This window comes from Rhodococcus sp. JVH1 (assembly GCF_000280725.2).
In the GTDB taxonomy this organism is placed as follows: domain Bacteria; phylum Actinomycetota; class Actinomycetes; order Mycobacteriales; family Mycobacteriaceae; genus Rhodococcus_F; species Rhodococcus_F jostii_A.
In genome coordinates this window covers 1,316,692-1,374,362 of record NZ_CP166289.1, presented here as the reverse complement: position 1 = coordinate 1,374,362, position 57,671 = coordinate 1,316,692, and the positions used below count along the sequence as shown (strand labels likewise).

The following is a 57,671-nucleotide window of genomic DNA, read 5'->3' as shown; positions in this document are numbered from 1 at the left end:
TACCGGCCGCAGATCGACGCAGCGTCCAGCCGCGCTTTCGGCCGGCCCGGTGGCGTCACCGGTTCCTTCGCCCCGTCGGACGCCCGGAGTGAGAGCGAACCCTCGGTGAAGGTCGGTGCCCCCGACCCCGTACTGGCGGAGGCGTTCGGCCGGCCGGACGGCGAGGTCGACACCATTCAGCGTGATCCCAACGAGAAGCCCGCGACCCCGGCAGTCGAGGCACCGCCCGCCGACCCCTGGCGTGATCCCGACGCGGGCGTCGAACTCGGCTCGCCGGCGTTGCACGCCGAAGAACGTTCCCGACCGCCCGCCCCCGCGCTCAGCGCCCGCGAAGTTCTGTTCGGCGGCAAGGTGGCGCCGAAGGCGCTCGTCGCGCTCGGCGGAATCGCACTCGCGATCGGTCTGGTCGGCGGCCTCCTCGCCGCCGTGATCACCGCCGATCGCAGCTCGCTCACCAGCCAGAGCGTCACCCTCGTCCAGGGCGGCGGCGAGGACGACCTCGGCCAGTCGCCCGTCGCGCAGGTCGCGGACGCCGTGCTGCCCGCCGTCGTGTCCATCCAGGTGGCGGTCGGCGACCAGGGCAGTACCGGTTCGGGTGTCGTCATCGACGGCGACGGCTACATCGTCACCAACAATCACGTCATCTCCGCCGCGGCCACCGCCCCCGACGGCGGCAAGATCCAGGTGATCTTCTCGGACGGAACCAAGGCCGAGGCGCAGATCGTCGGTCGCGACATCAAGACCGACCTGGCCGTGCTCAAGGTGTCCGCCGACAACCTGACGGTCGCGGAACTCGGCAAGTCCGGCGACGTGCAGGTCGGTGAGGACGTCGTCGCCGTCGGATCGCCCCTCGGCCTCAGCAAGACCGTCACCCGCGGAATCGTCAGCGCCCTGCACCGTCCGATGCGACTGTCCGGCGAGGGCTCCGACACGAACGCCGTCATCGACGCCGTCCAGACCGACGCCGCCATCAACCACGGCAACTCGGGCGGCGCGCTCGTCGACGACACCGGCCGGGTCATCGGCATCAACACCGCCATGCTCAGCGAGTCCGGCGGTTCGGTGGGTCTCGGCTTCGCGATTCCCATCGACGACGTCACGACGGTCGCTCAGACCCTCATCCGGGACGGCAGAATGCACCACCCGGACATCGGTGTCAACGCCCGCACCGTCGTCAACGACAACACCAGCGGCGCCCAGGTGGCCAATGTCCGCTCGGACAGCCCGGCCGCGCGGGCCGGGATCGTCGAGAACGATGTGATCGTCAAGGTCGGCGACCGCACGGTCACCAGCGCCGACGAACTGGTCGTTGCCGTCAACCTGCAGAAGATCGGCGAGCCCGTCCGGGTTCAGCTGATCCGCGAGGGCCGGCTCGTCGATGTCGACGTGACCCCGGCCTCCGACTGACTCGAGAGGTTGCTGTGAGATCGCTCCGTCACCTGGGCAACACCCTCACCGCACAGTAGGCTGACCACGTGTTCGGCAACATTGGTTGGGGCGAGTTCATGGTCCTCCTCGTCGCGGCTCTGGTCATCTTGGGACCTGAGCGGCTTCCGGGTGCGGTCAGCTGGGTAACGAAATCACTGAGGCAGGTCCGTGAGTATGCGAGCGGCGCCAGCCAGCAGCTCAAGGACGAGCTCGGTCCTGAGTTCGAGGATCTGCGTAAGCCGCTGTCGGACCTCAATCAGCTGCGCGGCATGACACCGCGCGCGGTCATCACCAAGCATCTGCTCGACGGTGACGATTCGATTCTCACCGGCAACTTTGACAAGCCGAGTTCGGTGTCGTTCGACAAGTCGGGGACGAAGGCCGTGAGCGCCGATCCGTCGACGCCCACTCCGCCGCAGAACAAACCGCTCGCGGCGGGCGAGCGCCCCCCGATCGACCTCGACGCAACATAGGCCCTCCGGCTGGTGTGCCTTTCCGGTTGCTCCGGCAACCAGAAAGGCGCACGAGCGCGTAGTGCCTAGAGGTGGCGGGTGGTGTCGATCCCCAGCGACATTCCGGCGAGTCCCCGCTTGCGGACGGCCAGCTTGTCCGCGATGTCGCGGAGTGCCGTCGCCGCCGGCGAATCCGGGTGGCCGAGGACGATGGGAACGCCGCCGTCGCCGCCTTCACGGACCGCCTGCTCGAGCGGGATCTGTCCCAGCAGCGGTACCTTCGCGCCCACAGCCTTCGTGAGACGGTCGGCGACGGCCTGTCCGCCGCCGGACCCGAAGATGTCCATCCGGCTGCCGTCGGGCATGTCCATCCAGGACATGTTCTCGACGACTCCGACGATGCGCTGACGGGTCTGCAGTGCGATGGCGCCCGCGCGCTCGGCCACCTCGGCTGCCGCCTGCTGCGGGGTGGTGACGACGAGGATCTCAGCACCGGGGATCAGCTGCGCGACGGAGATGGCGACGTCGCCGGTGCCGGGCGGCAGATCGAGCAGCAGTACGTCGAGGTCGCCCCAGAAGACGTCGGCGAGGAACTGCTGCAGCGCGCGGTGCAGCATCGGTCCACGCCACACGACCGGGGTGTTGCCCTGGGTGAACTGGGCGATGGAGATCATCTTCACGTCGTGCGCGACGGGCGGCATGATCATGCGTTCCACCTGCGTGGGCTTGGCGTCGGTGCCGAGCATGCGGGGAACGGAGTGTCCGTAGATGTCGGCGTCGAGAACTCCCACCGACAGTCCGCGGGCGGCGAGTGCGGCGGCCAGGTTGACGGTGACACTGGACTTGCCGACGCCGCCCTTACCGGACGCGACCGCGTAGACGCGGGTCAGGGAACCCGGCTGGGCGAACGGGATGACGGGCTCGGCCGAGTCTCCGCGCAGTGACTTGCGGAGTTCGGTGCGCTGCTCGTCGCTCATCACGTCGAGTTCGACGCGGATCGCACCGACACCGGGGACGTCCGCCACGGCCTTCGTGACACGGTCGCTGATCTCGGTCCGCATCGGGCAGCCTGCGGTGGTCAGGTAGATCGCGATGTCGACGCTGTCGTCGGACGCGATGTCGACGCTCTTGACCATCCCGAGTTCGGTGATCGGTTTCCGGATCTCGGGATCCTGGACGCGCGCCAGGGCGCTACGTACAGCGGACTCGCTCAGGACTGGCATGACTCAATGGTAAGGATATGCGCTCAGTGGATGCGCGGCAGGTCCGCGGCCGCCGGGATGATTCCGCTGGAGTAGCCGGCGGACCAGGCGAGCACGTTGGCCACGTAGGCGGCGGAGTTGTTGTAGCGGTGCACGGCCTTGGCGGCCTGAATCGGATCCTTGACGTTCAATCCGCCGTCGCACAGGTACTTTCCGGTGGTCAGCGCGGAGTCGAAGAGGTTCTGCGGATCGGCGACGCCGTCGCCGTTGCCGTCGCCCGCGTAGCGATTCCACGTCTCGGGGAGGAACTGGGTCGGCCCGACTGCGCGGTCGTAGTTCGCGTCGCCGTCCAGCTTGCCGCCGTCGGTGTCGCGGATCACGGCGTTGCCGCCGAGGGTGCCGTCGAGGACGGGGCCGAGGACGGGCTTGAGCATGTTGCCCTTGTCGTCCGCCTTGCCGTCGTAGGCGTGGGTGGACTCGACGCGGCCGATTCCGGCGATGAGCGTCCAGTACATGCCGCACCCCGGCTGTTCGACGGCGAGCATGCGCTCGGCGTTCTGGTACGCCGCGACGCTGATGGCCGGGATGCCGAGCGCGCCCTGGGCGATGCTCGCCGGGAGGGGCGGGGTGGCCTGGACGGGTGCGAGCGCCGGAGCAGCGGGCGCCGCTTCGGCGGCCGGTACGGCCTCGGCGGCCGTCTCGGCCACGGGGGTGACGGCTTCCGCGGCCTCCGGTGCGGTGTCGGTCGCCTCCTGGGCGACGTCGGCGACCTCCGACGAGGAGCTCGTGGAAAGGAAAGGAACCTTGGGTGCGGCGCCGGCCGTGTTGGCTGCGGTGATCAGTCCGATGGGGACGAGTCCGGTAAGCGCGATGACCGAATTGCGGCGGATATGGGAGTCCGTCTTCTTGTTGTGCCGACCCACTCGATTGCCTCCTGCGACCCCCGTCTCGGGGTGTTCCGTTCAATTGACCGGATCGAGGCTACCTGATTCGATACGTTTCCGTTATCCAACCGTGATCAAACGGTCTTGTATCGCACGGCTCCGTTACTCCCAAGGCGCGTGAGCGAGGGTAACCAACACGGCAAGGTCACGCCAGGACGCGGAGGTGCCGGGGGTGTCGGACGGATCGGGCCGGTCGCAGCGTCAGGACCCGGACACCGGAACGCCTCCGCCGCGCGCCCTGCAAGCAGAGCGCGCGGCGGAGGCGGGGGTGACTACCGGGGAACGGCGTCGGCCGGAGGGGCGCCCGGGGCGGGCTCGACCGGGCCGGGCGTGACGGATGCCGGGACGCCGGGGTCGGCGGGTGGGCAGAAGATCAGACAGGGCAGTTGCGGCAGCGGCGGGAGTCCGGGAATCGGCGGGGCCGGAGCGGGCGTCGCGGGAGTGGCCGCGCCGTCGGTGGACGGCTGCGGGGTGGTCGCGAGATCGCGTGGAAGGTCCGATTCGGCCGCGGCGGCGTCGGCGAGACGTCCGGGCGACGGCGACGCCGATTCCGACAGCTGGCTCGGCGTCGGAGTTCCCCCGTTCCTGTAGGCGTTCGACCAGGTGATGACGTTGGCGGCGTACGCGGCAGAGTTGTTGTACCGCAGGACCGCGCGGGTTTCCTGGAGCGGATCGCGGAGGTCGAGACCGCCCGAGCAGAGGTACCGGGCGGCCGCCAGCGTCGCGTCGAACACGTTGTTGGGATCGGCCACACCGTCCGCGTTGCCGTCGGACGCGTACTTGGCCCACGTGGACGGAATGAACTGCATCGGTCCGACGGCACGATCGTGCCCGGGGTCGCCGTCCGTGGCGCCGCGGTCGGTGTCCCGGATGACCTCGTTGCCGGCCAGCCTGCCGTCGAGAACGGGACCCAGGATCGGGGTGATCGTGGTGCCGACCGAGTCGGTCCGGCCGCCGCCGGCGTGACCCGATTCGATGCGGCCGATACCGGCCAGCAGATGCCACGGCAGACCGCACTTCGGGGACTCCGCCATCATCTCGAGTTCCGCGGATCGGTACGCGTTGAGCACGATCTCCGGGATGCCCAGAGCGCTCAGGATCACCGGCGCGGCGATGATCCCGGTGCCGGACGGCGACGCCGGGGATGTGGGATTTGTCACCGCGGGCAGCGGGGCGGGCGGCGGGGGAGCGGCCCTCTGCGACCGCGCGACCCGCGGTGTGGGTGCCAGGATTCCCGACGGCGGGAAGTACGCGGCCTGAGGGGTGGTTCCCGGCGTGATCGACGCTGCCGTGAGTGTCGTCGCTCCCGTCGTGGAACCGAAGGCCGAAGTGCCCACGGACGCGCCACTCACAGCAGAACCGCCGGTCGAGGACCCGAGGGTGGCAACTGCGCCCACTGTCAGGGCAGCGACCGTCAACAGTCCACGTATCCGCACTCGATCACCCCCTGCGGTGCTCTTCGCTCTCGCACACCGCATACATCCGAGAAGATGTGACTGACGTTACATATACGTGATCGAGCCTGCCGGAGTTTGCGGGGATTCGCCGACCCTCATTTGCGCCGGGTTCGGGTGTCTTCCTCGTCGCCCAGCAGCGACTTGATCTCGTCGAGCTCGCGCCGCAGGTAGTCGCGGGTGGCGACCTCGCCGATCGCGATGCGCAGCGCGGCCAGTTCCCGGGCGAGGAACTCGGTGTCCGCCTTCGTCTGCTCGGCGCGCGAGCGGTCCTCCTCGAGGGAGACGCGGTCGCGGTTCTCCTGGCGGTTCTGCGCCAGCAGGATCAGCGGCGCCGCGTACGCGGCCTGGGTGGAGAACGCCAGGTTGAGCAGGATGAACGGGTACGGGTCCCACTGCAATCGGACGGCGAAGACGTTGATGATGATCCAGACGATCACCACCACCGTCTGGATCATCAGGTATCGGCCCGTGCCGAGGAACCGGGCAAAGTTCTCGCTGGCCCGCCCGACGGCCTCCACGTCGTACGTGACCCGGAAGCGGCGGGTACCCCGCGGGGTGTCGAGGCGCTGCCGGTCGGACAGGCTCCGGGCGGCCGCGCTGGCTGACTTCTCGCTCATCCGTCGATCTCCTCTTCACGCCAGTCCTCGGGGAGGAGGTGGTCCAGGACATCGTCGACGGTGACCGCTCCGATCAGGTGGTCCTCGGCGTCGACCACCGGCCCGCACACCAGGTTGTAGGTTGCGAAGTAGCGGGTCACCGACGTCAGGGAATCCTCGGGTGCCAGCCGCGGCATGTCGGTGTCGAGCAGTCCACCGACCAGGCTCGCGGGGGGTTCCCGCAGTAACTTCTGCAGGTGCACGCAGCCGAGGTAGCGGCCTGTCGGCGTCGCGGTCGGCGGGCGGACGACGAACACCATGCTCGAGAGAGCGGGGGTGACATCCGAGATCCGGGCACGGGCCAGCGCCTCGGCGACCGTCGTCGACGCGGTGAGGACCACCGGCTCCGGAGTCATCAGACCACCCGCGGTGTCGGGGGAATGCTCGAGCAGCCGTCGGACCGGCTCGGAGTCCTGCGGGTCCATCAGCTGCAGCAGCGATTCGGCCTCGGTCTCGGGAAGTTCACCGAGGAGGTCGGCGGCGTCGTCGGGGTCCATGGCCTCGAGGACGTCCGCGGCGCGCTCGACCTCCAGATGCATGAGCAGGTCCGTCTGGTCGTCGGAGGGCAGTTCCTGGACGACGTCGGCGAGGCGTTCGTCGTCGAGTGCGAGGGCGAGTTCGTGGCGGCGTTTCTCCGGCAGGAGCCGCATCGCGTTCGCGACGTCGGCCGCGCGCATGCCCTCGAACTGCGTGAGCAGCGCCGAGACACCCTGGCCGGGCATCGCCAGGTCGGTCTGTGTGAGGCCCTGGACGTGCTGCCACTCGACGACGTGCATGGCGGCGCGGCGACCGAGTCGGCCGCGGTGCCCGCGCACCGCGACCTTCGACACCACCCAGTCCCGGGTGCGGGTCTGCTCGATGCCCAGATCGACGACGATGATGTCGGCGTCCCGCAGCTCCTCGAGTTCCGGGTCGTCCACGCGCACGTGGGAATCCGCCACCTGGGCGAGGGCGAGCACCTCGCCGGGCCGCTGCTGGAATCGGCGCAGACTGACGTTGCCGGTGGTGAGTGTCACCGAGCTCGGTTCGATGGCGGTGACCCGGAGCATCGGGACGAAGATGCGTTTGCGCGTGAACAATTCGATGACCAGTCCGAGGACGCGCGGCTGCTGCCGGCCGACGCGCGCGGTGATCACCACGTCCCGGACGCGGCCGATCGACTCCCCATCGGGGCCGAGCACCACCAGGCCGGCCAGCCTGGCTGCAAAAACCTTGTTCGCAGCTGCCATGATTGCCAGGCTAGATCCTTGTACAGAAATACAGGGAATCGCACACCTGCGAAAGTGGAGGATCGTCCGTCATGAGTTCCGTCTACAGGCCACGGCGGTCGGTGCTCGCCGTTCCGGGCAGCAGCCGCAAGATGATCGACAAGGCGAAGGGGCTGCCCGCGGACGAGATCTTCCTCGACCTCGAGGACGCGGTGGCACCGCTCGCCAAGCAGGAAGCGCGCGGCACCATCGCCGAGGCGCTCGCCGAGGACGGGTGGGGCGACCAGATCAAGGTGGTGCGGGTCAACGACTGGACCACCGAGTGGACGTACGCCGACGTCGTCGAGGTCGTGGGACGCGCGGGCGCCCACCTCGACGCGATCCTGCTGCCGAAAGTGCCGGACGCCAGTCATGTTCAGGCCCTCGACCTGCTGCTGACCCAGATAGAGAAGGCCAATGGGCTCGAGGTGGGCCGGATCGGTATCGAGCCGCAGATCGAGAATGCGATCGGGCTCACCAACATCGACGCCATCGCAACGGCCAGTCCCCGCGTGCAGACCCTGGTGTTCGGTCCCGCCGACTTCATGGCGAGCATCAACATGCGCACGCTGGTCGTCGGGGAGCAACCGGACGGCTACGACCGTGGCGACGCCTACCACCACATCCTGATGACCATCCTGATGGCCGCCCGCGCGCACGGGGTGCAGGCCATCGACGGTCCCTATCTCCAGATCCGCGACGTGGAGGCGTTCCGCCGGTCGGCGCAGCGCACGGCCGCGCTCGGCTTCGACGGCAAGTGGGTGCTGCATCCCACCCAGATCGAGGCGGCGAACGATGTGTTCAGCCCCCGTCAGGACGATTACGACCGGGCCGAACTGATCCTGGACGCCTACGAGTTCCACACCTCCTCGGCCGGCGGCGGTCGCGGTGCCGTCATGCTCGGCGACGAGATGATCGACGAGGCGAGTCGCAAGATGGCGCTGGTGATCTCCGCCAAGGGCCGCGCCGCGGGTATGAAACGGACCACCGAGTTCGTGCGACCTGACGGGAAATAGCCTCAGCAGGCAGAATGGTTCTCACAGGACCGATCCTGAGAGAACCACACGAGGAGACCAGCTGACGATGACGAATCCACTCGGACAGTCCAATGGGGCGCGGCGTGGGGCTCTGCCGGAACCCCCCACGGGCTGGCCCATCGGTTCGTATCCCACCTACGCGGAGGCACAGCGCGCCGTCGACTACCTCTCCGATCAGGAATTCTCGGTGGAGGACGTCACCATCGTGGGGGTCAACCTCATGCAGGTCGAGCGGGTGCTGGGCCGTCTCACCTGGGCGAAAGTAATTGGCGGGGGCATTGTTTCGGGGGCCTGGCTCGGCGTGTTCTTCGGGTTGCTGCTGGGCATCGTCACGGGCGGTTTCCTGGCGCCGCTCGTCGTCGGCATCGTCGGCGGCATCATCTTCGGGCTGATCTCCACGACGATCCCGTACGCGGCGACGCGGGGGACCCGGGACTTCGCGTCGACCATGCAGCTCGTCGCCGGGCGGTACGACGTGCTGTGCGAGCCGAAGTCGGCGGAGAAGGCCCGGGACATGCTGGCCAAACTGGCGCTCTGATCGGCGCTCCCACCTCGACCTGCGGGTTGCGGTCGGGTCACGGATTGCGTCCCATTCGCGACGTTCGCGGCGATTTCACCCAGTTCGCCGACGATGTCGGATAGGTTTACGGCGCAATGCGTGGGCTCCGGCCCACGCCGAAACCGTGACCTGTCGGTGGAGTGCACGTTCCGGCAGGAACAAATGTGCGGGCCCGCGTGCCCAGCCGTACCGCGACTGGATCCGTGAGGGGCCGCTCGAGGAGGCGGCTGTGCTGCATCGCACCAAGCCCGGACGCTCGCTGAAGTGGGGACTGATCGGTGCCGCCACCGTCCTCACCGTTCCCCTGCTGGCTGCGTGCGGGTCGTCCGAAGAGGGCATCGTCCTCAGCTTCTACACGGCTGCCGACGGCGCCGAACAATATGCGGAGGCCGCGGCCAACTGCACGGCCGCGGCCGGCGGCCGGTACACCGTGGAGCAGCGCACGCTGCCGAAGGGCGCGGACGATCAGCGGCTCCAGCTGGCCCGCCGGCTCACCGGAAACGACACGTCACTCGACATCATGACGCTCGACGTGGTGTGGACCGCCGAGTTCGCCGAGGCCGGCTGGGCGGTGCCGCTCCCGCCCGCCATCGCGGCGGAGGTCAGCGAGGGCACGCTCGAAGGCCCCCTCGAATCCGCGAAGTGGCAGGACCAGCTGTATGCCGCGCCGCTGAACACCAACACCCAGTTGCTCTGGTACCGCAAGGACCTCATGCCGGACGGACAACCCCCGCAGACGTGGGACCAGATGATCGACATCGCGGAGGGCCTCGCCGCGGAGGGCAGGCCCAGTTGGATCGGGGTGCAGGGCAAGCAGTACGAGGGCCTGATGGTGTGGTTCAACACCCTGCTCGCGAGCGCGGGCGGGTCCGTCGTCGCCCAGGACGGGACCACCGTGACGGTCGCGGACGGCGACGCCGCGCTGAAGGCGCTCGAGGTCATGAAGCGGGTGGCCACCGCAGAGGGTGCCGACCCGTCGGTTTCCCAGGGCGACGAGGCGTCGTCCCGCCTGGGGATGGAGAGCGGAAAGGCTGCGTTCGAGGTCAATTGGCCGTTCGTGCTGCCGGGCATGATCGAGAACGCAGAGAAGGGGGACCTGCCGTTCATCGACGAGAAGGGCAACCCGACGTCCGTGGACACGGGCAACACGGTGCTCACCGTCGACGGTCAGCAGAACTTCCTCCCGGCGCCGTACCCGTCGGTGATCCCCGGGCGACCGGCCGAGGTGACGATCGGCGGATTCAACATCGCGGTCGCGAAGACCAGCCAGCACCCGGACCTGGCGTTCGAGGCGGTGTCGTGCCTGCGGAACGAGGAGAACCAGCGCAACAACGCCGTCAACGGTGGTGTGCCGCCGACGTTGGCGAGCCTGTACGACGACCCGGCGTTCCAGGAGGCGTACCCGGCGTGGCGTGAGGTGCGGGAGAGCCTGGAGACGGCATCCGTCCGCCCGGTGTCACCGGCATACCAGAGCATTTCGACCCTGATCACCGACACGCTGAATCCGGTCGGTGACATCGACCCGCCGCGCACCGTCGACGAACTCGCCGAACAGGTACGCAAGGCGGTCAACTCGGAAGGGCTGATCCCGTGACGACCGAAACCGTGCAGGCGGACCGGGCCGAAGAGCCGAAAGTCGCGTCGAAAAAGCAGATCTCGGAGGGGAAGAAGGCCGAACGCCGACTGGGACTGTGGTTGGTGGCTCCCGCCGCGATCCTCATGGTCGCGGTGACGGCCTACCCCGTCGTCTACGCGGTGTGGCTGAGCCTGCAGCGCTACGACCTCCGCTTCCCCGACGACCGCAAATTCGTGGGCCTCGCGAACTACGTGTCGGTGCTGTCGGACGCGTACTGGTGGCAGGCCTTCGCGGTGACGGTGGGCATCACGGTCGTATCGGTGGTGATCGAGTTCGTCCTGGGCCTGATCCTGGCGCTCGTGATGCACCGGACGCTGGTCGGGAAGGGCATCGTGCGGACGGTGGTGCTGATCCCGTACGGCATCGTCACCGTGGCCGCCGCGTACAGCTGGTACTACGCGTGGACGCCGGGGACCGGGTATCTCGCCAACCTGCTGCCCGACGGCAGCGCCCCGCTGACGCAGCAGATTCCGTCGCTGGCGATCATCGTGCTCGCCGAGGTGTGGAAGACGACGCCGTTCATGGCGCTGCTGCTGCTCGCCGGACTGGCCCTCGTCCCCGACGACCTTCTCAAGGCCGCTCAGGTCGACGGCGCCGGGGCGTGGACGCGGCTGGTGCGGATCATCCTGCCGCTGATGAAACCGGCAATTCTGGTGGCGCTGCTGTTCCGCACGCTCGACGCGTTCCGGATCTTCGACAACATCTACGTCCTCACCAAGGGCGCCAACGACACCGGATCACTGTCGATCCTCGGCTACGACAACCTGTTCAAGGCATTCAACCTCGGAATCGGCTCCGCGATCAGCGTCCTCATCTTCCTCTGCGTCGCACTGCTCGCGTTCGTGTTCATCAAGCTGTTCGGCGCCTCGGCTCCCGGGTCCGACACGGAAGGAAACCGATAGCCATGGCCGTCGTCGACACACCTCGCCGCAAGATCAGCTGGTCCGTGGTCAACCTGCTCGTCCTGCTCTACGCACTGGTCCCGGTGCTGTGGATCGCCAGCCTGTCGTTCAAGCCCGCGGGAACGATCAAGGACGGCAAGTTCATTCCGCAGAAGTGGACACTCGACAACTACCGCGGGATCTTTCAGACCAACGCGTTCACCAGCGCGCTGATCAACTCCATCGGCATCGGGCTCATCTCCACGGTAATCGCCGTCGTCATCGGCACCATGGCCGCCTACGCCATTGCCCGGCTGGACTTCCCGGGCAAGAAGCTGCTGGTCGGCGTGGCCCTGCTGATCGCGATGTTCCCGCAGATCTCCCTCGTGAGCCCGCTGTTCGACATCGAGCGCAGGCTCGGGCTGTTCGACACCTGGGCGGGTCTGATCCTCCCGTACATCACGTTCGCGCTGCCACTGGCCATCTACACGTTGTCCGCCTTCTTCAAGGAGATCCCCTGGGAGCTCGAGAAGGCGGCCAAGATGGACGGCGCCACACCGGCTCAGGCGTTCCGGAAGGTCGTGGCTCCGTTGGCGGCGCCGGGCATCGTCACCGCCGCGATCCTGGTCTTCATCTTCTGCTGGAACGACCTGCTGTTCGCGATCTCGCTGACCTCGACGGAACGGTCCATCACCGCACCGGCCGCGATCGCGAACTTCACCGGCGCCTCCCAGTTCGAGGAGCCGACGGGCTCGATCGCCGCAGCCGCGATGGTGATCACGATCCCGATCATCATCTTCGTGCTGTTCTTCCAACGACGCATCGTGGCCGGTCTGACCTCCGGCGCAGTGAAGGGCTGAGACCTGCTTGCAGGGTCGAAACTATGAAGGAGTTTCTGTGGCCGAAATCGTGCTCGACAAGGTGACGAAGCTGTACCCGGACGGCGCCAAGGCGGTGAGCGACGTCGACATCACAATCGCCGACGGCGAATTCATCATTCTGGTCGGACCGTCCGGGTGCGGAAAGTCGACCACTCTCAACATGATCGCCGGCCTGGAGGACATCTCGTCCGGTGAACTGCGCATCGCGGGGGAGCGGGTCAACGAGAAGGCGCCGAAGGACCGCGACATCGCGATGGTGTTCCAGTCGTACGCGCTGTACCCGCACATGACGGTGCGGCAGAACATCGCGTTCCCGCTCACGCTGGCGAAGATGTCGAAGTCGGACATCGCGGCGAAGGTGGACGACGCCGCCAAGGTCCTCGACCTCACCCAGCACCTCGATCGCAAACCGGCCAATCTGTCGGGCGGACAGCGGCAGCGGGTCGCGATGGGACGGGCGATCGTCCGCAACCCGAAGGCGTTCCTGATGGACGAGCCGCTGTCGAACCTCGACGCCAAGCTCCGCGTCCAGATGCGCACCGAGATCGCCCGGCTGCAACAGCGACTCGGCACCACCACGGTGTACGTCACGCACGATCAGACCGAGGCGATGACCCTCGGCGATCGGGTGGTGGTGTTGCGGGGCGGTGTGGTTCAGCAGATCGGGGCGCCGCAGGATCTGTACGACCATGCGAACAACCTGTTCGTCGCGGGTTTCATCGGCTCGCCGTCGATGAACTTCTTCCCGGGGCAGCTCACCGCCGACGGGGTGTCGACGCCGCTCGGCGAATTCACGCTGCCCGCGGAGACGCGCGACAAGATCGGGTCGTCGAACACGGCGAAGGACGTCGTGGTCGGGATCCGGCCCGAGCACTTCGAGGACGTGGCGCTCGTCGACGAGGGGCAGAGGGCGGCGGGTGCCACGTTCACGGCCAACGTCGAGGTGCTCGAGTCGATGGGTTCGGACAAGTACGCCTATTTCACTGCGGAGGGGCCGCAGGTGACCTCCCGGGAACTCGAGGAACTCGCTGCCGACTCGGGTACCGCGGTCGCGGGTGGTGGGCAGCTGGTCGCCCGGTTGTCGACCGAATCGTCCGCGGCGCACGGCAGGCCGGTGGAACTGTGGTTCGACCGGTCGAAGATCGCCCTGTTCGATCAGGATTCGGGAGCGAACCTCACCCGCTGAGCGGGGCGCTCACCCGAACCGCGGGTGTTCGCTCCGCCGAGGCCGCCGACAGTGCCCCACTCCGCCGCGAGGGCGGTCGCGTGGACCTCGTCCTCCTCCTCGTCGGACGGGGTGCGGGTGGTGCGCGTGATGCCGAAGAACGGCAGCAGCCCGGCGAGGGCGGCCGCGGTCGCGCCGACGACGAACGCGATCACGTACGCCGATTCGGTCGGGACGTCCGTTCCGTCGATGGTGATGCCGGCGAGCAGGGTCGCGAGCAGCGCACTGGCGACGGAACTGCCCACGGACCGGGCGATGGAGTTGATGCTGTTCGCGACGCCGGTCTCGTCCTGCCGGACCTCGGCCACGAGCAGCGACGGCAGCGACGCGTACGCGAGGCTGATGTACGTGTTGACCAGCAGGATGGCCGCGATGACCTCCCACGTGCGGTCGTGGGCGAAGACGAACACGACGAACCCGCTGACGCCGACGACGCTCGCAGCGATGAGGACGGCCCGGGAACCGAAGCGGTGGATCAGTTTTCCGCTCAGGATCGAGGCGAGGACGCCGCTGATCGCGCCCGGCAGCAGGTATACGGTGCTGGCCTCGAGGACGGTGGCCCCGAAGCCGTATCCGGCCACCGCGCGCGGGGTCTGGACGAAGTACGAGCTGCCCAGGAACATCACGAACATCGACATGCCGACCACAAGCGCGGACAGGTGGGTGACGAGGACGGGCGGGTTGGTCAGCAGCCGGGGCGCGACGAGTGGGTCGGTGATCCTGCGTTCGTAGAGGAACCAGCCGATCAGGACCAGGATTCCGGCGATTCCGCTGACGAGGGTGACGGGTGACGTCCAGCCCCAGGTGCCGCCCTCGGCGAGCGGCAGCAGGACGAGGACGAGGCCGGCGGCGAGACCGGCCGCGCCGATCCAGTCGATGGAACCCGTTCCGGTGCGCGGGCGGCGGGGGATGGCGATCCACGCGAGGACGAGTCCGGCGGTGGTGATGGCCGAGGACAGCCAGAAGATGCGGTGGAAGTCGGCGCCGTCGGAGACCAGCACACCGGTGAGGACGATGCCGAAACATCCGCCGAATCCGAGGGTGCCGGAGAAGATCCCCATCGCCCCGGTCAGCTTCTCGGCGGGAAGTTCGTCGCGCAGGACCGCGATGCCGATGGGGAACAGCGCGAACGACACGCCCTGGAGCACGCGGGCGAAGATCAGCACTCCCACCGACGTCGACAACGCACCGATCAGGGAGCCGAGCAGCACGACCACGAGCACCCCGAGCAGGACGGGCCGTTTGCCGCGGAGGTCGGCCAGGCGGCCGAGGACGGGTGTCGCGGTGGCGGCTGCGAGGAGGTTCGCGGTGAGGAGCCAGCCGACGGCGGTGGGGCCGACGTCGAGTTGCGCGCCGATGGTCCCGACGATCGGCACCACCAACGTCTGCAGAACGGCGACAATCATCACGACGAAGCACATGACGGGCAGGAGAGCCCTGGCTGCGGTTGTCGATCCGGCGGCCATGGGGTCCTCCTATAGGGGTCGGTGAACGGGCGTAATCAAATACGGTACTGGGGCTAACTAACGAAGGGTTTCACGGTGGGGTCTGAACGCATGTCGAATCGAGCGCTGGGCCGGGCGACACTGGCCCGGCAATCGCTGCTGAGCCGCTCGGACACGTCCGCTCTCGACATGATCGAGCACCTCTGCGGGCTGCAGGCCCAGGCTCCGGCCCCGCCGTACTTCGCGTTGTGGGCGCGGCTAAGCCGATTCCGTGCCGAGTCGTTGTCGGACCTCATCGAGAACCACGCGGTGGTGCGGATCGTCGCGATGCGCGGCACGGTCTTCGCCCTGTCGGCCTCGGACGCGCTCTCGTTCCGTCCGCTCACGCAACCGCTGCTCGACCGCGACCTGCACACCAACACGCAGCACCGGTCCGGTCTCGACGGGATCGACCTCGGCGCCCTCGCCGCCGCGGGACGCGAACTGGTGCGCGACGAACCCCGCACGCAATCCCAGATGCGGCCCCTGCTCGAGGAGCGATTCCCCGGCCGTAACGGGGCCGCGCTCGCCCACGGGGTACGGGGACTGGTCCCGATGGTCCAGGTTCCACCGCGGGGGCTCTGGGGCAGGTCCGGGCAACCGGCGCTGTCGACGCTGGAGTCTTGGGTGGGTCGTCCACTGTCCGCCGCGCCGTCCATCGACACGATGCTGTTGCGCTACCTCGCCGCGTTCGGCCCGGCGAGCGCGCGGGACGCCCAGGCCTGGTCGGGACTGACCCGGCTCGGGGAGGTATTCGACCGGCTGCGGCCGGAACTCCGGGTGTTCCAGGGCGAAGCGGGACCGGAACTCTTCGACCTTCCCGACGCACCCCGGCCGGACCCGGGCACCCCCGCCCCCGTCCGCATCCTCGCGCCGTTCGACAACGTGCTGCTCTCGCACGCGGACCGCGGACGCCTCCTCGACGACGACGTGCGGAAGAAGGTCTTCACCCAGAACGGCATTATCAAACCTGCCGTCCTGGTGAACGGCAGGGTCGCGGCGTTCACCGCGACGGTGGTCGAGAAAGGCCGTGCGGTACTCGACGTGGAGCCGTTGGCGGCCATCGCGAAAACGCACCGCACCGCGATCGAGGCGGAGGGCAGGCGTCTGCTGAAGTTCGCGCACCCCGAGGCGCCCGAGCGCGTCGTGCGGTTCACGGGCTAGCCGGTTTGTGCCTGCGCGGTGCGAGGTGGCTGAGCTCGGCGATGATCTCGTCGTTCCAGACATGCTGGCGCACAAGGCGGTACCGCTCGCGCGCCACCCACAGGTAGGCCTCGGCGTCGGTGTGGTCGGGAAGCATCTCCGCGGCCCGCAGCATCCGGACCACCGGCAGGAACTCCTCACCGAACCAGCGCCGGGCCACGGTCTCACGGCTGAGGAATTCGCCCACCTCCTGCATGAGCCGGAAACCCCAGGCCTCGACGCTCTGGCTGATCTCGGCGTACTCCCAGGGATCGGTGACGGCCACCGCCGCCCGCTGGGGCCCGCTCAACGGAACCCGGGTGAGGAACAGGCGGCGGTGGTCCTTGATGACCAGGTCTCCGCGCTGCGCGATCCCGTCGGGGGAGATCTTGGTCTGGATTTCGGTGACGTAGGCGTCGATCGTGCTCCAGTGCATCGCGTACGCGATGGAGACGCGGTGGTGACCGTCGCTGACGAAGTGCATGGACCCGATCCGATACACCTGGATCGGCGGCACCGACTCGCCCCGGCGCTGCGCGGCCGCCAGTCTTTGCCAGCGCTCGCGCACCCGGGTGGACGTGGGCCGGAAGAACCGGTCGAAGTCGCGGGTCCGGTCGACGCTCCCGACGATGGAGTTGACCGGGATCACCTGCAGTCCGAGCGACCGTTCCCCGACCCGGCCGACGGCCGCGACCACCTCGTCGAACGGCAGGATCTCGTTGACGTCGTCCGGTTCGCGGCGCAGCCAGCTGACCAGCCGCGACAACTCGGCGCGACGACGCTGGCGGGTGAAATCGTTCTCCGCATCGGCGGCGGGGAATCCGGTGTCACGTGCCATGCCGGCGCCTGACGATGGTGGGGTCGGCGCCCGGGGCCAGCTCCATCAGGGTGAATCCCACGGTGTTGATCACCGTCGTCGGGCCGAGTGTGTGGTCCTCGGCCGCCCGGCCGTACGGGTGGACGTGCCCGTGGATCATGACGCGGGCCTGCAACCTGCCCGCCAGGGTCTCGAAGCATTCGAAACCCCGGTGCGGTGGATCCTCCTGGTCGCCCACTCCGCGCGGCGGGCTGTGCGTGAGCAGCACGTCGACCCCGGACACACCCGAGCGGCGCGCATGCCACGCACTCGTCAGCGCCAGGTTGCGCGCCCGCCGCCGCTGCTGCCGCTCGGTCCACTGATTAGGGCCGTCGTTGTAGCGGATCGATCCACCCAGGCCGGCGATGCGCAGGCCCGCGATGCGCACGATCCGGCCGTCCGCGTTGACCGCGCCGCAGGGTCCCGGCCACGCCGAGGGCAGACCCGCCCGCATCCACCCGACACGTCCCGCGGAGTAGCCGGACAGGTCGGCGTCGTGGTTGCCCGGCACGAAGACGCACGGCGCGTCGAGCGCGTCGATCAGATATTCCAGGTAGTCGAACGGGAGATCGCCCGCACCGAGGATCAGGTCGACATCCATGGCACGCACCTGCGAACTCCACAGCGACTCGATCGTCTCGTCGGACACTGCGAGTACCGAGACCATGCTCCGACGCTACCGGCTCGCGAGGCCGGAGGACGGGTGAGCGGCTTCGGTGGTTTGATTGCGGGGTGACTGACAGCGTTGTGGCCTCCGTTCGCGCGCACCTGCTGGGGCAGATCGGGGGCCCGGAGCCGACTGCGGCATCGGTGACGTTCCTGGGCGTCGAGCCGCTGGACGTGCTGCGGTTCGCGCCCGACGACGCGGGACTGGTGCGCTACGTGACCCTGGGGTGCTCCCGGCACCCGATGGGCGACCCCGGCGAACTGGTGGCCGACCCGCTCCGTGGCCCCCGCGCCGAACTGATCCTCACCCTGCGCGGCGGGGCCGGGGTGGCATCGGGAGTGGCGCGGACCCTCGCGGTCCTGGCGGCGGCGCCGTCGGTGGAAGGGGTAGTTCTCGTCGAGGACGCGCTGCTCGACCTGGGTGAGCCGCTGTGGAAGGACGCACCGTTCACCGCCGTGCTACTCGGTGAATCGACCGTCCCGGACCTCCCGCTGCCCGAGCCCGCGGAGGCCGTCCGGTTCCTCGCTGTCGTGCCGCTCACCGGCACCGAAGCGGCGTGGGTCCGGCTGCGCGGCGCCGGCGCACTGCGCGACGCCTGGACGGAGGCGGGCATCGACGTCCGCGATCCGAACCGCGGTGCCGCGTCCCTCTAGAGCCAGTGGTTCCGGCGGAACGTGACGAACAGGGCCACCGTCACCGACGCGATCACGAACACCACGCCGTGATAGCCGTACTGCCAATGCAATTCGGGCATGTTGTCGAAGTTCATGCCGTAGATGCCCGCGATCATCGTCGGCACGGCCGCGATGGCCACCCACGCCGAGATCTTGCGCATGTCGGTGTTCTGCTGCACGGCGATCTTGGCGAGGGCGGCGTCGACGAGTGAGCTGAGGACCTCGTCGTATTCGGCGATCCGCTCGGCGACGGTGGTGTGGTGGTCGAGGACGTCGCGGAAGTAGCGGCGGATCTCCTTCGGCACCGGATTGCCCGGTGCCCGCGTCAGCCGCAGCAGCGGATTGGACAGCGGGTTCACCGATTTGCGGAGTTCGACGATCTCGCGCTTGAGGAGGTAGATGTGTTCGACCGCCACGCTGCTGCGCGGGCTGAACACCGCCTCCTCCATGCCGTCGACGTCCTCTTCGATGGCCTGGGTGACTTCGAGGTAGGTGTCCACCACGTGGTCCGCGACCGCGTGCAGCACCGCGTACGGGCCCAGGGCGAGCCGCTCCTGGTTCGCCTCCAGCGCATGCCGGACGTTCGCGAGCGGGGAATGGTCACCGTGCCGGACGGTGATGACGAAGTCGGCGCCCACGAACACCATGATCTCGCCGGTCTCCACGATCTCGCTGGCCGTCGCCACCGATTCGTGAGGCACATAGTTGACCGTCCGCAGCACCAGGAACAACACGTCGTCGTAGCGTTCCAGCTTCGGCCGCTGGTGGGCGTGGACGGCGTCCTCGACCATCAACTCGTGCAGCCCGAACGTCTCGGCCACGCTCTCCATCTGCCCCTCGTCGGGGGCGAGCAACCCGACCCACACGAACCCTCGGCCCCGCTTGCGGACCTCGGCCATCGCGGCCTGGTGCGTGTACTTTCCGGGGAGCCTCGTGCCGTCGACGTACACGCCGCAGTCCACGATGGCGCGCGCGGTCGGGATGCGGATCCTGGGGCCCGGGTCCTTGCCTCCGTTGCGCTGATCCTTGTCGCTGCCACGCTTGGGGAGCGAGGGCACAGACGGCACGGGGCCCTCCCTTTCACCGTCGAGTCGGAAACGCTGCTGGTGAATCGTACGTCAGCACCCGCTCCGGACCGGCGGCGTCGCCCGACACGCCAGGCTTCCGGGCCGCACGCTCGGACCCCGTGCCGCGACACCTGACAGACTGGTCTGGTGCTCATCGATCTCCACACCCATTCGACGGCCTCCGACGGAACCGACAGCCCGGCGGACCTGGTGCGTGCCGCGGGGGCAGCAGGACTCGACATCGTGGCGATCACCGATCACGACACGACCGCGGGGTGGGCCGAAGCGGTCGCGGCGTTGCCTGCGGGGCTCGCGCTCGTGCGGGGCATGGAGATGTCCTGCGAGGGGCGAGGTGAGGACGGACGTCCGGTTGCGGTGCATCTCCTCGCCTACCTGTTCGATCCCGCGCACGCGGCGTTCGCACGCGAGCGGGAACGGTTGCGGACCGAGCGGATCGTGCGGATCCGCGCCATGGCGGAGTTGATGATGGAGGACGGTCTGCCCATCGACGCCGACGAGGTGCTCGCGGAAGCGGGACCCGCGGCGGGACGCCCGCACCTGGCGAGGGCCCTGATGCGCGCCGGAGTGGTCGGCAGCGTCGGTGAGGCGTTCGTGGATCTGCTGGCCCCCCGCGGCCGGTACTTCGTCGACAAGTCCGATACGCCCCTCGACGACGCCGTACAACTGGTGGCGGAGGCCGGGGGAGTGAGCATCCTCGCCCACGGACGGGCCCGCACGAGGGGGCGGCTGCTGTCGCTCGATCATGTCCGCGACCTGGCGGGAGCGGGTTTGCACGGGCTCGAGGTGCACCACCCCGACCACTCGTCGGACGACGCTCGGGTACTGCAGGAACTGGCCGACGAGCTCGGTCTGGTCGTCACCGGCTCCTCCGATTACCACGGCACGAACAAGGCCATCCGGCTCGGCGAGTTCACGACGGACGCCGACGAATTCGACACCCTCGTCTCGAAAGCATCCGGCGTACAGGTGGTCTCGGCATGAACACGCACGAGTTCGAGCGGTACGACCCCTACGGTCCCACCCTCCCGAGGACGGTGACGGCCACCGAACCGCGTCGCAGCCCTCTCGTCGTCCGCGCGCTGCGCGCCCTCAGCGGGGCCGTCGCCGCCGGGGTGGTGATCCTCTGCCTCGTCGTGATCGGCTCCGCCTACGTGGGCGGCGGCCGGGGCTTCCCCGGCCCGGGGGCGATCTCCATCACCGCGCACGTGGTCGCGTCCGTGTTCGTGATCGTGGCGCAGCGGATTGCGGACCGCCGCGACGGTCTCGTCGCCGTGGTCGCATCCGTCGCCGTCCTCGCGGCGGCGGCGCTTCTGCTGGCTACCCAGTGGTGGGGTTGACGGACGCTCGGCGCGTTATGTGAAACCGGCTCTCACAGTGACCCATCGGTAACTTATTCTCACAGGTAGAGGCCAGAAAACGTGAGACATCTGACTGTCGTGGCAATTTGATTGTGCATCGATATTCGTGCCAGACTTAGCACCACTCCGACGTCGGCGCCACCGCCCTTCGGCGGGGGTTTATGGCAGTGTTGCCAGGGCTCACCCGCCCGTGCCATGACGCTTCGGACGTTCTGCGGCCATCGTGATCGCGCACCCCGGAAGCTTCACCCTCAGTTGTCGTTCGTGGAGTAACTGTGAGGATCAGCGCCGATCCTTACGGTTACTTCTCAGTAACCCGGCCCCGAGTGAGCCTGGACTTAGCAGGAGTGTCATCGTGTCCATCGTGTCCGAACCCACCACACCGCAGAAGGTCGAGCTGACCGACGAGGAGATCTTCGCCGGCCACATCGGGGGAAAGCTCTCGGTTGAGACCACGACCGCCCTCGATACGCAGCGCGCCCTGTCCATCGCCTACACGCCCGGCGTCGCGCAGGTCTCCCGCGCCATCGCCGCCGACGAAACCCTCGCCGACCGCTACACCTGGACCAGCCGCCTGGTGGTCGTCGTCTCCGACGGCTCCGCGGTACTCGGCCTCGGCGACATCGGCCCCCGCGCCTCCCTTCCCGTAATGGAGGGCAAGTCCGCCCTGTTCAAGAACTTCGCGGGCCTGAACTCGATCCCGCTGGTCCTCGACACCAAGGACCCCGACGAGATCGTCGAAACCCTGATCCGGCTGCGCCCGAGCTTCGGTGCGGTCAACTTGGAGGACATCTCCGCGCCGCGCTGCTTCGAGATCGAAAAGCGGGTCATCGAGGCCCTGGACTGCCCGGTCATGCACGACGACCAGCACGGCACCGCCATCGTCGTCCTGGCCGCCCTCAAGGGTGCGGTCAAGGTCCAGGACCGCGACATCCACCAGCTGCGGGTGGTCATCTCCGGTGCCGGCGCCGCCGGTGTGGCCTGCGCGAACATCCTGCTCGCCGCCGGGATCGCCGATGTGACGGTGCTCGACTCGAAGGGCATCGTCTCCAAGGATCGGCAGGACCTGAACGAGGTCAAGGTGGATCTGGCCGCACGCACCAACCCGGCCGGCCGCCGCGGCGGCATCGTCGAAGCCCTCGACGGGGCGGATGTGTTCCTCGGGGTGTCCGCCGGCACGGTGCCGGAGGAGCTGATCGCGACGATGGCGGAGGGCTCGATCGTGTTCGCGTTGTCGAACCCGGACCCGGAGATCCACCCGGACGTCGCCCGTAAGCATGCGGCGATCGTGGCGACCGGACGCTCGGATTTCCCGAATCAGATCAACAATGTGCTGGCCTTCCCCGGTGTGTTCCGTGGTGCGCTCGATGCCGGTGCCCGCCGGATCACCGAAGGTATGAAGCTCGCCGCCGCCGAGGCAATCCTCTCGGTCGTCGGTGACGAGTTGGCTGTAGACAAGATCGTTCCCAGCCCGCTCGATCCTCGCGTCGCCCCCGCTGTCGCGGAGGCAGTCGCCGCCGCTGCCCGTGCAGAAGGCGTCACCGACTAGCGAGAATCCGTCGAGCACCCCGATCCAGAACCCGCACCCACGGTTCCGGTGTCGGGGTGTTTGCCGTTGGGTGACGTGTTCGCTACGACGCGCGTTCGGCGATCTGTTCGGCGCTCGGGTTGCGGCGCAGGCGGCCGGTTCCGGGAACGGACGCCCACACCGCCAGCGCGAGCAGGCCGTCCACGACCAGTGCGAGGATCGTCACGAGCAGCGCACCGACGAGCACCCTGTCGTACTGGCGCAGGGCCAATCCGTCGAAGATGTAGCGGCCCAGGCCGCCGAGGTTGACGTACGCAGCAACCGTTGCGGTCGCGATGATCTGCAGGGTGGCGTTGCGCAGCCCGCCGAGCATGAGCGGCAGCGCATTCGGGGCCTCGACACGTGTGAGGACCTGCCACTCGGTCATTCCCATCGCGCGGGCGGCGTCCACGACCGTCCGGTCGACGTTCGCGACACCCGCGTACGTGCCCGCGAGTACCGGCGGGATTCCGAGGATCACCAGGGCGAGGATCGGCGGGATGAGACCCAGTCCGAGCAGCAGCACCAGGAACGTCAGCAGACCCAGTGTCGGCAGCGACCGGAGCGCGTTGACGAGACCGACCACGACCACGTCACCCTTGCGCAGATGCCCGATGATCAGTCCGATCGGCACCGCGACCACGGCGGACAGTGCGACCGCCAGGAAGCTGTACCAGAGGTGTTCGAGGATGCGGGCGCCGATTCCGGTGCTGCCCGACCAGTTTCCCGGATCGACGATGTACTCCCATGCGCCGCCGAAGATGTTCACGAAGCCTCCCCTGCGGCCGGGGCCGCCGACTGTCCCGCGACCAGCGGCGTGCGCCGGACCTTCTGCTGCCGGGTCCACGGTGTCAGTGCCCGGCCGACCAGGAACAGCAGCAGGTCGAACGCGAGGGCCAGAACGACGATCGCGATGATCCCGGCGAGAATCTGGTCCGGATAGTCTCGCTGGTAGCCCTGGGTGAACAGCGTGCCGAGACCGCCGATCCCGATCAGCGAACCCACCGACACCAGTGAGATGTTGGTCACCGCCACCACTCGCACGTTCGCGACGAGAACGGGTAGCGCGAGGGGCAATTCGACGGTCAGGGCCCGGCGGAGCCGGGTGAAACCCATCGCGGTGGCGGAGTCGACGACGTCGGCGGGAACGGAGTCGAGGGCCTCGGGCACGGCGCGGATGAGCAGGGCAGTGGAGTAGATCGTCAGCGCGATCACCACATTGAGCGGGTCCAGGATCTGCAGTCCGACGACGGAGGGGATCGTCACGAACAACGCCAGCGACGGGATCGTGAACGCGATACCCGCGACGATCAGCGTGATCTTCCGCAGCCAGGACGCACCCCGGATCGCGGTCCCGACCGGGACCGCGATGAGTAACCCGATCAGCAGCGGAACCAGTGCGAGATAGAGATGGGTCTTCGTCAGGTCGACGACGACCGAGAAATTGTCGATGAGCCATCGCATGGGATCACGGCCCGTCCGGGGTTGCCGGTTGGGCAGTGAAGTAGTGCTCACCCCTCGCGCGATCCTCGGCTGCCCGCTGCTCGGCCAGCTTCGCGATCACCTCGGAGCCGAGGATACCGCCGGTGACCGCGCCGTCGGCGTCGACGGCCACTCCGATGCCCGACGGTGAGGAGATGGCCGCGTCCAGGGCCTGCCGCAGGTCGGCACCGGGGGAGAAGAGTGACCCGCCCGCCGCCGTGCACTCGGAGACGGGCCGTCCGGCCCGCGCCCCCTCGACGCCGGTGACATCGATCCACCCCCGCGGAACGCCCGCGTCCGTGACGACCAGGACCCATTCACCCTGTTCGAGCCGGAGCCCGGACAACTCCTTCTCGGTCGCCGTCCGGATGGTGTGCAGCGGAACCTGATCTGCCGTCCGGAACGACAGTCCGCGGTACCCGCGGTCGCGTCCCACGAACGAGGCGACGAAATCGGTGGCCGGCGCGGACAGCACCGTGTCGGGCGCGTCGTACTGCTGCAACCGGCCACCCGGCCCGAAGACGGCCACTCGGTCGCCGAGTTTGACGGCCTCGTCGATGTCGTGGGTGACGAACACGATCGTCTTGCGCATCTCGGCCTGCAGGCGCTGCATCTCGGCCTGCAGGTCTTCGCGGACAACGGGATCGACCGCGCTGAACGGCTCGTCCATCAGCAGGATCGGCGGGTCGGCGGCCAGCGCCCGCGCGACCCCAACGCGTTGCTGCTGCCCGCCGGACAGTTGCCCGGGATAGCGGGACGCCAGCGCCGGGTCGAGTCCGACGCGTTCGAGCACCGCCAACGCGGCCTTGCGGGCGTTGCGTCGTGAGTCGCCGCGCAGCACCGGCACGGTCGCGACGTTGTCGACCACCGTGCGGTGCGGCAGCAGTCCCGCGCTCTGGATGACGTAGCCGATGCCGAGTCGGAGCTTCACCGCGTCGGTCTGGGCGATGTCGCGGCCGTCGACCGTGATCGTTCCCGCGGTCGGGGTGATCATCCGGTTGATCATCCGCATCGACGTGGTCTTGCCGCAGCCGGACGGCCCGACGAAGACGGTGAACGATTCGGCGTCGATCTCCAGGCCGAGGTTGTCGACCGCCGTCGTGCCGTCCGGGTACTGCTTGGTGACTCCCGAGAATGTGATCACGGCAGGCTCCTCACGAGACCGGCTTGTCGAGCCCCTGGTCCGTCACCCACTGCTTGGCGGCCGCGGCCGGCTCGGTTTTCGCGTCACCCGACACGGAATCGTTGAGCGCGACAAGCTCTTCGGTGGTCAGCTTCGCCGACAGTGCGTCGAGCGCCCGGGTCAGCTTGTCGGAGGACTTGGTGGCGCGCACCACCGGCACGACGTTCTGCGCCGCGAAGTTGTTCTGCGGATCCGCGAGCACCACGAAACCGTTCTGCGCGATCGCCGGGGACGTCGTGAAGATGTCGGCGGCCGTGATCTGTCCCGATGCGAGGGCGTCCACCGTGGCGGGACCGCCGCCGTCGGCGATCGGGACGAAGTTGTCGGCCGTGATGTCGAGGCCGTACTTGGCCTTCAGGCCGGGGAGGCCACCGGGACGTTCCTGGAATTCGGCGGGCGCACCGAACTTCACCTCGTTCGAGTGCGCCGCGAGATCCGCGATGGAGGTGAGATTCCAGCGCTGCGCCGTCTCCTTCGTGACGACGACGGCGTCCTTGTCCTCGGCCGGGGCCGGTGTGGTGATCGTCAGTTCCGAGCCCAGCGCGGCAGGCAGCGCGGCATCCACGTCGGCAGCGCTCGTGGCCGTCGAATCCGGGTCGAGGTACTGCAGCAGGTTGCCCGTGTAATCGGGGATGACGTCGATCGACCCGTCCTTCAGCGCGGGAATGTAGGCCTCACGGCTGCCGATGTTGAACTTCGTCGTCACGTCGAACCCGTTGGCGCGGAGCACCTCGGTGTAGATGTTCGCGACCGTCTCCGATTCGGGGAAGTTCGCGGATCCCACGATGATCGTGTTGGGGTCGTCACCCGATCCCTCGCCGCCGGCGGACAGGGGGTCGGATCCGCCGCCACCGCACGCCGCGAGCGACACGACGGCGACCGTCGCGAGAGCGATGCTGCCAACGGAGCGGCGGGTGAAGCCCGACAGAATTCGTGAGGTGCGCATGAGCGTCCTTCCCGTTGTCACCGGCGCCGGGCCTGCCGACGGGAACCGGTGGACGCGTGTCCGCGCCATCGGTTGGCCAGTGTAACGATAGGGGCGGACAGAGCACGGTTTTCGACCAGCTCGAGGTAAACGAAAGGCGCGACGTGGCACATACACGCACAGACGGATCGGCCGGGCGCCCAGCGGCGTGGTCCCGGGCACTGATCGCCGCGTCCGCGCTGCTACTGGTCGCGGGGGCGGCGTCGGGATGCGCAGGCGGTGACACGACCCTCGACGGTTCCGCGGCGCAGGGGCGGGGCGAGATCGTGGTGGGTGCGGGTGACGGAGCGGAGAGCCGGATCCTGGCCGAAATCTACGCGGGTGCCCTGCGTTCGACCGGGGCGCCGGTCACCACCGACGGGGGACTCGGTGACCGGACCGCGTACCTCGGACAGCTCGATGCCGGAAACGTCACGCTGGTGCCGGAGTTCACGGGCCGGTTGCTGCGCTACTACGACCCCGAATCGACGGAGACGGAACAGGACGATGTGTTCGAGGCGTTGAGCAAGGCTCTGCCGCAGGGGCTTTCGATCTCCGACTACGCGGCCGCCGAGGACAGGTCGGCGCTGGCCGTGACCTCGCAGACGTCGGGGCAGCTGGATCTCACCACCCTGGACGAACTCGCTCCCTCGTGCAGTAGAAGTACGGCCGTGCTCGCCCCGGCGTTCGAGGCCGACGCGCTTCCCGACCTCACCGGCTGCACGTTCGCGCAGACCCGGACAGTGGCCGACGACGCGGCCGTCGTCGGCGAACTCGCCGCCCCGGCATCGACGGACGGAGCCGTGCGGGTGGCCGGGGTGACCACCGCGTCACCGGACGTCTCGGACGCAGATCTGGTGCTGCTGGCGGACGACGAGCACGTGTTCACCGCACAGAACGTGGTGCCGCTGTTCCGGATCGGAACTCTCACCGAAGCCCAGCTGAAGGCACTGAACGTCGTGGCGGGTGAGTTGACGACCGCGGACCTGGCCGACATGATCGGCCAGGTCCGCGGTGGTGCCGATTCAGCCGACGTGGCGCGGGTGTGGTTCGACGCTCATCTGTGAATCCAGGAACGCCCCGAGTTCGGCGACCGCATCCGCGGCCTCGCGGACCAGGGACGCCTGCAGGTGGGCGACGTGCCACAGCCGGGCGTACTCGGTGAGTGTGACGTCCACGTCCGACTCGTTCAGCTTGTCGACGAACTCCATGATCTGCGGGTAGAGCACCTCGTCCACCCCGACGTGGATCAGCGTCGGCGGCAGTCCCGCCAGATTTCCGTGCAGCGGTGCGTAACCCGGATCGTGCGCGTCCCCGTTGCCCAGGTACTTCTCGGCGGCGTCGAACGACCACGCCGTGTTGAGCACGAGATCCCGGTCGCGGGACGTGTCGCGCCTGCCGGGATCGACCCACGGAGCGATCAGCGCCAACGCGGCCGGAGTCACACCGTGCCGGTCGATCAGGCGGCGCGCCGTGGCGACCGCGAGGCCACCGCCCGCCGAATCGCCGGCGATGGCGAGTTGCTCTGTCTCGTAACCGTGTTCGGTGTTCAGCTCCATGTATGCCGCGACCGCGTCCTCGAGCCCGGCCGGGAACGGATGCTCCGGGGCCAGCCGGTAGTCGAGGGTGTAGACGACGCTGCCGGATTCCCTGGCGATGTGAGCGGCCAGCGAACGGTGCGTGGCGAGCGAACCGATCGTGTACGCCCCGCCGTGCAGATAGAGCACCGCGGTCCGGCGTTCGGTGGGTCCCAACGTGATTCGCTCCGCCGGCCGCCCGGCCAGCGAGGTCGGGCGGACGACGGCACCTGCGGGCACCCGCTGCAATGGAGCGCCGAGGTCGAGGAGCGCCCGCTGCACGGTGTACGGAAGCCGGGCGTTGAGGCTGAGCCGGTAGAACGGCCGGAGGGCCGTCGCGACGACCGGCAGCGGCAGGTGGAAGCTCATCGGTACCTCAGTTCGACTTCGGGAGGACTCGTCCGGCGACGAGGGCGACCACACGCTGGTAGCTGGGTCCGACGAGCCGCACCCAGGCGTCGAGGAACTTGGCGTCGGCACCGATCAGGACGCGCGGCTTGCTCTTGCGGACACCGTTCACGATGGTCTCGGCAGCCGCCTCCGGCGTGGTGCGTGCAAGCTTCTGGTCGAAGAACTTCGCGAACGTGTCGAGGTCCTCACCCGGTCCCGCGGTGGCGTTGCGGGCAATGGCCGTCTTGATGCCACCGGGGTGCACACACGTCACCTTCACGGGGTGCTTGGCGATCAGCATCTCCTGGCGCAGCGACTCGGTGAAACCGCGCACCGCGAACTTCGCCGAGTTGTACGCGCTCTGACCCGGCATGGACAGTAGACCGAAGAGGCTCGAGACGTTCACGACGTGGCCGTCGCCCGACGCGATGAGATGCGGCAGGAAGGCCTTGGTGCCGTTGACGACTCCCCAGAAGTCCACGTCCATGATCCTCTCGATGTCCTTGAACTCGGACTTCTCGAACTCACCGTGGTAGGCGATGCCGGCGTTGTTGTACACCTGGTTGATCTTGCCGAAGTGCGCCCGCACCTCGTCGGCGTACGCGAGCACCGCCTCGCGCTGGGTGACGTCCAGGTGATCGGCCTTGACCTCGGCTCCCAGCGCCTCGGCCTGGCGTGCCGTCTCGGCGAGCCCGACCGTGTCCATGTCCGAGATCGCCAGCCTGGCACCCCGGCCCGCCAGGTTGAGGGCGAGTGCCCTGCCGATACCGGAACCGGCTCCGGTGATCACGACTACCTTGCCTGCGAACTCGCTCACTGTGCTGTCACCTTGTCGTCGTCGAGGTCGATCTGTGCCGGGATGGCGGCGGGGCCGGGGGTCTTGCCGTTCACGTGCACGGGTGCAGGTAGATCGGCGGTGGCCACGCTGTCGTACGCGGTGAGGTCGAAGCGCTTCGTCTCGTTCCGGAACTGGAACGTGAAGCCCGGCCACAGCGTGGTGTTGTTGCCGTGCTTGTCGAGGTACCAACTCGCGCACCCACCGTTGTTCCAGACGCTGTGCGACAGCTTCTCCTGGAGTTCGGCGTTGTAGCGGTCCTGGGCGTCCTGGCGGACCTCGATCTTGCCGATGTCGTACTTGTCGAGCGTCTGCAGGGCGTCGACGAGGTAGTTGAGCTGCGACTCGATCATGAAGACCATCGAGGTGTGGCCCAGACCCGTGTTCGGGCCCACCAGGAAGAACATGTTGGGGAAGTTCGCGATCGCGGCGCCCTTGTAGCCCTGCTGTCCGCCTTCGTCGAAGACGTCGGCGAGCGAGCGGCCGTCCTTGCCGAAGATGCCCTCGAACGTGGGGGAGTCGGTGACGTGGAAGCCGGTGGCGACGACGATGGCATCGACCTCGCGGACGGTGCCGTCCTTCGAGACCACCGAGTCGGCCGTGACCTCGGCGATGCCGTCGGTCACCAGGTCGACGTTGTCCTGCGCGAGGGTGGGGTAGTAGTTGTTCGAGATCAGCATCCGCTTGCAGCCGATCTGGAAGTTCGGCGTGACCTTCTTGCGTAGAGCCTTGTCCTTGATCTGGCGGCGCAGGTGGCGCTCGGCCGCGAACTGCAGCGGCTTCATGAAGACGGGGGCCTTCGCGAGTCCGACGACCTGGCTCTCGCGCATCCAGTAGATGCCGGTGCGGCACAGCTTCTGGAAGCCGGGGAGATACTTGAACGCGGTGTGCTCGAGCTTCGTGTACTCGCGGTCCGCCCGGGGCAGGATCCACGGCGCCGTGCGCTGGTACACGTCGAGGTGCGACACCTTCTTGCCGATGGCGGGCACGATCTGGATGGCCGAGGCGCCGGTGCCGATGACGGCGACGCGCTTGCCCGTCAGGTCGGCGTCGTGGTTCCAGCGGGCGGAGTGAAAGATCTCGCCCTCGAAGCCTTCGATGCCCTTGATGTCGGGGAGGGACGGCTCGCACAGTGCGCCGACCGCGGAGACGAGGACCTTGGCGACGAAGTTCCCCTTCGTGGTGGTGACCTCCCAGCGGGTGGTCGACTCGTTCCAGTGGGCGGACTGCACGTCACACCCGAAGAGGTGCTTGTCGCGCACCTTGTACTTGTCGGCCACCGACTGGATGTACTTCTGGATCTCGGGCTGCGTCGAGAACGACCGGGTCCACTCCGGGTTCAGCGCGAACGAGTAGGAGTACAGATGCGAGGGAACGTCGCACGCCGCGCCCGGGTACGTGTTGTCTCGCCAGGTACCGCCGACGTCGGACCCGCGTTCGAGCACGAGAAAATCGGTCTTGCCTGCCTGGGTCAGCTTGATCGCCGCGCCGAGGCCGGCGAACCCGCTGCCGATGATCAGCGTGTCGATGTGCCGGACACCTGCGGGTGGGGCGGAAGTATCTGTGACGGGGAGACTCATGTAAGAAACCATAGGGCGCTATTGAGGGGCAGTCAATAGCCTATTGACCTTCATTCAGTAGTCCTGTCTCATGGACGTCGTGAAGCGGACCCGTCTCAGCCCCGAACAACGGCGCGCGCAACTGATCGACCTCGGCGCGAAGATGCTGGCGCAGCGCCCGCTCGAGCAGATCTCCGTCGAGGACATCGCCGACCAGGCGGGCGTCTCCCGCGGACTGCTGTTCCACTACTTCGCGTCCAAGCACGACTTCCACCTCGAGATCGTGCGGCACACCAGCAGCGAGATGCTCGCCCGCACCGCCCCCGCCCCCTACATCGGGGATGCGCGGGATCCGATGCAGATCCTGCGCTCGGTCCTCGCGTCGTACGTCGACTACGTCAGCGAGAACCGTGGCACGTACGTGTCGCTCCTGCGGGGAACGGCGAGTGGCGACCCCGACATGCGCGCCGTCTTCGAGGAGACCCGGGCCGTGATGTCCGCACGGACCCTCGAACAACTGCCCGCGATCGGTGTCGAGCCCACCCGGGCGGTCGAACTCGCCGTCCGCGGCTGGATCGCCTACGTCGAGGAAGTCACCATCACCTGGCTGCGCGACCCACACCTGACCCGCGACGAACTGATAGAACTCAACGTCCAGGCCCTCCCCGCGCTCGCCATCGCCGCCGCACCCGAGATCGCCGCCGCGTTGATGTCGGCCACCACCACCTGACACCCCTAGTGCTCGGGGTACACCCGTAGTACCCGCGGATGACACCGATTTCGTTCCCCGGCGTGACGTGACGACGCATGCGATGTTTCCAGCGTTCTCGTCATGACCACCCTCGATCTCCGCTCCCGCATCGTCGCGTCCCGCCAGGTGCCGCTGGCGGTGATGGTCGCGGGCCATGGCGACGGTGTTCGCCGTGACCGGCATCATCGACGTCGGATTCATCGCCGTGCAGGCCGCGCGCGGAACGTTCAGCCACTTCAACACGTCCGACGACGCCGTCAACAGGATCGGCCAATACGTGTTCATGACCGGTGTCCCCGGCCTGTTCGTCGCGAACCTCGTGATCGCCCTGATCCTGCTGTTCCAGCGGGTTGGGGATCGTGCCCTCACCCGCGCCATCCATGCGGGCATGTTCCTGGCGGTGGCCGGCATGGCACTCGGGTACCTCATGGGACTTCAGGGCCGGCAGACCACGACCGACGCGAGCGGCCGAGTCGTCGAACTCGCCGCACGGCACAGCGTCGGCGTCACCGACGAGAATCCAGGACTGCCGGTGACCAACTGGAGCACGTCCGGCGGCGACCTCCGCATCCCGCACTTCGTCGGACTGCACGGCCTGCAGGTGATGCTGATCGGCACCCTCGTCCTGAGCGTCCTCTCGTCGCGGATTCCGTGGCTCCGCAGCGAGAAAACCCGAGCATCCCTGACGGCCGTGCTGGCGTTCGCCGACGCCGGGCCACTCGCCGTGCTCACGTGGCAGGCGTTCCGCCGTCAGCCGCTGATCCACCCCGACGCGCTCACCCTCACCGCCCTCGGCGGACTCCTCGCCGCCACCGCCACCGCCCTCGCGGTCCAGGTCGTGAGGTCGCGGGCGGAGGCGGGGCGGTAGTGGTCGGCCGGCCTAGAGATGCCGCAGGAAGCGGTCGGGTCCGTCGAGGAACGACCGCCAGTTGCGGACGAGGTCGAGCTGATTCCACTCGGGGTAGTCGATGCCCTCGTCGGTGAGTTCCCAGATCTCGGCGCCGGGCGCGGCGGCGAGCAGGGGAGAGTGCGTCGCCATGATCACCTGCGAACCCTCCTCGGCGAGATCCGCGATGACCCCGAGCAGCGCCAGGCAGGACTGGAACGACAGCGCGGCCTCCGGCTCGTCCAGAATCCACAGGCCCACCCCGATCGGACGGTCGGCGACGTACCGCAGGAACGACTGACCGTGCGAGAGCTGATTGAACGACGGATCGTCCTCGCGGGGACGTGACTCGTCGGCCGCACCGAACAGCGAATGCATCGACTCGGCACGCAGGAAACACCCGCCATACGGCTGCGGCCGGGCGCCGACACACGTGAGGTGAGTGCCGAGATCCGCGTCCTCGGGGCTGGAACCCGCCGACCACATTCGGTCCTGCGCCCCGTGGAACCCACCCTGCCAGGCCGCAGCGATCGACTCGACCAGCGTCGACTTCCCGACACCGTTCTCACCCACGATCACCGTGACCGGCCGCTCGAATGCCAGACCGTTGTCGCACAGTTCCGCCACCGCGGGCAGGTCCAGATACCACGAAGCCGGGTCGAATCCGCTCCGTGGAGTGAACTCGACCCGGCTCAGTGGCAGATCAGTCAATCAAACGCTCAGCTGAACGCTTCAGCCGAAGGCTTCATCGATGATCTCCTGCTGTTCCACAGCGTGCACCTTGCTCGAACCCGAGGACGGTGCCGACATCGAACGACGCGAGATGCGCTTGATCCCGGACAGCTTGTCGGGCAGCAACTCGGGCAGAGCGAGACCGAAGAACGGCCACGCACCCTGGTTGGCCGGCTCCTCCTGAACCCACCGGAACTCGGTGGCGTTCGGGTAGCGGTCCAGCGTCTCGCGGAGACGACGACTCGGAACCGGGTACAGCTGCTCGATGCGGACGATCGCGATGTCCTCGCGGTTGTCCTTCTGCTTCTTCGCCAGCAGCTCCCAGTACAGCTTGCCGCTGACGAGGAGGACACGACGCACCTTGTCGCGTTCGGCGTCGCCTGTCTCGTACGTGGGCTCCTCGAACACCGAGCGGAACTTGCCGGTGGTGAAGTCCTCGACGTCGGAGACCGCGGCCTTGTTCCGCAGCATCGACTTCGGTGTGAAGACGACCAGCGGGCGGCGGATTCCGTCGAGCGAATGACGACGCAGCAGGTGGAAGTAGCTGGCCGGGGTGGACGGCACGGCCACGGTCATCGAACCCTCGGCGCACAACTGCAGGAAGCGCTCGATACGACCGGACGTGTGGTCGGGACCCTGACCCTCGTGGCCGTGCGGCAGGAGCAGCACGACGTCGGACAACTGACCCCACTTGGCCTCACCGGACGAGATGAACTCGTCGATGATCGACTGCGCGCCGTTGACGAAGTCACCGAACTGCGCCTCCCACAGCACGAGCGCGTCCGGGTTGCCCACGGAGTAGCCGTACTCGAAGCCGACGGCGGCGAACTCACTGAGTGCGGAGTCGTAGACCAGGAACTTGCCGGGGTTCTCGCTGCCCAGGTTCTGCAGCGGGGTGTACTCGGCGCCCGTCTTGCGGTCGATGAGGACCGAGTGACGCTGCGTGAACGTGCCGCGCTTGGAATCCTGGCCGGACAGGCGAACCATCTTGCCCTGGTCGACCAGCGAACCGAATGCGAGCAGCTCGGCGAACGCCCAGTCGATCTTGCCCTCGCGAGACATTTCGCGGCGCTTCTCGATGACCGGCTTGACGCGCGGGTGCACCGTGAAGCCCTCGGGCACGTTGACGAACGCGTCGCCGATCCGCTCGAGCACCGACTCGTCGACGGACGTCTTCAACTTCGTGGGCAGCACCTGGTCGAGTTCGACCGACTCACTGGGCTCCGGCGTGTACTTCTCGAGTTCGCGAACCTCGTTGAACACCCGTTCCAGCTGGCCCTGGTAGTCGCGGAGTGCGTCTTCGGCTTCCTTCAGCGAGATGTCGCCGCGGCCGATCAGGGATTCGGTGTAGCTCTTACGCACGCTGCGCTTGGTGTCGATCACGTCGTACATCGCCGGCTGCGTCATCGACGGGTCGTCGCCCTCGTTGTGACCGCGACGGCGGTAGCAGATCATGTCGATGACGACGTCCTTCTGGAACTTCTCCCGGAAGTCGACAGCGAGCTGGGCGACCCAGACACAGGCCTCGGGGTCGTCGCCGTTCACGTGGAAGATCGGCGCGCCGATCATCTTCGCGACATCGGTGCAGTACTCGGACGAACGCGAGTACTCCGGGGCGGTGGTGAAACCGACCTGGTTGTTGACCACGATGTGCACGGTGCCACCGGTGCGGTACCCGCGCAGCAGTGCCAGGTTCAGCGTCTCGGCCACGACACCCTGACCGGCGAACGCGGCGTCGCCGTGCAGCATGAGCGGCAGGACGGTGAAGCCGTCCTCGCCCTTGTCGAGGATGTCCTGCTTCGCGCGGACCAGGCCCTCGAGGACCGGGTCGACCGCCTCGAGGTGCGACGGGTTGGCCGTCAGCGACACGGTGATGTCGTTGTCGCCGAACATCTGGATGTACGTGCCCTCGGCGCCGAGGTGGTACTTCACGTCGCCGGAGCCGTGGGCGGCCGCCGGGTTCATGTTGCCCTCGAACTCCGTGAAGATCTTCGAGTACGGCTTACCGACTATGTTCGCGAGAACGTTGAGGCGACCGCGGTGCGGCATGCCGATGACCACCTCGTCGAGCTGGTGCTCGGCGGCCTGGTCGATGACGGCATCCATCATCGGGATGACGGACTCGGCGCCCTCGAGGGAGAAGCGCTTCTGCCCGACGTACTTGGTCTGCAGGAACGTCTCGAACGCCTCGGCGGCGTTGAGCTTGCTCAGGATGTACTTCTGCTGAGCGACCGTGGGCTTGACGTGGTGCGCCTCGACCCGGTCCTGCAGCCACTGCTGCTGCTCCGGCTCCAGGATGTGCGTGTACTCGACACCGACGTGGCGGCAGTACGCGTCGCGCAGCACGCTGAGCACGTCGCGCAGCTTCATCTTCTCCTGGCCGTGGAAGCCGCCGACCTTGAACTCGCGGTCGAGATCCCACAGGGTCAGGTCGTGCGTGCGGACGTCCAGGTCCGGGTGGCTGCGGAACTTGTCCTTGACGAACTGCAGCGGATCCGTGTCGGCCATCAGGTGGCCACGGTTGCGGTACGCGGCGATCAGCTCGAGAACGCGGGTGTTCTTGTCGACGGCGCCTTCGGGCACGTCCTTGCGCCAGCGGACCGGCTCGTACGGGATGTGCAGCGCGTGGAAGATCTCGTCGTAGAACTCGTCGCTGATCAGCAGGTTGTGGATGGTCCGGAGGAAGTCGCCGGACTCGGCACCCTGGATGATGCGGTGGTCGTACGTCGAGGTCAGCGTCATGAGCTTGCCGACGCCGATCTCGGCGAGACGCTCGTCGCTCGCGCCCTGGAACTCGGCCGGGTACTCCATTGCGCCGGCACCGATGATGGCGCCCTGGCCGTTCATCAGACGCGGCACGGAGTGCACGGTGCCGATGCCGCCGGGGTTGGTCAGCGAGATCGTGACACCCGAGAAGTCCTCGGCGGTGAGCTTGCCGTCACGCGCGCGCCGGACGATGTCCTCGTAGGCGCTGTAGAACTGCGTGAAGTTGTGGGTGTCGGTGTTCTTGATCGCGGCGACGACGAGGGACCGGCTGCCGTCCTTGCCCGGCAGGTCGATGGCCAGACCGAGGTTGGTATGTGCGGGGGTGACCGCGTTGGGCTTGCCGTCGATCTCGGCGAAGTGCCGGTTCATGTTCGGGAACGCCTTGACCGCCTGCACGATCGCGTAACCCAGCAGGTGCGTGAACGAGATCTTGCCGCCGCGGGTACGGGCGAGGTGGTTGTTGATGACGATCCGGTTGTCGAACATCAGCTTCGCAGGGATGGCGCGAACGCTGGTGGCGGTCGGAATGGCCAGCGAGGCCGACATGTTCTTGGCGACGGCAGCAGCTGCGCCGCGGAGAACCTTCGACTCTTCTACTGCAGGAGCGGGAGCGGACGCCTTCGCGTCCGTCGCCGCGGTCTCCTTCGCGGGTGCGGCCTTCTTGGGGGCCTCGGTCTTCGGGGCAGCAGCCTTCGGAGCTGCACCGTTGGGTGCAGCCTTGGGCGCGGCGCCGTTGGCCGTCTTGGTCTGAGGCTTGGGTGCGGTCTCGGACTCGGGAACCGGGGGAGTCGCCGCCTTGGCGGAGGGAGCGGCAGCAGGTGCGGCGGTGGTGGTGCCGTTCGTGCCGTGTCCGTTGGCTGCGCCTGCCTTGGCGGCGGCGTCGGGAGAGTAATCCGTCAGGAATTCGTGCCAACTCGCGTCCACGGACGACGGATCGTCCTGGAAACGCTGGTACATCTCGTCAACCAACCACTGGTTCTGTCCGAACTGGGATGTAGAGCTGCTGCTCACGGCAGGTGTTCGCCTCGTTTCTATTTCGGTACCCGATCAGAGCGCCTATATACATGAGACTAGCCCTCGCGTGTGACGTGTAGATCGCCAGGCCTGCACGTGTGAGCTGTCTCACGGCCAACCGATGGGGTCACCATCGATGACGGTTCTCGCCCCGCGATTATTCCCCGACCCGGTCTCCGCCGCATCCCACAGTCCCGAATAGTGGCCACCGGCATAGCGCAGAGTGGCGTGCGATCCGGTCTCGACCACGCGCCCCTTGTCGATGACGAGGATCACATCTGCCCGGGCCGCGGTGGCCAGCCGGTGGGCCACCACCACCGACGTCCGGGTGCGGGTCACACGGCTGCTCGCCTCGAGAACTACCTGCTCGGTGGCCGGATCGAGTGTCGCGGTCGCTTCGTCGAGCAGCAGCAGATCGGGGTCGACCAGCTCGGCCCGGGCCAGCGCGATCAGCTGACGCTGGCCCGCCGACAATCCCTGCCCGCGCTCGCCGATGGGGTGATGCATCCCACCCCGCAGTCCGGCGATCGTGCCCAGCGCTCCGACCGCGCGGGCAGCGTCCTCGATCTCCTCGCGGCTCGCATCCGGGCGGCCGTACGCGATGTTGGTGGCGACGGTCCCGGTGAACAGGTGCGCCTCCTGGGGGACGACGCCGAGGCGTCCGCGGTACGCGCCGAGCGGGTACCGGCGGAGATCCACGTCGTCGACGAGCACCGCGCCGGACGTCGGGTCGTAGAAGCGGGCGAGCAGTTTCACGATGGTCGACTTGCCCGCACCGGTCCGGCCGACCAGGGCGACGGTGGTGCCGGCGGGGATGTGCAGGTCGATGTCGGTCAGGGCGTCGCTGTCGGCGCCCTGATAGCGGAACCCGACGTCGCGCAGGCACAGCTCGCCGCGCAGGTGCCCGTCGATCGGCTGGAGGTTTTCCCGCGACGTAGCCCGCTCGATGGAACTGGGAGTGCGGAGCAGGTCCCCGATCCGGAGCAGACCGACACTGGCCTGCTGGTACCCGTCGAACACCTGCGACAGCTGCTGGATGGGCCCGAACAGCAGCCCGAGGTACAGCACGAAGGCGACGAGTGTCCCGGTCGTCGTGTCCCCTGCCGCGACCTGGCGCGCGCCGACGAACACCACGGCGGCCAGAGCGAGGTCGGAGAGGAACGCGATGAACGGGAAGTACAGCGAGATCGCCCGCTGTGACCGCATCCGGCTGCGCCGGTAGCTGTCGGCCCGCTCGGCGAACCGCCGGGCGGCGAACCCTTCGCGGCGGTACGCCTGGGCCGCGCGGAGCCCGGCGATGTTCTCCTGGAAGTCGGCGTTGACGAGCGAGATCCGCTCACGCGAGACCGTGTACGCCACCGAGGAGATCCGCCGGAAGATCAGCGTCGCGACGACGAGCGGCGGGATGACGGCGAGCGCCACCAGCGCGAGCGTGACGTCGGTGGCGACCAGGGCGACGGAGATACCGAGGACGGTCAGGACACTCACCACGGCGGTGGACATCCCGGTCTGGATGAACGACGACAGCGCGTCGACGTCGGTGGTCATCCGGGTCATGATGCGGCCGGACAGTTCGCGCTCGTAGTAGTCGAGTCCCAGCCGCTGCAGGTGGGCGTAACTGCGCACCCGCAGCCCGAACAGCACGCGTTCACCCGCCCGGGCGGTGAGGACCGTCATCAGCGCGACGACGAGCCAGCCGGCGACGACGAGGGCGACGCCGACCCCGGCCGCCGTCCAGAGGGTTGCGGAGTCCTGCGGGACGACACCCCGGTCGATCGCGAACCGGACGATCGACGGGAACGCGATCCCTGCGAGCGAGTCGAGCGCGAGGCAGACGACGACGGCGACGAGCAGGGCTCGGACCGGGCGCAGGATCCGCGTCAGCCGGAAGTCGGGCTCGGGCAGGCGCAGGTCCCGGGTGTCGATGCCCGGGCTCTCGACGGCGGGCGGAAGCGCGTTCACGGCCTCCCGAAGTTCCGGGGTCGCGGCCACGTTGCCCAGCGCTCCCGCCATCGGTCCGCCGGCGGTGCGGCCGCCGCCCGGGCCCGCACCGGACGCCGGGGTGCGGCCGGACGAGGCGGACGAGCCGGGCACGTCCCACTCCTCGACGTCCTCCGGCCACAACTCGGACTCGGACGGCATGCGCTGATACGGCATCGGCTCGCTCGGTGCGGGGACGCTGACGTCGATGGGGCCCGCGGTGTCGGGGGAGGCGAACAGTGCGCGGAAGAGCGGGCACCGTTCGTCGAGCTCGGCCACCGTGCCGGAATCGATGATCCGTCCGCCGTCGAGCACGGCGACGCGGTCGGCCAGCGACAGGGTCGAGCGGCGATGCGCCAGGATCAGCGCCGTCCGCCCGCGATTCGCCCGGAGCGCCGCGAAGATCGACGCCTCGGTGGTGGCGTCGACGGCGGAGGTCGCGTCGTCGAGGATCAGCACCCTCGGGTCGGTGAGGAGTGCGCGTGCCAGCGCGATCCGCTGCCGCTGCCCGCCGGAGAGGGTGAGACCGCGTTCGCCGACCACGGTGTCGTACCCGTCCGGCAACGCGGAGACGAACTCGTCGGCGGCGGCCATGTCGGCGGCGGCGCGGATCTCCTCGGCGCTGGCGTCGGGCTTGCCGAGGGCGATGTTGGCCGCGATGGTGTCGGAGAAGAGGAACGGCTCGTCGAACACGAGGCCGACGGCTTCGCGCAACTGCTCGGCGCTCAGCTGCGAGACGTCGAACGACTCGCCCGCCGACGTGAGGGACACGGAACCCGCGGATGGTGCGTAGAAGCGGGGGAGCAGCAGCGACAGGGCGGTCTTGCCGGAGCCGGCCATGCCGACCACCGCGACCGTCTCGCCGGGCGCGATGCGCAGGTCGAGTCCGCGGAGAATGTGCCGGTCCGGTTCGAATCCGAACGTGACCGCCCGCAGGTCCACACCCAGCGGTCCGCCGGGCAGTGCGGTGGGATGCGGCGGGTCCGCGACCTCCGGTTCGGCGTCGATCACCTCGTACACGCGCTCGACGGCGGCCCGGGACAGCTGGGCCATGATCACGACCGACGACAGCGTGCGGGTGACGGCGGTCATCGTGGCGACGTACGTGGCGAAGGCGAGGAACGTGCCGATCGTGATGGAACCGTGCAGGGCGAGGTAGCCGCCGACCGCGATGACGCCGACGAGACCGAGCTGGGGCAGTGCCGCCATGGTCGGCGCGAAGCGCGCATTGATCCGGGCGGCTCGCAGGCGTTCGGCGTACAGCGTCCGGCTGTGGTCTTCGAGTTGGTCGACGGCCCGGCGCTCCTGGCCGAACCCCTTGACGACGCGGACACCGGTGACGGTCTCCTCGACGTGCTGCGCGAGGTCGGCTGCCCGTTGCTGCGCCGACCAGGTTGCCGCGAACAGTTTCGGGCGCATCGCGTAGACGACGAGGCACACGGCGGGGACGATCACCAGCGCGACGACGGTCAGCAGCGGTGACAGCCAGGCCATGATGCCGAGCGCGAGGACGAACTGGAGCAGCGCGCCCGCCGACAACGGGACCATGGCGAGCAGGCCCTGCACCAGCTGGAGGTCGGTGATGGACCGCGAGACCACCTGTCCGGTGCGGATCTGATCCTGCCCCCGCCCGTCGAGGCGTTGCAGCGCGCCCAGCAGGCCGAGCCGCAGGTCGTGCTGGACGTCGAGTGACAGCTTGCCTGCGAGCATCCGGCGGCCGTACTGGCAGCCGAAGCGGACGCACGCGAGCAGTGCGATGAGCAGGGCGGCGATGCCGATCACCTGAGTGGCGCTACCCGAGCCCGCGGCATCGACCGCGTACTTGGTGAGGAGGGGGAACGAGATATCGATCCCGGCGGCGACGACCGTCACGGACAGGGCACCGAGTGCGACGCGGCGGTGCGCCCAGCACTCACCGCTCAGCCGTCGAATCCAACCCGGCCGTGCCTGATCCTGCTCCAGCGTCTGCTCCCGTTCGATCACCGAACCGGACGCACTCTCACTTGCCACTGGATCCACGTTAGCGCCGGGTACCGACAGGGGCGGCACCCGGCGCGGCGTCAGGTGATGTCGCGCTGCCGGGTGAGCGCCCAGCCGCCGCCGACGAAGACCGCGGTCCACACGAGCAGGGCGAGGGGAGCGGTGGGCCAGAGCGTCAGCCAGTCGATCTCGTTGCCCGCGGCCGCGTTCGCGACCGTCCCGAGGGTGGCGGACACGGGGAGGACACTTCCGACGGAGCCGATGCCGATCCCGCTGAGGATCGACCGGAGGATCATCTCGCCGAGGGTGTACCAGACCACGAGGGCGATGCAGCTTCCGACGGACGAGCCGGTGAGCATCGACACGCCGCCGCCGATGAGAGCCCACAGTGCCCCGCAGATCAGGGCCGCCCCGAGCATGGCGAACAGGGATCCGCGCAGTTCGAAGGTGTCCCCGCCGAACGTCAGCAGCAGGGCGACGCTGACCACCTCCACCACGAGGCAGTAGAAGAAGCCGAAGGCCGCGGTGACGGCGAGCTTGGTGCCGATCACCCCGTCCCGGCCGCGGGCGGTGAGGAACGTGGTGGTGAGCGTCTTGTACCGGAATTCCGTGCCCACGTTCACCGCCCCGAAGACCGCGGCGAACAGGACGACGAGGGCGACCGCCACCGCCAGCCCGAACAGGGTGGCGGCGAGGTTGGCCTCGCTCGGATCGGCTTCGAACGCGTCGGTGAACGCGCGCATCACCGGCAGGGTGATCGCGCTCGAGAACATCCCGACGATCAGTGGTGCCAGACCGAGCATCCACCAGAACCGCAGTGTGGTGACCTTGCGGAATTCCGCGGTGAGCAGCGCTGTCATCGCGGACCTCCGGACATCGGACCGTGCTGGGGGTGTGCGGGTGGCGGACCGTAGCCCGGTGGTGGGGCGTACCCGGGTTGCGGACCGTAGCCCGGCTGCGGGGCGTACCCGGGAGGTGCGTACCCGGGCTGGGGAGCGTACGTCGGCGGCGGGCCGTAGCCCGAGGGCGCCGCGGCGCTCGCTCCGGCCACGTACTGACCAGCGGTCATCGACAGGAAGAGTTGCTCGAGGTCGATGTGGTCGCCGACGGCGCCGAAGATCGTCACCCCGGCGTCCGCGGCCACGGACTCGACGAGTTCGAGGGACGCGCCGACGACGGCGAGGCGTCCGTCGGCGAGTGAGCGGGCATCGACGATGCCCCTGGCGGCGAGGGCGGTGGCCAGGGCGGGCGGGCTCGAGGACGCGACCAGCAGCCGGCTCTGCTGCGACTTGCGCAGCTCCTCCATGCGTCCCTGGTAGACGAGGGAGCCGCGGCTGACGATGACGAGATTGTCGACGGTCTGTTCCACTTCGCGGAGGATGTGGCTCGAGATCAGCACGGTCCTGCCGGACGCGGCGAAGCCCTTGAGGAACTCGCGCAGCCAGGCGATGCCCTCGGGGTCGAGTCCATTGGCCGGTTCGTCGAGGATCAGGATGCGCGGATCACCCAGCAGCGCCGTCGCCAGCGACAGCCGCTGCCGCATGCCGAGAGAGAAGCCGCCCGCCTTGCGCCCGGCGACGTCCTCGAGCCCGACGAGCGCGAGCACCTGCAGTGCGCGTGCGTCCGGTACCCCGATCGCGGACGCGTACACCTTCAGGTGGTCGAGCGCAGTCCGGTTGGGGTGCAGGCTCTGCGAGTCGAGGACGGCGCCGACCGTGCGCGCGGGGTCGACGAGGAGTCGAATCGGGACACCGGCGACCGTGGAGCTGCCGGACGTCGGCTTCACGAGCCCGAGGATCATCCGCAGTGTCGTGGTCTTGCCGGACCCGTTGGGCCCGAGAAATCCGGTGATCGATCCCTGCGGCACGGTGAAACTGAGGTCCGTGACGGCGTCGACGTTCTTGAAGCGTTTCGACAGCCCCCGCACCTCGATCGGCGCCGTGAAACTTCCCGGGATTGCTGTGGTCAACCCGTCCTCCCCTGCCACAATCGAATGGAACTGTTTCGACCCTACTGGGCTGCCGTGCCGAGATTCACCAACTGTCGTACAGGGCGTCTGCGACGGCGCATGCTGACACCAATCGATTGGGGACGCACATGAGCAAGCACCACCATCACCATCGCGACGTCATTTCTCCCGCCTACACGGGGCGCCTCTCGATCGATCCGTTTCCGGCGCTGCGGCTGCCGGACGAGGAAACCGATCCCGAGGCCGCGTACCGGTTCATCCACGACGAGTTGATGCTCGACGGCAGTTCGCGGCTGAACCTGGCCACGTTCGTCACCACGTGGATGGATCCCGAGGCCGACAAGCTGATGGCCGAGACGTTCGACAAGAACATGATCGACAAGGACGAGTACCCGGCGACCGCGGCGATCGAATCCCGGTGCGTGTCGATGGTGGCCGATCTGTTCCACGCTCCCGACCTGTCGACCACCGACCCGGCCAGCGCCACCGGCGTCTCGACGATCGGTTCGAGCGAGGCGGTCATGCTCGGTGGTCTCGCGCTCAAGTGGTTGTGGCGGGCGAAGCGGGAGGCGGCCGGGAAGGACACTGCGCGACCGAATCTGGTGCTCGGCAGCAACGTCCAGGTGGTGTGGGAGAAGTTCTGCCGGTACTTCGACGTCGAACCGAAGTACCTGCCGATGGAGAAGGGCCGCTACGTCGTCACGCCGGAGCAGGTTCGGGACGCGGTCGACGAGAACACGATCGGAGCGGTCGTGATCGTGGGCACGACCTATACGGGGGAACTCGAGCCGGTGGCCGCGATCGCGGACGCTCTCGACGAACTTGCCGCGTCCGGCGGCCCCGACGTCCCGATCCACGTGGACGCGGCCAGCGGTGGCTTCGTCGTCCCCTTCCTGCAACCGGAGTTGTTGTGGGACTTCCGGGTTCCGCGCGTGGCCTCGATCAACGTCAGCGGCCACAAATACGGGCTGACGTATCCGGGGATCGGGTTCGTGGTGTGGCGCGACAAGGAACACCTTCCCGAGGGGCTGGTGTTCCGGGTCAACTACCTGGGCGGCGACATGCCGACGTTCACCCTGAACTTCTCGCGGCCCGGCAATCAGGTGGTGGGGCAGTACTACAACTTCCTGCGACTGGGCCGGGCCGGCTACCGGTCGATCATGCAGACGTTGCGCGACACCGCAGTTCGCGTGGGCAAACGCATCGCCGAGATCGAAGGCTTCACCCTGATCACGGACGGCACCGACATTCCGGTGGTGGCGTTCGAACTCGTCGGCGACCCCGGGTTCACGGTCTTCGACGTGTCACACGAGTTGCGGGCGCGGGGGTGGCAGGTGCCCGCCTACACGATGCCCGCCGACGCGGAGGACGTGGCGGTCCTGCGCATCGTCGTGCGTGAGGGCTTCAGCGCCGATCTCGGATCCCTCGTCGCCGAGGCGATCGAGGAAGTGTGCGCCGAACTCCGCGAGAAGGGCGGCGGGCGTTCGACGGAACAGCACTTCGCCCACTAGCTGCTTCGCCTACCGGCTCACGCTTCGATCGCGCGGAGTTCGTCCGGCCAGCGGGCCGGGGCGGGCCCGAACGCTTCACGCGCGTTCTTGACGACGCCCTTGCCGATGGCCCGGTTGCCCGCGCCGCCGATGGCCGCGCCGATGCCTGCGGGCACGAGTTTGCCGAGGACCAGCGCGCTGCGGCGCGCGGCGTACTTGGTGATGAACTTGCGCACCAGCCTGCTGTTCATCCCCTTCATGGTGGGGCCGGGTATGCGGCTGGTGATGGCGCTCGCCCAGTTCTTCGCCGTCACGCCCGTCGCCTTCTGGACGATTTCCATGCCCGATTCGCCGAGCGCCACCGACAGGACGAGTGCGCGCCGCTGCTGGTGGTCGGCGGCGGAGATGCCGTGCACCGACGCGACCGCGAGTGTGAGCAGCGCCGCCGCTTCCAGGAAGAACGCCGATTCGGCACCCACCGCCGCGATGGACGCGATGGTGCCGACCCCGGGAATCGCGGCGGTGGCACCGACTGCGCTGCCGCTGCCCGTCACGGCCAGCAGGAACATCTTCTCCATCCGCTCGACGATCTGCGCGGGCGACTCACCGGGGTGCGAGCGCCGGACCCATTCGACGTACTTCGCCACCGCGGGAGCCTGGAGACGGCTCCCGTTGTCGAGGACCGAGACCAGTACCTTCTCCACCGGTCCACCATTGCCAGCCATCGGGGCTCCCGTCTCGCCTGTGCTTCGAGTGTGCTGGCACCGACTGTAGGTGAGTTGACGCTGTGGCCGGTGTCGGCACCGTTGCCTAGGCTGGTTTCGTGAGCGTCGCCGACAGCGATACCGCGGTGTCGTCCGGGGCCTTCCGGCGCCCGGCGGAACCGTTGCGCGCTCTGGTCACGGGATACGACGGTTATCGGCTGGCCGGTTTCGAGCCCGGCATCCACCTCGGTCTGCCGTCGCCCTGCCTCACGGTGATCGTGACAATCGACGAGCCCCTCGACATCGCCGCCCAGGCGACACCCGAGCAGGCGCCCGGTCGTTTCGACACTCTGGCCAGCGGCATCGCCACGGCCCCGGTGACGATCCGGCACGACGGCAACCAGCACGGCGTCCAGCTGGCCCTCAGTCCTCTCGGTGCCCGCGCTCTGCTGGGGGTCCCCACGGCCGCCCTCGGCGCCTGGGTCGTCGGCCTCGAGGACCTGCTCGGTCCCGACGCGGGGGAACTGACCGAACGGCTGTCGCTCGAACCCGGCTGGGACGAGCGGTTCGCGATCCTCGACGAGGTCCTGACCCGCCGCGCGGCGCCGGCGGAGATCGACCCGCACCTCACCCGCGCCTGGCAGCTGCTCGTCGCCGGCGACGGCGCCCGGGTCGGTGACGTCGCGCACGACGTCGGCTGGAGCAGAAGGCATCTCGTGAACAAGTTCGTCGCCGAATACGGCGTGACACCCAAGGACGTGGTGCGGTTGTCCCGTTTCCACCGCTCCCACCGGATGCTCAAGGGTGCCGCCGGGGCGACACTCGCCGACGTGTCCGCGGTGTGCGGGTATTACGACCAGGCCCACATGGCGCGGGACTGGCGCGACCTCGCGGGCGTCGCACCGTCGCGGTGGCGTGAGATCGACCCGTTCTCATTCGTCCAAGACCCCTACCACGACGACGGCGCAGAGTGATGACATGACTATTTCGACGCACACCACATATGTGTGGCCCACCCTCGTCTACCGCGACGCGCGGTCCGCGATCCGCTTCCTCGTCGACGCCTTCGGGTTCGCCGAGAACGCGGTGTACGGCGAGGGCGACCGGGTCGATCACGCCGAACTCGGCTGGCCCAAGGGCGGCGGGATCATGCTCGGTTCGCCCAGTGAGGACTCGGTCATCAGCGACCTGCCGCCGGGGACGGGCTCGGTGTACCTCGTCGTCGACGACCCCGACGCGCTCCACGAGCGCGCCGTGGCCGCCGGCGCCACGATCGTTCGCGGACTGCGGGACGAGGACTACGGATCGCGCGGCTTCACCTGCCGCGACCCCGAGGGCGTGTTCTGGAGTTTCGGCACCTACACCGGCGGGTGATCCCGCCCGATCACGCCCCGTGCCCGGCCGGGACCTCCTCGCCGGGCTTCGGCGGAGGTGGCGGCGTGCCGTCCCCGAACGGCCTGCCGCCGAGTTGTTCACGCCCGTGTGGCTCGAGCCAGCCGGACAGGTCTGGCCCCTTCGGCACGATCCGGGTGGGATTGATGTCGGTGTGCACGATGTAGTAGTGCTGCTTGATCTGGGTGAAGTCGATGGTGTCGCCGAACCCGGGTGTCTGGAAGAGATCGCGGGCATAACTCCACAGCACCGGCATCTCGTCGAGTTTGTTCCGATTGCACTTGAAGTGGCCGTGATAGACCGCGTCGAACCGGGCCAGGGTGGTGAACAGGCGCACGTCGGCCTCGGTGATCGTGTCGCCGACGAGGAACCTGTGGTCGGTCAGACGGTCTTCGAGCCAGTCGAGGCGGGCGAACAGGCGGTCGTACGCGGATTCGTACGCCTCCTGGGATCCGGCGAATCCGCACCGGTACACCCCGTTGTTGACGTCGCGGAACACGAGATCGGCGACCTCGTCGATCTCGTCGCGCAGCGGCTCGGGGTAGAGGTCGGGCGCGCCCTCGCGGTGGTACCGCTTCCATTCCGAGGACAGATCCAGGGTGATCTGCGGGTAGTCGTTGGTGACCACCTGCCCGGTGGGGACGTCGACGATCGCGGGCACGGTGATGCCGCGGGGGTAGTCCGGGAAACGCGCGAAGTACGCGTCCTGCAGGCGCGGGATCTTCAGCACGGGGTCGAGCCCGTCCGGATCCAGATCGAAAGTCCAGCTGCGCTTGTCGTGGGTGGGGCCGCACAGTCCCATCGACAACACGTCCTCGAGTCCGAGTAGTCGCCGGACGATGATCGCGCGGTTGGCCCACGGGCACGCCCGAGCGGCGACGAGGCGGTAGCGGCCCGGTTCGACCGGAAAGCCGTCGCGGCCGTCGGCCGTGATGCGGGTGGGGATGTAGTGGGTGTCGCGCGTGAACTCGGCGCCGGATTCGACGTAGGCGCCTTCTGTGCTGTGCGGTTCTGCCGTTCGTTCTGTCATGGTCGACTCGTCCCCGTCTGTCGATGTCTCTCAGAGCGTACTTCGGGAGATCGTGACCGCGGCATACGTTCCCAGTTCCCGGTACCCGGCGCGGGCGGCGAGCGCGCGCGAGGCCAGATTGTCGCGGGGTGAACGGCATTGGGCGATCAGGCCGCTGTCGAGCGCGTCGTCGGTGGCGATCCCGGCGACCGTGGCGCCCAGTCCCCGGCGCCGGAACTCCGGCACCGTCAGCACACCGACATCGGCGAGGAACCCCTGGAACTCGGCATACCCGGCGGAACTGACCGGTTGCTGCGCGTCGTCGAGAATCGTGAACCATCGGTTGCGGTCACCCAGGCGGGCCTCGGTGACGTCGTCCGGGGGACATGCCTCCTCGACCTGCCGGACGTGGTCGTGTTCGTGGGAGACGAGCGGTGGCCGCCCGGTCGCCGGATCCTGGTAGTCGGTGCCGAACGCGAGCGCCACGGGACCGGCGCACCGTCCGGACCGATCCTGGGTGAGGGCGAGCAGGGTCGCGGATTCGGTCAGCTCCTCCGACGTGTGCCCGTCGGCACGCTCGATCGCCCACCGCGGTCCGACGAGCGCGGACGTCTCGCCCAGGCGCAGGAAGCGGATCGTGTCCGTGTCGTCGTCCACCCGGACGGCGCGGTCGTCGGCGCCCGGCCGGGTGGACAGAGCGTCGTCGGGCAGTCCCAGTTCGCGTGACCAGGCGAGTCGAATGATGTCGAGGTGATGGGGGTCCACGGGACCCACGGTAACCGCTTGTTCCCTATCCGCCCGGACGGTATATTCCACGTGGAGTATTTGACTTGGAGTAGTGGAGGCGGTGACTGTGGCACTCACGCCGCTCGGTGTCACCATCCTCGGTCTGCTGTGTGAGCGCACGATGCATCCGTACGAGATGTACCAACTCGCCGCCACCCGGCGTGGACGCGTCGTGAAGATCCGGCCGGGTTCGCTGTATCACACCGTGAGCAGGCTCGAAGGTGAAGGGCTGGTGCGCACCACCGGCACCGACCGGGCGGGAAATCGGCCCGAACGCACCATGTACGAGGTCACCGAGGCGGGCCGGGAAGCGCTCGTCCACCGGGTCAGCGACATGCTCGCCACCCCGGTGCACGAGTACCCGCAGTTCCCTCTGGCACTGGCGGAGGCGCACAACGTCGCCGCCCCCACCGTGGTGGAACTGCTCCGGGAACGGCTCGATCACCTCACCCGCGAGATCGACGAACTCGAGACCGCCGCCGCGCTCGCCTGTTCCACCGAGACCCCCAGGATCTTCCTCCTCGGCAACGAATTTCTCGTCACCGTCGCCCGCGCGGAGCACGAATGGCTCAGCGCCCTGGTGGCCGACATCGACTCCGGAGCCCTCCCGTGGCTTTCGCCGGAACTTCTCGAACGACTGACACACTCACGCCGGATCCCATCCGGTTCAGCAAAGGATTGATGATGGACACCGAGCGCACCGCACCACCCACGTCGCCACCCGAGCATCGAAATCCGTGGCCGGCCCTGTGGGCCCTCGTCATCGGCTTCTTCATGATCCTCGTCGACAGCACCATCGTCGCGGTGGCCAACCCGGCGATCATGAACGACCTGCACACCGACATCAACAAGGTCGTCTGGGTCACCAGCGCGTATCTGCTGGCGTATGCGGTGCCGTTGTTGGTCACCGGTCGACTCGGTGATCGGTTCGGTCCCAAGAACATCTACCTGATCGGGCTCGTCCTGTTCACCGGTGCGTCACTGTGGTGCGGCCTGTCCGGCACCATCACGATGCTCATCGTCGCCCGGGTCTTCCAGGGACTGGGCGCCGCACTGATGACGCCGCAGACGATGGCCGTCATCACCCGCACGTTCCCGCCGGACCGTCGCGGCACCGCGATGGGTCTGTGGGGCGCTGTCGCCGGTGTCGCCACCCTGGTGGGACCGCTCGCGGGCGGCGTGCTCGTGGACAACCTCGGCTGGGAGTGGATCTTCATCGTCAACGTCCCCGTCGGTGTGGTCGCGTTCGTGCTGGCCTGGCGGTTGGTGCCTTCGCTCGAGACCCACGAGCACAAGTTCGACATCCCCGGTGTCGTCCTCAGCGCGCTCGGCATGTTCTTCCTCGTGTTCGGAATCCAGGAAGGCAGCTCCTACGACTGGTCGGCGACCGTGCTGGCGTCGATCGGCGCCGGCCTCGTCCTTCTCGGCGTCTTCGTCTGGTACCAGTCCTGGAACAAGAACGAGCCGCTCCTGCCGCTGGGCCTGTTCAAGGACCGCAACTTCTCGCTCGCCAACGTGGCGATCACCTCGATGGGCTTCGCGATCACCGCGATGGTCCTGCCGCTGATGTTCTACACGCAGGCGGTGCGGGGTCTGTCGCCCACACGGTCGGCCCTGCTGCTCGTGCCCATGGCCGTCCTCACCGGCGTGTTCGCCCCGTTCATCGGCAAGCTCGTGGACCGCACCCATCCGCGGTACATCGCGGGCGCCGGATTCCTGCTGTTCTCGATAGCGCTCGCCTGGCTGTCCATGGTCATGTCACCCGACGTGGCGATCTGGGAACTGCTGCTGCCCATCGGACTGATCGGCCTCGCCAACGCGTGTATCTGGTCGCCGCTCGCCGCCACGGCCACGCACAACCTTCCACCCCATCAGGCGGGCGCCGGAGCAGGCGTCTACAACACCACCCGCCAGGTCGGCGCCGTCCTCGGCAGCGCCGCGATCGGCGCACTCATCACGGCCCGCCTGTCCGCTCAGGGGCTGAACGCCGATAGCCAGGAGGCCGGTGTGGGGGAGATGCCGGAATTCGTGAAGGAACCGTTCGCCACGGCGATGTCGCAGTCGATCTGGCTGCCCGCGGCCGTCCTGCTGATCGGTTTCCTCGCCTCGGTGTGCTTCGCGCGACCGTTGCGCGAGAAGAAGCCCGGAGTCAGTGCGGGCGACGCAGCCAGTCGGGAAACATCACTGCAGGGTTGAGGTAGTCCGCGGGATCGAACGCCTGCTTGATCGTCCACATCGCGGTGATGTCCTCGCGGCTGAGGGCGAGGTCCAGGTAGTTGCGCTTGTGTGCGCCGACGCCGTGCTCGGAGGCGATGTTGCCGCCGTGATCGCGGATCAGTTCCGTGACCGGCCGGTACAGCACGGACTCGTCGGGGCAGCGCAGCACGTTGAGGTGGACGTTGCCGTCGGCGACGTGCCCGAAGAGCACCGGGATCGCGTCGGGTGCCCGGCTCGTCACCATTGCGACCGCGTCGGCGACGAATGCGGCGAGGGTGTCCAGTGGGAGGGCGGCGTCGAACTTCAGCGGGGGTCCGAACAGTCCGACCACTTCCGCGAACGCTTCCCGCGCCGACCACACCCGGGCGCGGCCTGCGGAATCTATCCCGACGGCGGGTTCGTCGTCGGGATCGCACTGCTCCAGCGCCGCGGCCAGGTCGTCGGTGAGGTCGCGCCGGCCGGCCAGTTCGACGAGGAGATACCACGGCAGACCCGTGGGAACGGCGAAACTCAGCCGCGAGGAGGCCAATTCGAGCCCGCGTCCGTCGAGCATTTCCACGGCGTCCACCCCGTCGAGCCGCCGCACGACGTGAGCGGCGTCGATCAAGCCGGGTAGTTGCGCGAAGCCGGCGAGGGCGGTCACACGGAACTCCGGGACGGGGTGGAGTGCGAGATCGACGGTCGTGACCACACCGAGAGTGCCCTCGCTGCCGACCCACAGCGCGGGCAGGTCGTATCCGCAGTTCTCGGCGCCCACCCGCATGCTGCGCCGCACGATCGCCCCGTCGGGGAGCACGACCTCCAGGCCCAGCACCTGTGCGGACATGTGGCCGTACCGCACGGTGTGCAGCCCACCGGCATTCGTCGACACCATGCCGCCGATCGTCGCGGTATCGCGGGACGCGATGTCGACGCCGAACAGCAGTCCGGCGTCGGACGCGGCGTGCCGGAGTGTCGAGAGGGTGACCCCGGCGCCGACGGTGACGCGCAGGTTCTCGCGGTCGACGGCGCCGACCGCGGTCAGCCGTTCCGTCGACAGCAGCACGTCATCGTGCTCGGGAACCGTGCCCGCTTCGAGGCCGGTGCGGCCACCCTGCACGGTGACCTTCACCCCGGCCCGGCGGCAGATGCCCAGCACGGCCGAGACTTCCGCGGCATCCGCGGGCCGGACGAGTGCGCTCGCGCGCCCGCTGTAGCGTCCCGTGTGGTCGGTGGCGCGGGCGGCGAGCACGTCCGCGTCCACGGTCACGAACCGTTCTCCGACGGCGTCGGCCAGCGCCGCGCGCAGCGAGTCCACACCCCGATCGTAGGCGGAACGCGTGTGGCAGTCTGGCGGCATGACTGAGCCTGCCGCCGCCGCGCATCCCACCCGACTCGAGCGTGTCCGTACCGACGCCGGCGCCGAGATCGCGATCCTGACGTTCGCCCACGGCGCACTGAACCTCTTCGATCAGGCGATGTTCGACGCCGTGCAGGCCGACGTCGCGGCGCTCGCCGAGAATCCGCCGCGCGCGGTGCTGCTGCGTGCCGAGGGCAAGGTGGTCTCCGCGGGGGTGGACGTCCACGTGTTCGAGGGGCTCACCGCGGAACAGGGCGCGGACCTGTGGCAGGAGTTGTTCGCCGAGATCTGCCATCCGCTCGAGGCGCTGCCGTGCCCCGTCGTGTACTCGGCGCACGGATTGACGCTGACTGCGGCCTTCGAGATCGCGCTCGCCTGCGACATCATCCTCGCCGCACCGAAGGCGAAGTTCGGACTGGTCGAGACGGTGGTGGGGCTGACTCCGTCGATGGGCGGTCCGCAGCGGCTGGCCGAGCGGGCAGGGTCCGGCCGCGCCCGGGAACTGGTGATGACCGGCGACCTGTACGACGCCGCGACACTGCGCGACTGGGGTGTGGTCAACGCCGTCCACGAGGACGTCGACACCGAGGCCCGCGCCCTCGTCGCACGCCTGGCGGACGGGCCGACGCGCGCACACGACGCCACGAAGCAGATCATCTCCGCGTGGCGGTCGGGTGGAGTCGCGCACGCCGACTCGATCACGCCCGACGTGTCGGGTGCGCTGTTCGAGACCGACGACCTTCAGGGTGCGGTGCGCAGCTTCCTCGACGTCGGACCGGGCAAGGCGACGTACCGCGGACGGTAGGCGTCGGCGATCCGCTCCCCGCAACTGTGACGGGCGTCATATAGTCGTGGCAACGTCCCGGTCGCGTAGCAGTGTCGTCAGCGGAGGTACAGATGCCGTCGTCCCTCGTCGAGTACCCGAGTAGTGGTCCCTTCTTCCACGACGACCGGGTGGTCCGTGGCCGCGACGGCCTGCTCCGATACGGCGGGCTCAACCCGTCGCTCACCGAGTTGCTCGACATCTCCGTGCACCGCTACGCGGGCCGGATCGCCGTCGAGGAGGACGGTGGCCGGTCGCTCACGTTCTCGCAACTGTGGACGTCCGCGGCGCGGGTGGCCGGCGGGCTGAAGTCGAAGGGGGTCGAGATCGGCGACCGCGTCGCCGTCCGGCAGCCCGTGGGGGTTCGCTGGGTGGAGGCGTTCCTCGGCGTGTTGCTCGCCGGCGGCGTGCCGGTCGGGGTGAGCCCGGCACTCGACGACGCGCAGACCGGTGAGGTGCTCGCCGACAGCGAGTCGGTGCTGATCCTCGACGGCGAACTGCCGGAGGGTATCTCGTTCATCGACGACGGCGCGAGCCCCGACGAGCTGGTGCTGCTGTCGTACACGCCCGGCCCGTCGGACTCGCCGAAGGGTGTGGAGCTGAGCAACGAGAACGTCCTCTCGACCATCGAATCCGTGCTCCACGCGCGCGGGTTCAGCTCCGAGGGGCTGCGGAATCTCCTCGTCGAACCCGAACTGCACACCGTCGGATCGCTCGTCGAACTGCTCTCGACGCTGGTGGTGGGCGGAACGGTCCTGTTGACCGGGAGTACCGACGCCGCGTCGTGGCGCGGCACCGGCGCCGACGTGCTCACCGCGGCGCCCGCCGTCCTCCTGCGGGCCGTGGAGAACTCGCGGGTGACGAGTTTCGGCCGGCGCGCGGTGCGCTGGATCGACTACAGCGGCTCCGGTCTGTCCCTGGAGCAGTCGCAACTGCTCCGCCGGACGTTCCCCGCGGCCAGGCACTTCCTCGGGTGGGGAATGACCGAGACGTGTGGGGCCGGGCTGGCGCTGCCCGACGAGTGCGCTCTGACACACGCGGGCAGTGTGGGTGTCGCGTTCGGCGGGATGGAGGTGGCCCTCCTCGGACCGGACGCCGGCCGCGGTGTCGGCGAATTGCTGTGCCGCGGTCCGGGAGTCAGCCGCGGCTACTGGAACCGGCCCGAGGTCACCGCGCAGACCTTCACGGGTGGCTGGTTTCACACCGGCGACACCGCGAATATCGACGGCGACGGCTTCGTCCGTATCGTCGACCGCGACACCGCTGCCTAGGTGGTGCGAAAGGCAGGTATCCACCCGTGAGCTCTCCCGTCGCCGAGCTGCACATGCACATCGAGGGGTCCCTCGAACCCGAGCTGATCTTCGCGCTGGCCGAACGGAATTCCGTGCAGCTGCCCTACGCGGACCTCGACGATCTCCGGTCGCGGTACGAGTTCACCGATCTGCAGTCGTTCCTCGACCTGTACTTCGCCAACATGCAAGTGCTGCGGACGGCGCAGGACTTCGCGGACCTCACCCGCGCCTATTTCGCGCGGGCGTCGGCGGGCGGCGTCGCGCACGTGGAGTTCTTCTTCAACCCGCAGGCCCACGTCAATCGTGGTGTGCCGCTGCACGAGGTGCTCGACGGAATCATGGATGCGGTGGGCACCAGTGAGCGGGAGTTCGGCCTCAGCAGCGCCGCGATCGCCGCGATCCTGCGGGACCGTTCCGTGCACGAGGCGGAGGAAGTGTTCTCGGAGATCATCCGGTTGCAGACGCCGATCGTCGGGCTCGGGCTGGACTCGGCCGAGGTGGGCAACCCGCCGTCGCTGTTCGAGGACGTCTTCGCCCGCGCCCGGTCGGAGGGGCTGCACGTGGTCGCCCACGCAGGCGAGGAAGGCCCGCCGGAGTACATCTGGCAGGCGCTCGACCTCCTCGGCGCCGAGCGCATCGACCACGGGGTGCGGGCGCTCGAGGACCCGGCGCTCGTGGCGCGTCTGGTGGACGAGGAAGTGCCGCTGACCGTGTGCCCGCTGTCGAACGTGCGACTGTGCGTCGTCGACTCGCTGTCCGAGCACCCGTTGCGGACCATGCTGGAGGCGGGTCTGCTCGTCACCGTGAACTCCGACGACCCCGCGTACTTCGGCGGGTACGTCGACGACAACTTCGCCCAGCTGCGGGATCAGCTCGACCTCACCGATGCCGAGCGGGAAACCCTGGCGCGCAACTCGATCAAAGCGTCGTTCGCGAGCGACGCGCGCAAGGCGCAACTGCTCCGCGGCTGACGGTCCCCGCCGTCAGTCGATCAGCCCCGAGCCGCCCAGACCGGCGACGACGGCCAGGACGTCCCGGTCGCGGCCGTGCGGGCCGACCAGGCAGAGGCCGACGGGAACTCCGTCGTCGGTGCGCAACGGCACGGTCGCGTTGGGCAGTCCGGAGATGGTCGCGAGGCACGTGAGCATGCCGGTGGCGCGCATCGTGTTCCGGAACCGGTCACCGCTGGGGTAGCTCGTCCGCTCGGGGGGCGTGGAGGAGGTCGCCGGCAGCAGGAGCAGGCTGTCGCCCACGTACGCGGTGATCGTCTGCGACGCCTCGCCGAGCTTGATCAGCTTCCGGCCGTACGTGGATTCCCAGATGCGGCTCGCGTCGGCGAAATTGCGGTCGGGTTCGTCGCCGAGCGACGTCATCGCCCCGCTCACCCAGTCGCCGTGCAGCCGCCACGCCTCGTAGCCCTGCACGGCGACGACGGCGTCGTACCAGTCGGGAAGCCGGCCGATGTCCGTGTCGGTCCACGTCAGCCGGGGGAGGGAACTCTTCTCCCACGCGGTGAGGGCGCGCCGCACCGCGCCGAGCGCCCCCGCCTCGGCGACGGCGTTGATGCCGTCCGAGGTGAGCGCGCTGCGGAACGGGGTCTCCGCCGTGAGCGGGAGAAGCGCGCCGGAGACCGCGACGAGGGTGTCGAGGTCGCCGCAGACCCACGCCGGGGTGTCGAACGTGGGGGACAGCGGAAACAGCCCGTCGGTGGAGACGGCGCCCCGGGACGGTGCGAAGCCGTACAGGCCCTGATACGAGGCGGGGATGCGGATGGAACCGGTGGTGTCGATACCCAATCCGATGTCGGCCGAACCCTGCGCGACCGCACTCGCGGCGCCCGACGTCGCACCACCGGGCAGGCGGTCCTCGGCGCGGGGGTTGGGCGGCGTGCCGAATTGCTGGTTGATGCCGGAATGCCCGTAACCGAGGTCGTCGGTCTGCGCCAGGCCGACGACGCGGGCGCCCTGACCGAGGAGGCGCGCCACCACTGCGGCGGTACCCGTCTCGACTGGAGCCTCGGCGAGCCGCCGTCCGCTGCCCGCACCGATCTGCTGTCCCGCAACGGCGTACAGGTCGGTGACCGCGAGTCGCATGCCGGCGAGGGGCCCGTCGCCGGTCGGCGCGACCAGCGGATCGCCCTGCACGCGCCACGTCGCCTTGTCGACCGGTGCGAACTCGGACACCGCGCCGCCGTCCGGAACGGACAAGCCGTCGGGAAGCGGCGGAACCTGCGGGTCGTGCAGGCGTTCCCCGCACGCGCCGAGCATCACGGCGCCGATCGCCGCTGCCCCGGACGCACCCGCGACGCGAAGGAAGTCGCGACGGTCGAAAGATCGACTGGGGGCCACCTAGCTCACGTTAGCGACCCAGGACCTGCTGGAGGTACGCGTTGCCGAACATTCGCCCGGGGTCGTACTTGTCGCGCACGGCGAGGAACTCGTCGAAGTTCGGATACGCGGGCCGCAAGTCGTCGGCGGTGCGGCCGTGCATCTTGCCCCAGTGCGGTCGCCCGTCCACTTCCCGGGCGATGGCCTCGACCGCGGCGAAGTACGGCTCGTGATCTCGGCGATGGTACTGGTGAACGGCGATGTACGCCGTGTCCCGGCCGTTCGCCGTCGACAGCCAGACGTCGTCGCCCGCGGCGAACCGGACCTCGACGGGGAACGCGACCGTGAAACCGGACTTCTCCACCCACGCATCGATCGCCGCGAGAGTGTCGGGGAGGGCCTCGGTGGGAACCGCGTATTCCATCTCCCGGAACTTGACCCGGCGTTCCGACGCGAAGACGCGGTAGCTGCGGTCGGTGAATTCGCGCGCGCTCAGCATGCGCGACGACAGCCGGTTGATCTTCGGGATCGTCGTCGGGGCAAGGCCCGCGACCCTGTTGATGCCCTCGAACAGGACATTCGCGAGCAGTTCGTCGTCGACGTAGGCGCGGACCGGGTGTAGGGGAGAAACCGGGGTGTCGCCGGGTAGCCGGGTGTTGCGTTTCGTCAGGACGCGGCGGGTGTGGGGAAACCAGTAGAACTCGAAGTGGTCGATCGTGGTGCGGTCGTGGTCGAGCCGGTCGAGGATGGCGTTTAACGACTCGGGCTTCTCGACGGCGTGCATCACGTAGTTCGGCACGCACTGGATCGTGACCTTCGAGATGATGCCCACGGCGCCGAGCCCGAGGCGTGCCGCCTCGAACAGTTCGGGGTTCTCGGTGGGGGAGCAGTCGGCCACCGAGCCGTCCGCCAGCACCACCTGCAGGGCGCGGACCTGAGTGGCGAGACCTCCGAAACGCGCGCCGGTGCCGTGGGTTCCGGTGGACAGCGCACCCGCGATGGACTGCACGTCGATATCACCCAGGTTGATCATCGCCAGGCCACGGTGCCAGAGTTGCTCGCTCAGGTCGTGCAGCCGCGTGCCGGCGAGGACGGTGACGAGGGCCCCCGCCGGTTCGTCGAGGGTGACGGATTCGATCCCGGTGAGGGCGTCGAGGCTGACGAGGATCCCGTCGGTGACGGCGACCCCGGTGAAGGAGTGACCCGACCCGACGGCCTTGACTCGCTGTCCGTGCTCCGCGGCACCGGAGACGAGCGCGCTGAGTTCCTCCACCGAGCGCGGAGTCGCGAAGCGCAGCGGGTTCGCCGTCTCGGTGCCCGCCCAGTTGCGCCATGTGTCCTGTGCCATTCGCCCATCATGAACCTGGACGCTCGTCCAGGCAAATGGCGGGTTGGTCGGGCGTCCGTGTTGGTCGCGGGCGAGGCCCCCGCAGGTTCTACGATCAGAGGATGCTGAACAGGCTTCCTGCGGATGAACGTCGTGCCCAACTCGTCGAGTCGGCGCTGGCCATCGCGGAGCAGCGCGGCGTCGCGTCGGTCACGGTGCGTGCCGTGGCGGAGGAGGCGGGCGTCTCGCTCGGTGTGGTGCACTACTGCTTCGAGAGCAAGGAGGAGCTCCTCGCGGCGATGGGCGAGAGCCTGGTTCTTCAGCTCAGCGCGTCGATGCGACTGGCGTTCGGTCAGGTGCGGCACGCGCCGGACCTGCGCGGGATCGACGGTCTGCGCGAACTCCTCCACATCGGG

General features: G+C 68.5%; 52 protein-coding genes (2 of these 52 only partly in view). 25 read left to right on the top strand and 27 right to left on the bottom strand.

What is annotated here, in order from left to right:
* Together JVH1_RS06430 and tatB are read left to right on the top strand one after the other, a co-directional pair.
* A protein-coding gene (locus JVH1_RS06430; RefSeq protein ID WP_009479221.1) for a trypsin-like peptidase domain-containing protein crosses the window boundary here: on the top strand, positions 1 to 1,407 show its 3' portion. Its footprint begins 117 nt before the window's first position; the window shows 1,407 of its 1,524 coding nt (coding positions 118-1,524); the start codon falls outside the window, past its left edge; it ends in the stop codon at positions 1,405 to 1,407.
* Positions 1,408 to 1,475: 68 nt separating this feature from the next.
* On the top strand, positions 1,476 to 1,901 hold the full coding sequence (gene tatB / locus JVH1_RS06425) for a Sec-independent protein translocase protein TatB (RefSeq protein ID WP_009479222.1): 426 nt from the start codon (positions 1,476 to 1,478) through the stop codon (positions 1,899 to 1,901).
* Between the two features lie 65 nt (positions 1,902 to 1,966).
* Here the strand turns inward: tatB and JVH1_RS06420 are convergent, their stop codons facing one another.
* From JVH1_RS06420 to JVH1_RS06400, 5 genes are all read right to left on the bottom strand, one after another.
* Positions 1,967 to 3,103, bottom strand: a complete 1,137-nt coding sequence (locus JVH1_RS06420) for an Mrp/NBP35 family ATP-binding protein (protein WP_009479223.1) — start codon at positions 3,101 to 3,103, stop codon at positions 1,967 to 1,969.
* 23 nt (positions 3,104 to 3,126) lie between these two features.
* Complete coding sequence (locus JVH1_RS06415; protein WP_009479224.1) at positions 3,127 to 4,005, bottom strand: lytic transglycosylase domain-containing protein; 879 nt, start codon at positions 4,003 to 4,005, stop codon at positions 3,127 to 3,129.
* A 293-nt stretch (positions 4,006 to 4,298) separates the two neighbouring features.
* Positions 4,299 to 5,462 carry a lytic transglycosylase domain-containing protein gene (locus JVH1_RS06410; protein ID WP_009479225.1) on the bottom strand — a complete coding sequence of 388 codons (1,164 nt, stop codon included), beginning with the start codon at positions 5,460 to 5,462 and terminating at the stop codon, positions 4,299 to 4,301.
* Between the two features lie 116 nt (positions 5,463 to 5,578).
* A complete protein-coding gene (locus tag JVH1_RS06405) occupies positions 5,579 to 6,100 on the bottom strand; it encodes a DUF1003 domain-containing protein (protein WP_005264640.1) in 522 nt (173 codons plus the stop codon).
* Positions 6,097 to 7,368 carry a magnesium transporter MgtE N-terminal domain-containing protein gene (locus tag JVH1_RS06400; protein WP_009479226.1) on the bottom strand — a complete coding sequence of 424 codons (1,272 nt, stop codon included), beginning with the start codon at positions 7,366 to 7,368 and terminating at the stop codon, positions 6,097 to 6,099. The genes JVH1_RS06405 and JVH1_RS06400 overlap by 4 nt, the downstream gene beginning before the upstream one ends.
* 71 nt (positions 7,369 to 7,439) lie before the next feature.
* Between JVH1_RS06400 and JVH1_RS06395 the strand changes: the two genes are divergently transcribed.
* The 6 genes from JVH1_RS06395 to JVH1_RS06370 all read left to right on the top strand — a co-directional run bounded on the left by JVH1_RS06395 (position 7,440) and on the right by JVH1_RS06370 (position 13,566).
* On the top strand, positions 7,440 to 8,402 hold the full coding sequence (locus JVH1_RS06395; RefSeq protein ID WP_009479227.1) for a CoA ester lyase: 963 nt from the start codon (positions 7,440 to 7,442) through the stop codon (positions 8,400 to 8,402).
* Between the two features lie 67 nt (positions 8,403 to 8,469).
* Positions 8,470 to 8,961 (top strand): general stress protein, encoded by a 492-nt coding sequence (locus tag JVH1_RS06390; protein WP_005239275.1) that lies wholly within the window; start codon positions 8,470 to 8,472, stop codon positions 8,959 to 8,961.
* Between the two features lie 250 nt (positions 8,962 to 9,211).
* On the top strand, positions 9,212 to 10,576 hold the full coding sequence (locus tag JVH1_RS06385) for an ABC transporter substrate-binding protein (RefSeq protein WP_009479228.1): 1,365 nt from the start codon (positions 9,212 to 9,214) through the stop codon (positions 10,574 to 10,576).
* Positions 10,573 to 11,520 carry a carbohydrate ABC transporter permease gene (locus JVH1_RS06380; protein ID WP_005573473.1) on the top strand — a complete coding sequence of 316 codons (948 nt, stop codon included), beginning with the start codon at positions 10,573 to 10,575 and terminating at the stop codon, positions 11,518 to 11,520. Before JVH1_RS06385 ends, JVH1_RS06380 begins: the two co-directional genes overlap by 4 nt.
* A 2-nt stretch (positions 11,521 to 11,522) precedes the next feature.
* Positions 11,523 to 12,359, top strand: a complete 837-nt coding sequence (locus JVH1_RS06375) for a carbohydrate ABC transporter permease (protein WP_005239292.1) — start codon at positions 11,523 to 11,525, stop codon at positions 12,357 to 12,359.
* A gap of 37 nt (positions 12,360 to 12,396) precedes the next feature.
* Positions 12,397 to 13,566 carry an ABC transporter ATP-binding protein gene (locus JVH1_RS06370; RefSeq protein ID WP_009479229.1) on the top strand — a complete coding sequence of 390 codons (1,170 nt, stop codon included), beginning with the start codon at positions 12,397 to 12,399 and terminating at the stop codon, positions 13,564 to 13,566.
* Here the strand turns inward: JVH1_RS06370 and JVH1_RS06365 are convergent.
* A complete protein-coding gene (locus tag JVH1_RS06365) occupies positions 13,536 to 15,071 on the bottom strand; it encodes an MFS transporter (protein ID WP_009479230.1) in 1,536 nt (511 codons plus the stop codon). The genes JVH1_RS06370 and JVH1_RS06365 overlap by 31 nt on opposite strands.
* Positions 15,072 to 15,146: 75 nt before the next feature.
* Between JVH1_RS06365 and JVH1_RS06360 the strand changes: the two genes are divergently transcribed.
* Entirely contained in the window at positions 15,147 to 16,253 is a 1,107-nt protein-coding gene (locus tag JVH1_RS06360; protein ID WP_009479231.1) for a winged helix DNA-binding domain-containing protein, read from the top strand.
* Here JVH1_RS06360 and JVH1_RS06355 read toward each other — a convergent pair.
* Together JVH1_RS06355 and JVH1_RS06350 are read right to left on the bottom strand one after the other, a co-directional pair.
* Positions 16,243 to 17,109 (bottom strand): hypothetical protein, encoded by an 867-nt coding sequence (locus tag JVH1_RS06355; RefSeq protein ID WP_009479232.1) that lies wholly within the window; start codon positions 17,107 to 17,109, stop codon positions 16,243 to 16,245. The genes JVH1_RS06360 and JVH1_RS06355 overlap by 11 nt on opposite strands.
* Positions 17,099 to 17,794 (bottom strand): metallophosphoesterase, encoded by a 696-nt coding sequence (locus JVH1_RS06350; protein WP_009479233.1) that lies wholly within the window; start codon positions 17,792 to 17,794, stop codon positions 17,099 to 17,101. The genes JVH1_RS06355 and JVH1_RS06350 overlap by 11 nt, the downstream gene beginning before the upstream one ends.
* Positions 17,795 to 17,859: 65 nt before the next feature.
* Between JVH1_RS06350 and JVH1_RS06345 the strand changes: the two genes are divergently transcribed.
* Entirely contained in the window at positions 17,860 to 18,447 is a 588-nt protein-coding gene (locus JVH1_RS06345; protein ID WP_029539487.1) for a suppressor of fused domain protein, read from the top strand.
* Here JVH1_RS06345 and corA read toward each other — a convergent pair.
* Positions 18,444 to 19,535 carry a magnesium/cobalt transporter CorA gene (gene corA, locus JVH1_RS06340; protein ID WP_009479235.1) on the bottom strand — a complete coding sequence of 364 codons (1,092 nt, stop codon included), beginning with the start codon at positions 19,533 to 19,535 and terminating at the stop codon, positions 18,444 to 18,446. The genes JVH1_RS06345 and corA overlap by 4 nt on opposite strands.
* Before the next feature lie 147 nt (positions 19,536 to 19,682).
* On the opposite strand from corA, the gene JVH1_RS06335 reads away from it, so the two are divergent.
* The 3 genes from JVH1_RS06335 (at position 19,683) to JVH1_RS06325 (ending at position 22,463) form a co-directional block, all read left to right on the top strand.
* The gene (locus JVH1_RS06335; protein ID WP_009479236.1) at positions 19,683 to 20,537 is read left to right on the top strand and encodes a PHP domain-containing protein; all 855 of its coding nucleotides are present in this window, start codon (positions 19,683 to 19,685) and stop codon (positions 20,535 to 20,537) included.
* On the top strand, positions 20,534 to 20,893 hold the full coding sequence (locus tag JVH1_RS06330) for a hypothetical protein (protein WP_009479237.1): 360 nt from the start codon (positions 20,534 to 20,536) through the stop codon (positions 20,891 to 20,893). Before JVH1_RS06335 ends, JVH1_RS06330 begins: the two co-directional genes overlap by 4 nt.
* Positions 20,894 to 21,269: 376 nt before the next feature.
* A complete protein-coding gene (locus JVH1_RS06325) occupies positions 21,270 to 22,463 on the top strand; it encodes an NADP-dependent malic enzyme (RefSeq protein WP_009479238.1) in 1,194 nt (397 codons plus the stop codon).
* Positions 22,464 to 22,545: 82 nt separating this feature from the next.
* On the opposite strand, the gene JVH1_RS06320 is transcribed toward JVH1_RS06325, so the two are convergent.
* From JVH1_RS06320 to JVH1_RS06305, 4 genes are read right to left on the bottom strand one after another with little or no spacing between them, the layout of a single operon-like run.
* Entirely contained in the window at positions 22,546 to 23,250 is a 705-nt protein-coding gene (locus JVH1_RS06320; RefSeq protein ID WP_005253728.1) for an ABC transporter permease, read from the bottom strand.
* Positions 23,247 to 23,945 (bottom strand): ABC transporter permease, encoded by a 699-nt coding sequence (locus JVH1_RS06315; protein WP_005239327.1) that lies wholly within the window; start codon positions 23,943 to 23,945, stop codon positions 23,247 to 23,249. The genes JVH1_RS06320 and JVH1_RS06315 overlap by 4 nt, the downstream gene beginning before the upstream one ends.
* 4 nt (positions 23,946 to 23,949) lie before the next feature.
* The gene (locus JVH1_RS06310) at positions 23,950 to 25,107 is read right to left on the bottom strand and encodes an ABC transporter ATP-binding protein (protein WP_009479239.1); all 1,158 of its coding nucleotides are present in this window, start codon (positions 25,105 to 25,107) and stop codon (positions 23,950 to 23,952) included.
* Between the two features lie 10 nt (positions 25,108 to 25,117).
* On the bottom strand, positions 25,118 to 26,092 hold the full coding sequence (locus JVH1_RS06305; RefSeq protein WP_009479240.1) for an ABC transporter substrate-binding protein: 975 nt from the start codon (positions 26,090 to 26,092) through the stop codon (positions 25,118 to 25,120).
* Positions 26,093 to 26,235: 143 nt separating this feature from the next.
* On the opposite strand from JVH1_RS06305, the gene JVH1_RS06300 reads away from it, so the two are divergent.
* Positions 26,236 to 27,177 (top strand): ABC transporter substrate-binding protein, encoded by a 942-nt coding sequence (locus tag JVH1_RS06300; protein ID WP_009479241.1) that lies wholly within the window; start codon positions 26,236 to 26,238, stop codon positions 27,175 to 27,177.
* Here JVH1_RS06300 and JVH1_RS06295 read toward each other — a convergent pair.
* The 3 genes from JVH1_RS06295 to JVH1_RS06285 are packed head-to-tail and all read right to left on the bottom strand — an operon-like array spanning position 27,136 to position 30,492.
* A complete protein-coding gene (locus JVH1_RS06295) occupies positions 27,136 to 28,056 on the bottom strand; it encodes an alpha/beta hydrolase (RefSeq protein ID WP_009479242.1) in 921 nt (306 codons plus the stop codon). The genes JVH1_RS06300 and JVH1_RS06295 overlap by 42 nt on opposite strands.
* A gap of 7 nt (positions 28,057 to 28,063) precedes the next feature.
* Positions 28,064 to 28,894 carry an SDR family oxidoreductase gene (locus JVH1_RS06290; RefSeq protein ID WP_009479243.1) on the bottom strand — a complete coding sequence of 277 codons (831 nt, stop codon included), beginning with the start codon at positions 28,892 to 28,894 and terminating at the stop codon, positions 28,064 to 28,066.
* On the bottom strand, positions 28,891 to 30,492 hold the full coding sequence (locus JVH1_RS06285) for an NAD(P)/FAD-dependent oxidoreductase (RefSeq protein WP_009479244.1): 1,602 nt from the start codon (positions 30,490 to 30,492) through the stop codon (positions 28,891 to 28,893). The genes JVH1_RS06290 and JVH1_RS06285 overlap by 4 nt, the downstream gene beginning before the upstream one ends.
* A 70-nt stretch (positions 30,493 to 30,562) precedes the next feature.
* On the opposite strand from JVH1_RS06285, the gene JVH1_RS06280 reads away from it, so the two are divergent.
* The gene (locus JVH1_RS06280) at positions 30,563 to 31,201 is read left to right on the top strand and encodes a TetR/AcrR family transcriptional regulator (RefSeq protein ID WP_009479245.1); all 639 of its coding nucleotides are present in this window, start codon (positions 30,563 to 30,565) and stop codon (positions 31,199 to 31,201) included.
* A gap of 175 nt (positions 31,202 to 31,376) precedes the next feature.
* Positions 31,377 to 32,090 carry a membrane protein gene (locus JVH1_RS06275; protein WP_009479246.1) on the top strand — a complete coding sequence of 238 codons (714 nt, stop codon included), beginning with the start codon at positions 31,377 to 31,379 and terminating at the stop codon, positions 32,088 to 32,090.
* A 12-nt stretch (positions 32,091 to 32,102) separates the two neighbouring features.
* Here the strand turns inward: JVH1_RS06275 and JVH1_RS06270 are convergent, their stop codons facing one another.
* The 5 genes from JVH1_RS06270 to JVH1_RS06250 form a co-directional block, all read right to left on the bottom strand.
* The gene (locus JVH1_RS06270) at positions 32,103 to 32,819 is read right to left on the bottom strand and encodes an AAA family ATPase (protein ID WP_009479247.1); all 717 of its coding nucleotides are present in this window, start codon (positions 32,817 to 32,819) and stop codon (positions 32,103 to 32,105) included.
* 21 nt (positions 32,820 to 32,840) lie between these two features.
* Positions 32,841 to 36,617, bottom strand: coding sequence for a multifunctional oxoglutarate decarboxylase/oxoglutarate dehydrogenase thiamine pyrophosphate-binding subunit/dihydrolipoyllysine-residue succinyltransferase subunit (locus JVH1_RS06265; RefSeq protein WP_011598064.1), 3,777 nt, complete (start codon positions 36,615 to 36,617; stop codon positions 32,841 to 32,843).
* Positions 36,618 to 36,728: 111 nt separating this feature from the next.
* Positions 36,729 to 40,610: an ABC transporter ATP-binding protein gene (locus tag JVH1_RS06260; RefSeq protein WP_009479250.1), complete on the bottom strand. Its 3,882-nt coding sequence runs from the start codon at positions 40,608 to 40,610 to the stop codon at positions 36,729 to 36,731.
* 50 nt (positions 40,611 to 40,660) lie between these two features.
* Entirely contained in the window at positions 40,661 to 41,440 is a 780-nt protein-coding gene (locus tag JVH1_RS06255) for an ABC transporter permease (RefSeq protein WP_009479251.1), read from the bottom strand.
* Positions 41,437 to 42,549, bottom strand: a complete 1,113-nt coding sequence (locus tag JVH1_RS06250) for an ABC transporter ATP-binding protein (protein WP_009479252.1) — start codon at positions 42,547 to 42,549, stop codon at positions 41,437 to 41,439. Before JVH1_RS06250 ends, JVH1_RS06255 begins: the two co-directional genes overlap by 4 nt.
* A 128-nt stretch (positions 42,550 to 42,677) precedes the next feature.
* Here JVH1_RS06250 and JVH1_RS06245 point away from each other — a divergent pair, with 128 nt between their 5' ends.
* The gene (locus tag JVH1_RS06245; protein WP_009479253.1) at positions 42,678 to 44,060 is read left to right on the top strand and encodes a glutamate decarboxylase; all 1,383 of its coding nucleotides are present in this window, start codon (positions 42,678 to 42,680) and stop codon (positions 44,058 to 44,060) included.
* A 17-nt stretch (positions 44,061 to 44,077) separates the two neighbouring features.
* Here the strand turns inward: JVH1_RS06245 and JVH1_RS06240 are convergent, their stop codons facing one another.
* The gene (locus tag JVH1_RS06240; RefSeq protein ID WP_043781998.1) at positions 44,078 to 44,764 is read right to left on the bottom strand and encodes a hypothetical protein; all 687 of its coding nucleotides are present in this window, start codon (positions 44,762 to 44,764) and stop codon (positions 44,078 to 44,080) included.
* Positions 44,765 to 44,862: 98 nt separating this feature from the next.
* Between JVH1_RS06240 and JVH1_RS06235 the strand changes: the two genes are divergently transcribed.
* Together JVH1_RS06235 and JVH1_RS06230 are read left to right on the top strand one after the other, a co-directional pair.
* The gene (locus tag JVH1_RS06235) at positions 44,863 to 45,717 is read left to right on the top strand and encodes a helix-turn-helix domain-containing protein (protein WP_009479255.1); all 855 of its coding nucleotides are present in this window, start codon (positions 44,863 to 44,865) and stop codon (positions 45,715 to 45,717) included.
* 4 nt (positions 45,718 to 45,721) lie between these two features.
* A complete protein-coding gene (locus JVH1_RS06230) occupies positions 45,722 to 46,117 on the top strand; it encodes a VOC family protein (protein ID WP_009479256.1) in 396 nt (131 codons plus the stop codon).
* Between the two features lie 10 nt (positions 46,118 to 46,127).
* On the opposite strand, the gene JVH1_RS06225 is transcribed toward JVH1_RS06230, so the two are convergent.
* Positions 46,128 to 47,165: a glutathione S-transferase family protein gene (locus JVH1_RS06225; protein WP_009479257.1), complete on the bottom strand. Its 1,038-nt coding sequence runs from the start codon at positions 47,163 to 47,165 to the stop codon at positions 46,128 to 46,130.
* Between the two features lie 30 nt (positions 47,166 to 47,195).
* Entirely contained in the window at positions 47,196 to 47,918 is a 723-nt protein-coding gene (locus JVH1_RS06220) for a GNAT family N-acetyltransferase (protein WP_009479258.1), read from the bottom strand.
* Between the two features lie 79 nt (positions 47,919 to 47,997).
* Here JVH1_RS06220 and JVH1_RS06215 point away from each other — a divergent pair, with 79 nt between their 5' ends.
* Both JVH1_RS06215 and JVH1_RS06210 read left to right on the top strand, forming a co-directional pair.
* Positions 47,998 to 48,612 carry a PadR family transcriptional regulator gene (locus JVH1_RS06215; RefSeq protein WP_009479259.1) on the top strand — a complete coding sequence of 205 codons (615 nt, stop codon included), beginning with the start codon at positions 47,998 to 48,000 and terminating at the stop codon, positions 48,610 to 48,612.
* A 2-nt stretch (positions 48,613 to 48,614) separates the two neighbouring features.
* On the top strand, positions 48,615 to 50,126 hold the full coding sequence (locus JVH1_RS06210) for an MFS transporter (protein ID WP_009479260.1): 1,512 nt from the start codon (positions 48,615 to 48,617) through the stop codon (positions 50,124 to 50,126).
* Here JVH1_RS06210 and JVH1_RS06205 read toward each other — a convergent pair.
* Positions 50,080 to 51,444, bottom strand: a complete 1,365-nt coding sequence (locus tag JVH1_RS06205; RefSeq protein ID WP_009479261.1) for an FAD-binding oxidoreductase — start codon at positions 51,442 to 51,444, stop codon at positions 50,080 to 50,082. The two genes, JVH1_RS06210 and JVH1_RS06205, sit on opposite strands and share 47 nt — an antisense overlap.
* Positions 51,445 to 51,484: 40 nt before the next feature.
* On the opposite strand from JVH1_RS06205, the gene JVH1_RS06200 reads away from it, so the two are divergent.
* The 3 genes from JVH1_RS06200 (at position 51,485) to JVH1_RS06190 (ending at position 54,572) form a co-directional block, all read left to right on the top strand.
* Positions 51,485 to 52,291 (top strand): enoyl-CoA hydratase/isomerase family protein, encoded by an 807-nt coding sequence (locus tag JVH1_RS06200; RefSeq protein ID WP_011598075.1) that lies wholly within the window; start codon positions 51,485 to 51,487, stop codon positions 52,289 to 52,291.
* A 92-nt stretch (positions 52,292 to 52,383) separates the two neighbouring features.
* Entirely contained in the window at positions 52,384 to 53,580 is a 1,197-nt protein-coding gene (locus tag JVH1_RS06195) for a class I adenylate-forming enzyme family protein (protein WP_009479263.1), read from the top strand.
* Between the two features lie 26 nt (positions 53,581 to 53,606).
* Positions 53,607 to 54,572: an adenosine deaminase gene (locus tag JVH1_RS06190; RefSeq protein WP_009479264.1), complete on the top strand. Its 966-nt coding sequence runs from the start codon at positions 53,607 to 53,609 to the stop codon at positions 54,570 to 54,572.
* A 12-nt stretch (positions 54,573 to 54,584) separates the two neighbouring features.
* Here JVH1_RS06190 and JVH1_RS06185 read toward each other — a convergent pair whose 3' ends face one another.
* The gene (locus JVH1_RS06185; RefSeq protein ID WP_009479265.1) at positions 54,585 to 55,949 is read right to left on the bottom strand and encodes an amidase family protein; all 1,365 of its coding nucleotides are present in this window, start codon (positions 55,947 to 55,949) and stop codon (positions 54,585 to 54,587) included.
* Between the two features lie 10 nt (positions 55,950 to 55,959).
* A complete protein-coding gene (locus JVH1_RS06180) occupies positions 55,960 to 57,276 on the bottom strand; it encodes a D-arabinono-1,4-lactone oxidase (RefSeq protein ID WP_009479266.1) in 1,317 nt (438 codons plus the stop codon).
* 101 nt (positions 57,277 to 57,377) lie between these two features.
* Between JVH1_RS06180 and JVH1_RS06175 the strand changes: the two genes are divergently transcribed.
* On the top strand, positions 57,378 to 57,671 hold the 5' end (the start) of the coding sequence (locus tag JVH1_RS06175; RefSeq protein WP_009479267.1) for a TetR/AcrR family transcriptional regulator. 351 nt of this gene lie beyond the right edge of the window; 294 of the gene's 645 nt are visible here — the first part of the coding sequence; the start codon lies at positions 57,378 to 57,380; its stop codon lies off the right edge, out of view.

Bases quoted from the DNA above. Each gene is read 5' to 3' on its own strand.
- JVH1_RS06305 (WP_009479240.1), bottom strand. From the start codon at position 26,092: ATGCGCACCTCACGAATTCTGTCGGGCTTCACCCGCCGCTCCGTTGGC.
- JVH1_RS06350 (WP_009479233.1), bottom strand. From the start codon at position 17,794: ATGGTCTCGGTACTCGCAGTGTCCGACGAGACGATCGAGTCGCTGTGG.
- JVH1_RS06225 (WP_009479257.1), bottom strand. From the start codon at position 47,165: ATGACAGAACGAACGGCAGAACCGCACAGCACAGAAGGCGCCTACGTC.
- JVH1_RS06365 (WP_009479230.1), bottom strand. From the start codon at position 15,071: ATGGCCGCCGGATCGACAACCGCAGCCAGGGCTCTCCTGCCCGTCATG.
- JVH1_RS06405 (WP_005264640.1), bottom strand. From the start codon at position 6,100: ATGAGCGAGAAGTCAGCCAGCGCGGCCGCCCGGAGCCTGTCCGACCGG.
- JVH1_RS06315 (WP_005239327.1), bottom strand. From the start codon at position 23,945: ATGCGATGGCTCATCGACAATTTCTCGGTCGTCGTCGACCTGACGAAG.
- JVH1_RS06390 (WP_005239275.1), top strand. From the start codon at position 8,470: ATGACGAATCCACTCGGACAGTCCAATGGGGCGCGGCGTGGGGCTCTG.
- JVH1_RS06330 (WP_009479237.1), top strand. From the start codon at position 20,534: ATGAACACGCACGAGTTCGAGCGGTACGACCCCTACGGTCCCACCCTC.
- JVH1_RS06420 (WP_009479223.1), bottom strand. From the start codon at position 3,103: ATGCCAGTCCTGAGCGAGTCCGCTGTACGTAGCGCCCTGGCGCGCGTC.
- JVH1_RS06230 (WP_009479256.1), top strand. From the start codon at position 45,722: ATGACTATTTCGACGCACACCACATATGTGTGGCCCACCCTCGTCTAC.
- JVH1_RS06395 (WP_009479227.1), top strand. From the start codon at position 7,440: ATGAGTTCCGTCTACAGGCCACGGCGGTCGGTGCTCGCCGTTCCGGGC.
- JVH1_RS06400 (WP_009479226.1), bottom strand. From the start codon at position 7,368: ATGGCAGCTGCGAACAAGGTTTTTGCAGCCAGGCTGGCCGGCCTGGTG.
- JVH1_RS06280 (WP_009479245.1), top strand. From the start codon at position 30,563: ATGGACGTCGTGAAGCGGACCCGTCTCAGCCCCGAACAACGGCGCGCG.
- JVH1_RS06195 (WP_009479263.1), top strand. From the start codon at position 52,384: ATGCCGTCGTCCCTCGTCGAGTACCCGAGTAGTGGTCCCTTCTTCCAC.
- JVH1_RS06245 (WP_009479253.1), top strand. From the start codon at position 42,678: ATGAGCAAGCACCACCATCACCATCGCGACGTCATTTCTCCCGCCTAC.
- JVH1_RS06275 (WP_009479246.1), top strand. From the start codon at position 31,377: ATGGCGACGGTGTTCGCCGTGACCGGCATCATCGACGTCGGATTCATC.
- JVH1_RS06255 (WP_009479251.1), bottom strand. From the start codon at position 41,440: ATGACAGCGCTGCTCACCGCGGAATTCCGCAAGGTCACCACACTGCGG.
- JVH1_RS06285 (WP_009479244.1), bottom strand. From the start codon at position 30,492: ATGAGTCTCCCCGTCACAGATACTTCCGCCCCACCCGCAGGTGTCCGG.
- JVH1_RS06375 (WP_005239292.1), top strand. From the start codon at position 11,523: ATGGCCGTCGTCGACACACCTCGCCGCAAGATCAGCTGGTCCGTGGTC.
- JVH1_RS06240 (WP_043781998.1), bottom strand. From the start codon at position 44,764: ATGGCTGGCAATGGTGGACCGGTGGAGAAGGTACTGGTCTCGGTCCTC.
- JVH1_RS06200 (WP_011598075.1), top strand. From the start codon at position 51,485: ATGACTGAGCCTGCCGCCGCCGCGCATCCCACCCGACTCGAGCGTGTC.
- JVH1_RS06180 (WP_009479266.1), bottom strand. From the start codon at position 57,276: ATGGCACAGGACACATGGCGCAACTGGGCGGGCACCGAGACGGCGAAC.
- JVH1_RS06355 (WP_009479232.1), bottom strand. From the start codon at position 17,109: ATGGCACGTGACACCGGATTCCCCGCCGCCGATGCGGAGAACGATTTC.
- JVH1_RS06210 (WP_009479260.1), top strand. From the start codon at position 48,615: ATGGACACCGAGCGCACCGCACCACCCACGTCGCCACCCGAGCATCGA.
- JVH1_RS06295 (WP_009479242.1), bottom strand. From the start codon at position 28,056: ATGAGCTTCCACCTGCCGCTGCCGGTCGTCGCGACGGCCCTCCGGCCG.